This is a genomic window from Mesorhizobium sp. 1M-11, from assembly GCF_001303895.1.
Classification (GTDB): domain Bacteria; phylum Pseudomonadota; class Alphaproteobacteria; order Rhizobiales; family Rhizobiaceae; genus Mesorhizobium.
Window position 1 is genome coordinate 1 of record NZ_LJSD01000033.1, and the last position, 57,671, is coordinate 57,671.

Annotated in this window: 46 protein-coding genes and 1 pseudogene (1 of these 47 running past the window's edge); 13 read left to right on the forward strand and 34 right to left on the reverse strand. The window is 62.6% G+C overall.

The window, feature by feature from the left end; translation table 11 throughout:
• From AO692_RS13725 to AO692_RS13765, 9 genes are all read right to left on the reverse strand, one after another.
• On the reverse strand, positions 1-705 hold a 705-nt coding region (locus AO692_RS13725; RefSeq protein ID WP_161808069.1), incomplete at its 3' end, for an ABC transporter permease.
• Entirely contained in the window at positions 702-2,288 is a 1,587-nt protein-coding gene (locus tag AO692_RS13730) for a sugar ABC transporter ATP-binding protein (protein ID WP_200911733.1), read from the reverse strand. The genes AO692_RS13730 and AO692_RS13725, both read right to left, overlap by 4 nt.
• A complete protein-coding gene (locus AO692_RS13735) occupies positions 2,285-3,889 on the reverse strand; it encodes a choline dehydrogenase (protein WP_054310620.1) in 1,605 nt (534 codons plus the stop codon). The genes AO692_RS13730 and AO692_RS13735 overlap by 4 nt, the downstream gene beginning before the upstream one ends.
• Before the next feature lie 129 nt (positions 3,890-4,018).
• Positions 4,019-5,632, reverse strand: coding sequence for a choline dehydrogenase (locus tag AO692_RS13740; protein ID WP_054310621.1), 1,614 nt, complete (start codon positions 5,630-5,632; stop codon positions 4,019-4,021).
• Positions 5,633-5,869: 237 nt separating this feature from the next.
• Entirely contained in the window at positions 5,870-7,510 is a 1,641-nt protein-coding gene (locus AO692_RS13745; protein ID WP_082407374.1) for an ATP-dependent acyl-CoA ligase, read from the reverse strand.
• 8 nt (positions 7,511-7,518) lie between these two features.
• Positions 7,519-9,027 carry an aldehyde dehydrogenase family protein gene (locus AO692_RS13750; protein WP_054310622.1) on the reverse strand — a complete coding sequence of 503 codons (1,509 nt, stop codon included), beginning with the start codon at positions 9,025-9,027 and terminating at the stop codon, positions 7,519-7,521.
• A 122-nt stretch (positions 9,028-9,149) separates the two neighbouring features.
• Positions 9,150-10,382, reverse strand: coding sequence for an amidohydrolase (locus AO692_RS13755; protein WP_200911734.1), 1,233 nt, complete (start codon positions 10,380-10,382; stop codon positions 9,150-9,152).
• A gap of 8 nt (positions 10,383-10,390) precedes the next feature.
• Positions 10,391-11,902: an aldehyde dehydrogenase family protein gene (locus tag AO692_RS13760; protein WP_152979831.1), complete on the reverse strand. Its 1,512-nt coding sequence runs from the start codon at positions 11,900-11,902 to the stop codon at positions 10,391-10,393.
• 195 nt (positions 11,903-12,097) lie between these two features.
• Positions 12,098-13,141, reverse strand: coding sequence for a LysR substrate-binding domain-containing protein (locus AO692_RS13765; RefSeq protein ID WP_152979832.1), 1,044 nt, complete (start codon positions 13,139-13,141; stop codon positions 12,098-12,100).
• Between AO692_RS13765 and AO692_RS13770 the strand changes: the two genes are divergently transcribed.
• Genes AO692_RS13770 through AO692_RS13785 form a run of 4 tightly spaced genes read left to right on the forward strand, consistent with a single transcriptional unit; the run spans position 13,109 to position 17,941 of the window.
• Entirely contained in the window at positions 13,109-14,731 is a 1,623-nt protein-coding gene (locus AO692_RS13770) for an AMP-binding protein (RefSeq protein ID WP_054310624.1), read from the forward strand. The genes AO692_RS13765 and AO692_RS13770 overlap by 33 nt on opposite strands.
• Positions 14,731-15,909, forward strand: a complete 1,179-nt coding sequence (locus AO692_RS13775; RefSeq protein WP_054310625.1) for a thiolase family protein — start codon at positions 14,731-14,733, stop codon at positions 15,907-15,909. The genes AO692_RS13770 and AO692_RS13775 overlap by 1 nt, the downstream gene beginning before the upstream one ends.
• Positions 15,906-17,147 carry an SDR family NAD(P)-dependent oxidoreductase gene (locus tag AO692_RS13780; protein ID WP_054310626.1) on the forward strand — a complete coding sequence of 414 codons (1,242 nt, stop codon included), beginning with the start codon at positions 15,906-15,908 and terminating at the stop codon, positions 17,145-17,147. Before AO692_RS13775 ends, AO692_RS13780 begins: the two co-directional genes overlap by 4 nt.
• Entirely contained in the window at positions 17,144-17,941 is a 798-nt protein-coding gene (locus tag AO692_RS13785) for a cyclase family protein (protein ID WP_054310627.1), read from the forward strand. The genes AO692_RS13780 and AO692_RS13785 overlap by 4 nt, the downstream gene beginning before the upstream one ends.
• A gap of 8 nt (positions 17,942-17,949) precedes the next feature.
• Here AO692_RS13785 and AO692_RS13790 read toward each other — a convergent pair whose 3' ends face one another.
• The 4 genes from AO692_RS13790 to AO692_RS13805 all read right to left on the reverse strand — a co-directional run bounded on the left by AO692_RS13790 (position 17,950) and on the right by AO692_RS13805 (position 23,556).
• Complete coding sequence (locus AO692_RS13790; protein ID WP_054310628.1) at positions 17,950-18,651, reverse strand: sulfite exporter TauE/SafE family protein; 702 nt, start codon at positions 18,649-18,651, stop codon at positions 17,950-17,952.
• 96 nt (positions 18,652-18,747) lie between these two features.
• Entirely contained in the window at positions 18,748-20,226 is a 1,479-nt protein-coding gene (locus tag AO692_RS13795; RefSeq protein WP_200911735.1) for an APC family permease, read from the reverse strand.
• 122 nt (positions 20,227-20,348) lie between these two features.
• Entirely contained in the window at positions 20,349-22,331 is a 1,983-nt protein-coding gene (locus AO692_RS13800; protein WP_054310630.1) for a primary-amine oxidase, read from the reverse strand.
• Positions 22,332-22,461: 130 nt separating this feature from the next.
• Positions 22,462-23,556, reverse strand: coding sequence for an AraC family transcriptional regulator (locus tag AO692_RS13805; protein WP_161808070.1), 1,095 nt, complete (start codon positions 23,554-23,556; stop codon positions 22,462-22,464).
• 308 nt (positions 23,557-23,864) lie between these two features.
• Here AO692_RS13805 and AO692_RS13810 point away from each other — a divergent pair, with 308 nt between their 5' ends.
• Positions 23,865-24,854 carry a sugar ABC transporter substrate-binding protein gene (locus AO692_RS13810; protein ID WP_054310632.1) on the forward strand — a complete coding sequence of 330 codons (990 nt, stop codon included), beginning with the start codon at positions 23,865-23,867 and terminating at the stop codon, positions 24,852-24,854.
• 142 nt (positions 24,855-24,996) lie between these two features.
• Here AO692_RS13810 and AO692_RS13815 read toward each other — a convergent pair whose 3' ends face one another.
• From AO692_RS13815 to AO692_RS13885, 15 genes are all read right to left on the reverse strand, one after another.
• A complete protein-coding gene (locus AO692_RS13815; protein WP_054310633.1) occupies positions 24,997-26,436 on the reverse strand; it encodes an aldehyde dehydrogenase family protein in 1,440 nt (479 codons plus the stop codon).
• 75 nt (positions 26,437-26,511) lie between these two features.
• On the reverse strand, positions 26,512-27,279 hold the full coding sequence (locus AO692_RS13820; RefSeq protein WP_054310634.1) for an SDR family NAD(P)-dependent oxidoreductase: 768 nt from the start codon (positions 27,277-27,279) through the stop codon (positions 26,512-26,514).
• A complete protein-coding gene (locus tag AO692_RS13825; protein ID WP_054310635.1) occupies positions 27,276-28,241 on the reverse strand; it encodes a sugar kinase in 966 nt (321 codons plus the stop codon). Before AO692_RS13825 ends, AO692_RS13820 begins: the two co-directional genes overlap by 4 nt.
• 31 nt (positions 28,242-28,272) lie before the next feature.
• The gene (locus tag AO692_RS13830) at positions 28,273-29,256 is read right to left on the reverse strand and encodes an ABC transporter permease (protein ID WP_054310636.1); all 984 of its coding nucleotides are present in this window, start codon (positions 29,254-29,256) and stop codon (positions 28,273-28,275) included.
• The gene (locus tag AO692_RS13835) at positions 29,253-30,284 is read right to left on the reverse strand and encodes an ABC transporter permease (RefSeq protein ID WP_054310637.1); all 1,032 of its coding nucleotides are present in this window, start codon (positions 30,282-30,284) and stop codon (positions 29,253-29,255) included. Before AO692_RS13835 ends, AO692_RS13830 begins: the two co-directional genes overlap by 4 nt.
• Complete coding sequence (locus tag AO692_RS13840; protein ID WP_152979833.1) at positions 30,281-31,774, reverse strand: sugar ABC transporter ATP-binding protein; 1,494 nt, start codon at positions 31,772-31,774, stop codon at positions 30,281-30,283. The genes AO692_RS13835 and AO692_RS13840 overlap by 4 nt, the downstream gene beginning before the upstream one ends.
• A 97-nt stretch (positions 31,775-31,871) precedes the next feature.
• Entirely contained in the window at positions 31,872-32,873 is a 1,002-nt protein-coding gene (locus AO692_RS13845; RefSeq protein WP_054310638.1) for a sugar ABC transporter substrate-binding protein, read from the reverse strand.
• Positions 32,874-32,954: 81 nt separating this feature from the next.
• Positions 32,955-33,614, reverse strand: coding sequence for an L-fuculose-phosphate aldolase (locus AO692_RS13850; protein ID WP_054310639.1), 660 nt, complete (start codon positions 33,612-33,614; stop codon positions 32,955-32,957).
• Positions 33,615-33,639: 25 nt separating this feature from the next.
• A complete protein-coding gene (locus tag AO692_RS13855; RefSeq protein WP_054310640.1) occupies positions 33,640-34,416 on the reverse strand; it encodes an SDR family oxidoreductase in 777 nt (258 codons plus the stop codon).
• Between the two features lie 190 nt (positions 34,417-34,606).
• Positions 34,607-35,452, reverse strand: coding sequence for a GntR family transcriptional regulator (locus AO692_RS13860; RefSeq protein ID WP_082407365.1), 846 nt, complete (start codon positions 35,450-35,452; stop codon positions 34,607-34,609).
• 161 nt (positions 35,453-35,613) lie between these two features.
• Complete coding sequence (locus tag AO692_RS13865; RefSeq protein ID WP_054310642.1) at positions 35,614-36,852, reverse strand: MFS transporter; 1,239 nt, start codon at positions 36,850-36,852, stop codon at positions 35,614-35,616.
• Positions 36,849-37,301, reverse strand: a complete 453-nt coding sequence (locus AO692_RS13870; RefSeq protein WP_054310643.1) for a MaoC family dehydratase — start codon at positions 37,299-37,301, stop codon at positions 36,849-36,851. The genes AO692_RS13865 and AO692_RS13870 overlap by 4 nt, the downstream gene beginning before the upstream one ends.
• The gene (locus tag AO692_RS13875; RefSeq protein ID WP_244483362.1) at positions 37,298-37,729 is read right to left on the reverse strand and encodes an OB-fold domain-containing protein; all 432 of its coding nucleotides are present in this window, start codon (positions 37,727-37,729) and stop codon (positions 37,298-37,300) included. Before AO692_RS13875 ends, AO692_RS13870 begins: the two co-directional genes overlap by 4 nt.
• Positions 37,729-38,880 (reverse strand): thiolase family protein, encoded by a 1,152-nt coding sequence (locus AO692_RS13880; protein WP_054310644.1) that lies wholly within the window; start codon positions 38,878-38,880, stop codon positions 37,729-37,731. The genes AO692_RS13875 and AO692_RS13880 overlap by 1 nt, the downstream gene beginning before the upstream one ends.
• Positions 38,877-40,823 (reverse strand): acetoacetate--CoA ligase, encoded by a 1,947-nt coding sequence (locus AO692_RS13885; protein ID WP_054310645.1) that lies wholly within the window; start codon positions 40,821-40,823, stop codon positions 38,877-38,879. The genes AO692_RS13880 and AO692_RS13885 overlap by 4 nt, the downstream gene beginning before the upstream one ends.
• 141 nt (positions 40,824-40,964) lie before the next feature.
• Here AO692_RS13885 and AO692_RS13890 point away from each other — a divergent pair, with 141 nt between their 5' ends.
• Positions 40,965-42,143, forward strand: a complete 1,179-nt coding sequence (locus AO692_RS13890; RefSeq protein ID WP_054310646.1) for an acetyl-CoA C-acetyltransferase — start codon at positions 40,965-40,967, stop codon at positions 42,141-42,143.
• A 115-nt stretch (positions 42,144-42,258) separates the two neighbouring features.
• On the opposite strand, the gene AO692_RS13895 is transcribed toward AO692_RS13890, so the two are convergent.
• From AO692_RS13895 to AO692_RS13905, 3 genes are all read right to left on the reverse strand, one after another.
• Positions 42,259-42,624, reverse strand: coding sequence for a DUF6074 family protein (locus tag AO692_RS13895; RefSeq protein ID WP_054310647.1), 366 nt, complete (start codon positions 42,622-42,624; stop codon positions 42,259-42,261).
• A 39-nt stretch (positions 42,625-42,663) separates the two neighbouring features.
• Positions 42,664-44,727: a TRAP transporter permease gene (locus AO692_RS13900; RefSeq protein ID WP_054310648.1), complete on the reverse strand. Its 2,064-nt coding sequence runs from the start codon at positions 44,725-44,727 to the stop codon at positions 42,664-42,666.
• An 84-nt stretch (positions 44,728-44,811) separates the two neighbouring features.
• On the reverse strand, positions 44,812-45,801 hold the full coding sequence (locus AO692_RS13905) for a TAXI family TRAP transporter solute-binding subunit (RefSeq protein WP_054310649.1): 990 nt from the start codon (positions 45,799-45,801) through the stop codon (positions 44,812-44,814).
• 253 nt (positions 45,802-46,054) lie between these two features.
• Here AO692_RS13905 and AO692_RS33690 point away from each other — a divergent pair.
• A pseudogene (locus tag AO692_RS33690) lies at positions 46,055-46,251 on the forward strand (hypothetical protein); the annotation flags it as partial.
• 225 nt (positions 46,252-46,476) lie between these two features.
• Here the strand turns inward: AO692_RS33690 and AO692_RS13910 are convergent.
• Positions 46,477-47,847 carry an aromatic ring-hydroxylating dioxygenase subunit alpha gene (locus AO692_RS13910; protein ID WP_054310650.1) on the reverse strand — a complete coding sequence of 457 codons (1,371 nt, stop codon included), beginning with the start codon at positions 47,845-47,847 and terminating at the stop codon, positions 46,477-46,479.
• A gap of 122 nt (positions 47,848-47,969) precedes the next feature.
• On the opposite strand from AO692_RS13910, the gene AO692_RS13915 reads away from it, so the two are divergent.
• The gene (locus AO692_RS13915; RefSeq protein ID WP_082407367.1) at positions 47,970-48,863 is read left to right on the forward strand and encodes a LysR family transcriptional regulator; all 894 of its coding nucleotides are present in this window, start codon (positions 47,970-47,972) and stop codon (positions 48,861-48,863) included.
• 10 nt (positions 48,864-48,873) lie between these two features.
• Here AO692_RS13915 and AO692_RS13920 read toward each other — a convergent pair whose 3' ends face one another.
• Positions 48,874-50,133, reverse strand: a complete 1,260-nt coding sequence (locus tag AO692_RS13920) for an FAD-binding oxidoreductase (RefSeq protein WP_054310652.1) — start codon at positions 50,131-50,133, stop codon at positions 48,874-48,876.
• Positions 50,134-50,145: 12 nt separating this feature from the next.
• Entirely contained in the window at positions 50,146-52,173 is a 2,028-nt protein-coding gene (locus AO692_RS13925) for a prolyl oligopeptidase family serine peptidase (RefSeq protein ID WP_082407368.1), read from the reverse strand.
• Between the two features lie 202 nt (positions 52,174-52,375).
• Here AO692_RS13925 and AO692_RS13930 point away from each other — a divergent pair, with 202 nt between their 5' ends.
• The 5 genes from AO692_RS13930 to AO692_RS13950 all read left to right on the forward strand — a co-directional run.
• The gene (locus AO692_RS13930) at positions 52,376-53,368 is read left to right on the forward strand and encodes a membrane dipeptidase (RefSeq protein ID WP_054310654.1); all 993 of its coding nucleotides are present in this window, start codon (positions 52,376-52,378) and stop codon (positions 53,366-53,368) included.
• A gap of 177 nt (positions 53,369-53,545) precedes the next feature.
• On the forward strand, positions 53,546-55,105 hold the full coding sequence (locus AO692_RS13935; RefSeq protein WP_054310655.1) for an ABC transporter substrate-binding protein: 1,560 nt from the start codon (positions 53,546-53,548) through the stop codon (positions 55,103-55,105).
• 51 nt (positions 55,106-55,156) lie between these two features.
• A complete protein-coding gene (locus tag AO692_RS13940) occupies positions 55,157-56,104 on the forward strand; it encodes an ABC transporter permease (RefSeq protein WP_054310656.1) in 948 nt (315 codons plus the stop codon).
• Positions 56,082-56,969, forward strand: coding sequence for an ABC transporter permease (locus AO692_RS13945; RefSeq protein WP_054310747.1), 888 nt, complete (start codon positions 56,082-56,084; stop codon positions 56,967-56,969). The genes AO692_RS13940 and AO692_RS13945 overlap by 23 nt, the downstream gene beginning before the upstream one ends.
• On the forward strand, positions 56,966-57,671 hold the 5' portion of the coding sequence (locus tag AO692_RS13950; protein WP_054310657.1) for an ABC transporter ATP-binding protein. Its footprint extends 275 nt past the window's final position; 706 of the gene's 981 nt are visible here — the first part of the coding sequence; it begins with the start codon at positions 56,966-56,968; its stop codon lies beyond the right edge, outside the window. Before AO692_RS13945 ends, AO692_RS13950 begins: the two co-directional genes overlap by 4 nt.

Consider the following 57,671-nt stretch of genomic DNA (forward strand, 5'->3'; position numbering starts at 1 on the left):
GAAGACGGCGAGCATGACCTTCCTGATGTCAATGCCGTTCAGCCGCGCTGCCTCTGGGTTGGCCCCGATGGCATAGAGCGCTCTGCCGAAGGAGGTATATCGCAAGATGCCCCCGGCGAGCAGCAGCAGAACCAGATCGAAAACGAGCATCTTCGGAAATGGCCCGATGCTGCCGTTGACGAAAGTGTTGATCGGCTTGAAACCCGCCGTCGAAAAGACGCTGACGCTGGCCCCGTCATTGATGATGAGAGCGAAGCTCTGGAACACGGACAGCGTGCCCAGGGTAACGACGAAAAAGGAGATCTTGAAGTAGGAGACAAGCGTACCGTTGACCGCGCCGAGAAGGGCGCCGAACAGGACCGCGGCGACGACGGCAAGCGGTGCCGACACGCCAGCCAACAGCAGCAACCCCAGCACCATTGCCGAGGCTGCGGTCGCGCTCGCAACCGACAGATCGACGGCGCCGGAGATGACCACATAGGTCGCGCCCAGCGCCAGGATGAACACGACGCTGTTCGACTTGACGATGTTCATCAGATTGGGCCACGTCAGGAACACTGGCTGTGTCATGGCCAGGAAAGCGCCAACAAGGACAAGGCTGATCAGTGCGCCGGCATATCTGTTCTGGAAGATCCGGCTGATAATCGACGACCGAGGCGAATACCGCCCGGCCGTATCCTGCTTTTCCAGATGTGTTACCGTCATTGGCGTGCTCCGGACAAATTGGCTTGTGGCTGGCTGCGGCTTCCAGCGACAGCGACGTGGGCGATCGCCTCTTCGGTCGCCTCATCGCGACTGAACTCCGCCAGAAGAGCGCCCTCGAAGAACACCAGGATGCGGTCGCATATGCCGAGGAGTTCTGGCAGTTCCGACGAAATGACGATCACCGCTGCACCGTCCTCGGCTGCATCCTGAAGCATCCGGTAGATCTCGCTCTTGGCGCCGACGTCAATCCCACGCGTCGGCTCGCTCAGCACCAGCACGTCCGGCTTGCGGCGGAATGTTCGGCCGAGAATCACCTTCTGCTGATTGCCACCTGACAGGGTGGCAATCGACGCACCGGCGGACGCGGTTGCCACACGGTACCGCTTTATGGCGTCGCCGACCTCGGAGCGTTCGAGCCGGGTGTTAAGGATACCGGCTCTCGAAAGCCGGTCCACCCAGGCCAGCGAGAAATTCTCCGCCACGCTGCGAACCAGGAGCAAGGCCGAGGCCTTGCGGTCGTCCGGGACATATCCAATGCCTGCGGCGATCGCCCGCCGCGGATCGCCGAGCCTGACAGTGCGGCCGTCGACCTTCACCGATCCCGCCCCCTGGATCGCGCCACCGAGAACCATGCCGAACTCGGATTTGCCGGACCCGACAAGACCTGCCACGCCGACGATCTCGCCGCGGCGGATATCGAGTGATGTCGGCTGGAGAATACCAAGCGGCGTGCAAAGGTCGCGCGCCTCCAAAACCTTCTCGCCCGCCGGAATTTCACGTTTTCCGTAGAAATCGCTGATCTCGCGGCCGACCATCAGGCGTACGAGATCCGCTTCCCCGGTTTCAGGCAAAGGCACGGTGGCGATCAGCCTGCCGTCGCGCAACACGGTGGCAACGGAAGCGACCGCGTAGATTTCCGGCATGCGATGGGTGATCATCAGGATTGCCAGCCCGGCATCGCGTTCCTGACGAACAAGCTTGAGCAATCGCGCCGTGGCAGCTTCCGAAAGCGAGCTCGTGGCCTCGTCCAGGATCAGCAGCCTCGCATCGGAGGAAAGTGCCCTCGCGATCTCGACTTCCTGGCGCAGCTCGACACTCAGCTCGGAAACGATGGCGTATGGCGACACGTGTACGCCCAGCCGGGCGAGCGCTTTCATCGCATCGACCTCCAGGCGGGCCCAGTCGACCAGCCCAAGGCGCGTCGTCGGCAGGCGGCCGAGGAAGATGTTCTCCGCAACCGTCAGGGTCGGCGCCAGGGTCAGTTCCTGGCTGATCATGACAAAGCCGAGATCGAGGGCATGGGCAGGGCTTTCCACCACGCACTCCCTGCCATCGATCTTGATCTTTCCGGTGTCGGGCTGGATGAGACCTGCGATGACGCGTGACAGCGTCGACTTCCCCGAACCGTTTTCTCCTGTCAGCGCGTGCACCTCCCCGGCCCTGATCATCAGATCGACATTGCCGAGGGCGCGTACGCCCGGAAAACTCTTCGATATCCCCTCGAGCTGGACGATGACATCTGCCGGGTCGCCGCGCATAGCTCTGGCCTGAAGGCCGCGATCGAGCATCGCCACACTGGTCACGCCGCCTGCCTCCTTATGAGATCCGCCGCCTTTTCCCCGATCATGATGGTCGGGGCATTGGTATTGCCGGAAATCAGCGTCGGCATGATCGACGCGTCGACCACGCGCAGTCCATCCACCCCGTGGACGCGCAACTGCGGATCCACAACAGCCATGGCATCGGTGCCCATCTTGCAGGTCCCGACCTGATGCGAAACGCAGCCGCCATTCTCGACCAGATAGGCTTCGATCTCGGCGTCTGTGGCCGTGCTGGAACCCGGCAGGTGCTCCTCGATCACGAAATCGGCCAAAGGTCTGCTGGCCGCCATGCGACGGGCAAGCTTCAACCCCTCCACGGCGATCCGCCGGTCCCGCTCATGCGAGAAATAGTTCGGAAGCAGCAACGGCGCCTCATGCGGATCGGCGGACCGTAGCACGATCTCGCCCCTGCTCTCCGGTCTGACGGGACATAGGAAATTGGCGAAGCCGGAAAACTTGAACAGGCCATCCTCATAATAGCCGCCGGAGAATGTCTGGAACAGGAATTGCAGGTCGGCGGAGCCGGATTCTGGCAACACCTTGGTGAACAGTCCTGCTTGGCCTGCCGGCACGGAGAGCGGCCCCTTCCGGGTGAGCAGCCATTTGATGCCGACCTGCAATTGACGCAGGCGGCTTGCCATCACATCGTTCAGGGTGATGGGACGGTTGCATTTCCAGGTGATCTGGCCGCCATAGTGGTCCTGCAGGTTTCTGCCGACACCGGGCAGATGATGCAGCGGGCTGATGCCATGCCCTGCAAGCGATGCGGCATCACCAATGCCGGAAACCATCAGCAGTTGCGGCGACTTGACCGATCCGGCGGCGAGGATCACCTCATGACGTGCCTTGGCCTCCATCGGCTTGCCGGCTTGGCGGTAACGCACTCCGCTTGCCCGCCGACCGTGGAAGAGAACCTTCTCGGCGTGGGCACCAGTGACCACCGCAAGGTTCGGCCTGCGCATTGCCGGCCGAAGGTAGGAGGTGGCGGCGGAAGCGCGGCGTCCGTTCCTGACCGTGGCCTGGAAGTAGCCGGCTCCCTCCTGCGTTGCGCCGTTGAAGTCATCGTTGCGAACGATGCCCTGCGCGCCCGCAGAACTGATGAAGGCATCGCAAAGCGGATTGCGCTCCCGCAGATTGGTCACCGACAGCGGTCCGCCCACACCGTGGTATCTGTCGGCGCCGTTCTCCTGGTTCTCGGCCTTGCGGAAATACGGCAGCACGTCCTCATGCGACCAGCCGACATTGCCCAGTTGCCGCCAGTGATCGTAGTCCTCGGCCTGGCCGCGAATGTAAATCAGCCCGTTGATCGAGGACGAGCCGCCGAGCACCTTTCCACGCGGCCAATAGATCCGCCTGCCGTTCAGCGCCGGATTGGGCTCGGTCTCGAACCTCCAGTTGACTCGGGGATCCACGATGGTCTTGCCGTAGCCGACAGGAATATGGATCCAGAAGCTGGAATCGCGCCCACCCGCCTCCAGCAGCAGCACGGAATGCCTGCCGTCCTCGCTCAGCCGCGCGGCAAGCACGCAGCCCGCCGAGCCACCACCGACGATGATGTAGTCGAATTCGTTCGTGCCCAGCACAAGTCTCCTCCTGGTGGGGCCGGGCGCTTCCGCTCCCACAGCCCCCTGCCCGATCCCTCGCCACGTTCCCGCTTGTTATTCGTGCTTCATGGCGATCAGGGACAAAATCCGTATGCAGCGAGCGAAGCGCTACGCCGCGCGCCTCCCGATCATCTCCGCCGCCTTCTCGGCGATCATGATCGTCGGAGCGTTTGTGTTGCCCGAAATCAGCGTCGGCATGATCGAGGCATCGACCACGCGCAGCGCTTCCAGGCCATGCACGTTGAGGGACGGATCCACCACCGCCATCGGATCCCTGCCCATCTTGCAGGTGCCGACCTGATGAGCGATCGACAGCCCTGTCTCGCGAGCGTAGTCGAGGATCTCGTCATCGCTGGCGACCTGCGGGCCGGGCGCGTATTCGGCAAGGATGTGGGCGGCGATCGCGGCCTTTTCGGCAACCTTGCGCGTAAGCTTGATCGCCTCGACGAGCACGCGGCGGTCGTTCTCCGCCGCGAGGTAGTTGGGCTGCATCACCGGTACATCCTGCGGGTTGGCCGAGCGCAGCCTGAGCGTGCCTCGGCTCTCCGGCCGCACCGGACAGACCGCATTGGCAAAACCCGAGAATTTGTGGAGGCCGGCGTCATACTCGTCGTGGCTGAAGGTCTGAAACAGGAACTGGATATCCGGGGTCTCCAGCCGTGGATCCGACTTGATGAACGCACCGACCTGGGCCGCCGAAATCGTCAGCGGCCCGGCACGGAACAGCAGATACTGGAGCCCCGCCTGGACCTGACGCAGCGGACTGCGCATGATGTCGTTGACGGTGAGCGGTAGTCTGCTCTTGTAGGTGACCAGCGCGCCATAGTGGTCTTGGAGATTTTCGCCCACGCCGGGCAGATCGTGGACCACCGGAATACCCAGCCCGGCGAGTTGCCCTGCCGGGCCGACTCCGGAAAGCAGCAGCAGCTTGGGTGAATTGATCGAGCCGGAGCTGACGATGACCTCGCGCCGTGCTCTGACCGTCACCTTTCGGCCGCCGCGATCGAACACGACGCCGATGGCACGCTTGCCGCTGAACAGGATGCGCTCGCTGTGTGCCCTGGTGATCACGCGCAGGTTCGGGCGCTTCATCGCCGGCTTGAGATAGGCAACCGCTGCTGAACAACGACGGGCGTTGTGGGTCGTGATCTGGTAGAAGCCGACGCCTTCCTGGCTGACGCCGTTGAAATCGTCGTTACGCGGAATACCCGCATCCACCGCGCTCTCGATGAAAGCCTGGCAGAGCGGGTTCCGCTCGCGCAGGTTGGACACCCGCAGTGGCCCCTTGTCGCCGTGGAACTCGTCGGCGCCGTTCTCCTGGCTCTCCGCCTTGCGGAAATAGGGAAGGACGTCGTCGTACGACCAACCCTCGTTTCCAAGCTGCCGCCAATGATCGTAGTCCCGCGCCTGCCCGCGGATGTAGAGAAGGCCATTGATGGAGGATGACCCGCCAAGCACCTTGCCGCGCGGCCAGTACATCGGCCTGTTGCCGATCTCGGCGCCCTTCTCTGTTTCATAACGCCAGTTGAGGTTCGGATCGACAATCGTCTTTCCATAGCCGATCGGAACGTGGATCCAGGGATTCCAGTCCTTTCCACCCGCCTCGAGCAGCGTAACCGAGGTACGGCCGTCCTCGGAAAGCCGCCCCGCCAGCGTGCAGCCAGCCGAACCGGCCCCAACAATGACGATATCCGTCTCGATCGTTTCTGAAGTCTCGGTCATCAATGTCGATATTCACATCCGGACGACGGCGCCCGGGTCGCCGAATCGTGCAATCGCAAGCCATTCAGATCCCACCCGGCCAGGCTGTTCCGTGGAACGGGATCTGAAACTATCTTTCCAACCAAATGAACAGCAGGTTCCGATACAATTCCAATATAAACACACCGATCGACCAATACCGAAACGCTATCGATCACAGTCCCGAACTCGTCTTTTCGGAACGGATGAATCTGCCGGCTATCGTTTCAACAGATACCCCGCCGCCTCGCGGTCCCAGGCCGTTCCGGTAATGCCAGCCTGTCGCAGCACCACCTTGCGGATCTTGCCGTTTTCCGTCAGCGGTAGCTCCGTCACCAAATCGACGAAGCGGGGAACCGCGAAATAGGCCAGACGGGCGCTGCAGAAATCCAGAAGCTCGACCGGATCCACCGCCTTCTCAGCCTCGGGCAGGATCGCCGCCATGACCTCATCTTCCCCCAGCTCGGAAGGAACGGCATACACCGCGCAGGAGGCCACCGCAGGGTGCGACAGGAGCACTTGCTCGACCTCCCATGAGGAGATGTTCTCCCCGCGCCGCCGGATGGCATCTTTCATGCGGTCAATGAAGCGATAGTTGCCGTCGCTGTCGCGGCTTACCCTGTCGCCGGTGTGGAACCACAGATTGCGCCACGCCTCGACCGTCTTTTCCGCCATGCCGTGATAGCCGGTGGCGAAGGCGAATGGCTGGCTGGCCCGCAGGATCAACTCGCCCGACTCTCCGGAAGCAACATCGGCATCGTCCTCGTCGACGATCCGCGCCTCGGCACCTGGACAGAGATACCCCATGGTCCCCGGGTGCCTGGACGGGATCTCGCCCGCGAAGACGAAGTTTGTCTCGGTTGACCCGTAGGCGTCGAGCAAAGGCACACCGAAACGGTCGAGGAATGGCTGGTGGAACCGCTCGGGAACCCCACCGCCCAATGCTACACGCATCGCATGGCCGCGGTCCGACACCTCTTCCGGCCGCGACAGCAGGATGGCCGCCATAGCGCCCAGGAAGTAGCCCACCGTCGCCTTGTGCCTTGTCACGGCAGCCCAGTAGGCCGAGGCCGAGAACCTGGCCTCCAGGACATAGGTCGAGCCCGTCAGCAGTGCCTGCCAGAAACAGTTGAGGGCGTTGGTGTGGAAGAGCGGCAACGTCGTCAGGAGAACATCGTTCTCACGAATCCTGAGACCGCGCGCGGTGTTGACCCCCCACCAGAAGAACTGTGCCTGCGGGCAGCATACGCCCTTTGCCGGCCCCGTGGTTCCCGACGTATAGAGAATGGCGAGCGTGTCGCCCGGCCTTACCGCGGCGGGGGCGACCGGCTCACTGGCCTGCGGCATCGGATGAGATTCCCTGTCACCGACCGTGCTCCGGCTCTTGCAGCCGATCGTCCAGAGGATTTCCACATCGCTCAACGCGTCGCCGAAATCATCGAATGCAGCCGCGATCGACGCTTCCACGATGAGGATGCGGGCCCCGCTGTTCGCCAGCACATGGCGCAGCTGTGCGCCGCGCGAAGCCGTGTTGATCGGCACCATGACCGCGCCGATCCAGGCACAGCCCAGGAATACCGCAAGGAACTCGCTTCGGTTCGAACAGAAGATCGCGACCCGATCGCCGTGACCGGCACCTGCCGCGGCAAGTACCGCGCCGGCTCGCGCGGCGATCGCGGGCGCTTCGCTATACGTCCAGCTGTCGTCGTCGAACACCGCAAGACGGCGATCCCCGTAGCGACCGGCCTGCTCGATCAGAATCTCCGGCAGGGTTCGCCGGCCTGGAGGAAATCGCCCCGGCAACGCCTCGATAAAGGAAAGGTGGTCGGCATCCGGCGCCGTTTGGCTCGATACGTTCATGACCATGCCTAAAGCGAGATAACCGCCGCCTTGATGCGCGTATGGTCGAGCACGGACTGCTCACCAAGATCATGGCCGACACCCGAACCCTTGGTGCCGCCGAAGGGCAGCGCACTGTCCAGGACATTGTGGACGTTGACCCACACGTTCCCGGCCTTGAAACCCCGGATAAAGCGATGCACACGACCGATGTCGCGCGTCCAGATGCTGGCGCCTAGTCCATATTCGGACTCATTGGCCATCCGCAGTGCCTCCGCCTCGTCGGAGAAACGCGACGCCACCAGGACCGGGCCGAATATCTCCTCCTGCACCACACGCATGTGCTGCGTCGTGTTCACCAGCACGGTGGGTTCGACATAGCTTCCGGCATGATCGAGCGCGCTGCCGCCCGTCAACACTGTCGCGCCTTCACGCCTGCCGGCCTCGATATAGCCGAGCACGCGCTGCTGCTGCGCGCGGCTGACCAGCGGCCCCATCTGGCTCGCGGGATCGAGGCCCGGTCCGAGGCGAAGGGAGCGGGCGATATCCGCCACCCCTTCCAGCACCTTGTCGAACACCGTCTCGTGGACGTAGAGGCGCGAGCCGGCGCAGCAGTTCTGCCCGTGGTTGCCAAAAATCGCCCATGCCGCCCCCGGAATGGCCTTCTCCAGGTCGGCGTCCGGCATGATGACGACAGGCGACTTGCCGCCCAGTTCGAGATTGTATTTCTTGAAGCTCGCGGCCGCATGGGTGGCGATCAGCCTGCCGGTCGCGGTCGAACCGGTGAACGAGATCTTGTCCACGCCCGGATGCGACACCAGCGCGGCGCCGGTCACTGCGCCCGAACCCGTCACCACATTGACCACACCGGCCGGAATTCCGGCTTCGAGCGCAAGATCGGCGAGCCGAAGCGCCGTGAGTGGGGTCGGCTCGGCGGGCTTAAGGACGACCGTGCAGCCCGCGGCGAGCGCGGGGGCGAGCTTCCACACGGCCTGGCAGAGCGGAACGTTCCAGGGGACGATGCCCACGACGACGCCGACGGGCTCACGCCGTGTGAAGGAGAAGAACTCACCGGCCGGCATGTAGGGCGCGGAGATATCGACCGTGCGTCCCTCTATCTTCGTCGCCCAGCCGGACATGTAGCGCAGCACGTGTGCGGAAAACTCGACATCGAACGCGCGTGTGTTGCCGATGAGGCGGCCGCTGTTGATCGTCTCCAGCTCCGCGAGTTCGCGACCGCATTCTTCGATGAGGTCGGCCAGCCTGGACATGGCGAGCGCCCTTTCATGCGGGCGCATTCGAGCCCAGGGCCCTTCTTCCAACGCCTGCCTTGCCGCGCCGACGGCGGCATCCACATCCTCCGCCGTCGCTTCGGGTACATGGCCGACGACATTGCCGGAACTCGGGTCGACAAGCGCAACCTTGCGATCGCCTGCCGAGGGAACCGCCCTGCCGCCGATCCGCAGGCCATGTTCCTGCTCCAGGAACGCGCGGCTTTCCACGCCCAATAGGTTGAAGTCGTTGCTGAGCGCGTTCATAGACACCTCGATTGTTGCGGCGGCCGCGTCGCAGCCGGGCGATCCCGGACGCATTCCGGCCCGCTGGACCTCAGTCTTGCCGAAGCGCACTGGCTGAACGCCGCCGCGTCGGCGCGGAAACCTCAGGCAGCCTTCGCCGCCGATACCTGCCTCAACAGCGCGACGGCGGAATGCACGAACAGCCGAACCCCGATCGCCAGGGCATCTTCGTCGATATCGAAATGTGCGTCGTGGTGAGGCGCCGTGATGCCCTTGGCGGCATTGCCTGCCCCAACCAGCACGAAGCATGAAGGCGCCTCGTGGCCAAAGGCCGAGAAATCCTCGCCAGGCATGATCGGTGCCAGTTCCGCCACCTTGTCTGCGCCGAACAGTTCGCCGGCCACGCCGGCGACGATGGCTGCCGTCTCCGGGTCGTTGACGACCGCGTCGTAGATGCGCGTATACTTGTATGTACAGGTTGCGCCATGGGTGGCGCAGATGCTGGTTGCGATCTCGCCTATGCGGCGCTCGACATGATCGCGCACGACGGCATCGAAGGTGTTGGCTCCACCGATAAGTGTCGCTTCCGCGGGGATGACCCCGACCGACCGACCGGCACGAAATTCGGTGACACCGACAACCGCGGCCTGCACGGGATTGACCTCCCGCGCCACCAGATGCTGCAGATTGGTCACGATCTGCGCGCCGATCGCGATCGGATCGACTGCCGTGTGCGGTGTCCCGATATGACCGCCACGGCCGTGTACCTCGATCCGGAATATATCGCAGGCCGCCATGACATGTCTGGCGTTGACCTGCAGAATGCCGGTCTCGTAGGGCGCCCACAGATGCAGCCCGATCACCCGATCGACGCCCTTCATGACGCCGGCCGCAACCATACCCGCAGCGCCGCCGGGAGGAGCCTCCTCGCCATTTTCGAAGAGGAACCGTATCTCGCCGGCGATCTGGTCACGAAGCTGCGACATCACCGTGGCCGCGCCGAGCAGGATCGCCGTATGCCCGTCATGTCCGCAGGCATGCATGACGCCCGGATTTTGCGAGGCGAAGGGCAGCCCCGTCTCCTCGGCGATCGGCAGTGCATCGAAATCCGCGCGTATGGCGATGGTGGGTCCTGGCCGGGCGCCACGCAGGCAGCCGACCACACTGGTGCCCGACGGCCGCGAAATCTCGATCCCGTCGAGCGCCTGGAGCCGCTCGACGATGAACTGCCCCGTATTGTGTTCCTGGAACGAAAGCTCCGGGTTGGCATGCAGATGGCGCCGCCAGGCAACCACCTTCTCACCCACGTCCCGCGCGAGCTGGTCGAGCCGTTCCTTCATGCGGAATCCTCCCTCAAGCGTCTGCTGGCCGCTCATGCGGCGGCTCAACTGAACTCCGTCGTCTCCAGCCGCATGCAGACCGCTTTCGGCTCCGTGTAGGCATGGATGACCTCGGAGCTGAACTCGCGCCCCAATCCCGACAGCTTGGTGCCGCCGAAGGGCATGGCCGTATCGAGGATGTTATGCGTGTTGATCCACACCGTGCCGGCGTCGATCTGGCTGGCCAGGAGGTGCGCCTTGTTGATGTCGCGCGTCCAGATGCTCGCTCCCAGCCCATACACCGTGTCGTTGGCGAGCGACTTGATCTGCCGCAGGTCGTCGAACGGCATGGCAAGCACCACCGGTCCGAAGATCTCCTCGCGCGCGACCTTCATGCCGGCACTGGCCCGCGTCAGGACCGTCGGTTGGTAGAAATAGCCCTTCCTGTCGTCGCGGGAAGCACCGCAAAGCGGCTCGGCACCCTCGTCGACGCCGCTGGTGACAAGCGCGGAGACGCGCTCGACCTGGCGAGCCGAGATCAAGGGACCGAGATCGGTGTCGGCATCGAAACCGCTGCCGAGTCGTAGCCCACGCGCAATCTCGGCAACCCCCTTGCTGACTTCGTCGAAGATCGAGGCCTCGACGAACAGCCTCGATCCCGCGGTGCAGACCTGCCCGGAATTGGGGAAAATGGCATTGGCCGCGCCCGGAATTGCCTTGTCCAGGTCGGCATCCGCCAGGATGACGGCCGGCGACTTGCCGCCGAGTTCGAGCGTGACGCGCTTCATCTGGAGCGCGGAAGACTGGAGGATCTTCTGGCCGGTGGCGGTCGATCCCGTAAACGCGATCTTGCGCACAAGCGCATGATCGACCAGCGCCTGTCCGGCCTCATGACCATAGCCGGTGACGATGTTGATCGCGCCGTCGGGGATCCCCGCTTCGAGGATCAGTTCGCCGAGCCGCAACGTCGTCAGCGATGCTTCTTCGGACGGCTTCAACACGATGGTGCAACCGAAGGCGATGGCTGGGGCAATCTTCTGGATGGCCTGCCCGAGCGGAAAATTCCAGGGCGTGATACCCCCCACGACACCAACCGGCCGGCGCTCGGTATAGGCGCGATAGGTTCCGCCATCGTCGAAAAATGGCGAAAGGGCGATGTACTCGCCCGCCATCTTGGAACTCCAGCCGGCGTAGTAGCGCAGCGCATCCACAGTGAACTTCAGGTCGACATGACGGGAAACGAAATAGGGCTTGCCGTTATCCAGCGTTTCGAGGCGGGCGAATTCCTCGGCGTCGCGCTCGACGAGGAGCGCGAGCTTCTCCAACAGCCGCCCGCGATCCAGCGGTCGCATCTTCTGCCAGGTCGAGCTTTCGAACCTGCGATAGGCTGCCTGGACAGCGCGGTCGACATCCGCCGACGAGGCAGCGGCGATATCGGCGATCTTCTCCTCGGTCGCGGGATCGTGGACGGCGATCGTGCGCCCGTCCTGGGCATCATGCCACGCGCCGTCGATCATCATCCGGCCGGCCGGAATGCGGACGGCGGCGCCCCCGTTCCTTTCAATCAATGCAAGCATTCAACGTCACTCCCGTGTCGGACGGCTCTCGGATCCGCTCCGATACCGCCGGCCCCCTCCTCAAGAAATCCGGCCTTGGAAAATGACCACCGCGAAACCCTGATGGTCCAATAGTTTTAGCGGCTTCGACCGATAGCAAGACGATATGGATCGCCAGCCAAAATCGACATGTTTGCTCTTGGATGGTAGAACGCCTCACTGCCTGAGCAGGGAAAGAAACCGGCTCAGCGCAGGGACGGAATGATTCGACCGGTAGACCAGCGTCAGATTCAAGCCGACATCAAGACCACGCACTGGAATGAGAGCTATGCCGTCCGGCATCCGCCATCGCTGGCATTCGTTGACGAGGGCAATCCCAAGTCCCGTCGTCACGAGGGCCAGCATTTCGGCTTCGTTTTCGGCCTCATGGACGATGTTGACCGCCACGCCGGCCTGGAACAGCCCCCTGTGCAATTCATCGTAGTAGGTCGGGCTCTCCCGCCGGTAGAAGGATATCAGCGGCCTGCCGGCAAGCTCCGACACGGCAACCGATTTCTTCCCGGCGAATTCCGAACCGGCCTGCACGGCCAGCAATACCGCATGGCGGGTAACCGGTAGCACGGTCAGTGCAGCATCGATGGGCGGGTTGTAGAGAAAGCCGGCATCGATGCGACCGTCATAGATGGCGTCAATCTGGTTGAGGCTCGTCATTGCGCTCAGCACCAGCCGCACGCCCGAGTTGGCACGGCGGAATTCCATGATCGTTTCTGGAATGATCCCGTTCCATGCCGCCACCTCGATGAAACCGAGCTTCAGCATGCCTGCCTCGCCACGGGCGACGGCCTGGGTTTCGCTGACCGCATGACTGAGATTCAGCAGAATCTGCCTGCAATGCTCACGAAAGGTCCGACCCGCAGCCGACAGCTTCACCCCTCGCGGCAGCCGATCGAAAAGCGTCACGCCGAGTTCGGCCTCGAGCAACTGTATCTGACGGCTCAGCGCCGGTTGGGCAATGTGGATCCGCTCCGACGCGCGGCCGAAATGCTCGTCCTCGGCAACCGCTATAAAATATCGAATTTGTCTTAGATCCATGTGGATTGATAACAAGTCGTTATGTTTTCCGACAAGCGATAATATTGGACCGGAAAAGCCTCCCCCCACTATCCGTTTGAAAAAACGTCGTCCTCCGGCGCGGTCGCGCAGCCTGGGGCGGCAAAGGGATAGTCGATGCATTCGCCCTTCACCGCATTCGAGGTCCAAGCGACCGCCCAGCCGAACGCACCGATGTTGATCGCTCCGGCAAGCGCGGAGCTCAGCTATGCCCCGAATGGTTTCCGTATCAGCTACGGCGAGGTGTGGGGCGAAGTCGACCGCATCCGGTCCCGTTTCGAAGAGGTGGGCTATGGTGCCGGGCACCGCATCGCGCTGCTTCTGGAAAACCGTCCCGAATTCTTCAGCCACTGGCTGGCGTTGAACGCGCTCGGCGTTTCCATCGTGCCGCTCAATCCGGATTTGCGCCCGGCCGAGCTCAACTATCAGCTCGACATCGCGGATGCTGATCTTGTCGTGACCTATTCGCGCCTTGTGCCGACGCTACACCACTTCGCAAGGCCCGGACTGCGCGTGATGGAGATAGCTGACCCAGTTCCGCCGCCGTCCGCGGTTGCTTCGAGGCAGTTCGGCAACGCTGACGACGAATGCGCCCTTCTGTTCACATCGGGCAGCACCGGCAAGCCGAAGGGCTGCATCCTGTCCAACACCTATTTCATGACACTCGCAGACTGGTATGTCACGCAAGGCGGCATCGCCGAGACCGGCCGCGGCTGCGAAGTGGCCCTTACGCCGCTGCCGATGTTCCATATGAACGCGCTTGGCTGTACAGCACTCGGCATGATCGTCGTTGGCGGAGCCATCGTTCCCCTCGACCGCTTCCATGCGGGCCGCTGGTGGCAGTGTGTCAGCGAGTCAGGAGCCACCATCGTGCACTGCCTCGGCGTCATCCCGGCAATCCTCCTGCGCCTGCCCGAAACTGCTTATGACCGCAATCACACAGTCAAATATTCGCTCGGGCCCGGGGTGGACGCCCAACACAAGGTCGAATTCGAGAGGCGGTTCGGGATTCCCATCGTCGAGGCCTGGGCCATGACGGAAACCGGCGGTCGCGCGGCAACGACAACGGCGCGCGACGACTATACGCCTGGCCGGCGCTGCATCGGCCGCCCACGGGCCGGCATGGAATACCGGATCGTCGGCGACAGCGACCTGCCGGTCGAACGCGGCCAGCCCGGCGAACTCATCGTGCGGGCCAGTGGCGACGATCCGCGGCACGGTTTCTTCGGCGGTTATCTCAAGGACGAGCAGGCAACCGAGGAGGCCTGGGCCGGCGATTGGTTCCACACCGGCGATGTCGTGTACGAGGACGACCAAGGCCTGCTCTATTTCTTCGACCGCAAGAAAAGCATCGTGCGCAGGAGTGGCGAGAACATCGCCGTCCTCGAAGTGGAAGCGGCGCTGGCCGGAAACGCCGCGATCAAGGCCGTGGCCGTGACGCCGGTGCCCGACGAATTGCGCGGAGAGGAGGTCTTCGCCTTCCTGATTCGGACGGACGACACCGCACAAGGCGACGCGAGGGTTCTCGCCGAGGACATCGTCCGCGCCAGCGCCGAGCGCCTCGCCTACCACAAGCTCCCCGGCTACGTAGCTTTCATCGACGAGTTGCCGTTGAGTTCGACGCAGAAGCCGCAGCGCGGCGAGATCAAGGCGATGGCCGCCGGGATGGTACGGCTCGGCACGGCGATCGACCTGCGCGAGATGAAGGCGGGCATCCGGCGCAAGGCGGGACACGGCTGATGACACCGGCAAAACGGACATCCTACGAAGGAGTCGTACTTGCGGTACCGGTGACCGTTCCCTACCAGCGTTTCTCCATCGAAAGCGCACAATGGTGGCTCGGCCGAGCCCTGCGCGCGCTGGCGCAGAGTGCAGGCATAAGCCATCGCCAATTCGATGGCTTCGCACTGGCGAGTTTCACGACGGCGCCGGATACCGCGATCGGCCTCACACAGCATTTCGGCCTGTCGCCACGCTGGCTCGATCACGTTCCCATGGGGGGAGTGTCAGGTATCATATCGCTGCGCCGTGCCGCGCGAGCCGTGCAGGCAGGCGACGCCAGCATCGTCGCCTGCGTGGCCGGCGACACCAACCATGTCGACACTTTTCGCCGAACGCTGGCGAACTTCTCCCGCTTCGCGCAGGATGCCGTCTATCCGCATGGTGCAGGCGGTGCCAATGCAAGCTTCGCGCTGATCGCCCGCAACTACATGAACCGGTTCGGCGCCCGGCGCGAGGATTTCGGCAAGCTCTGTGTCACCCAGCGCGCCAACGCCCTGCGCAACCCGAATGCATTGATGAAGAAGCCGCTGACGCTCGACCAATATATGGCGGCGCGTCCCGTCGCGGATCCAATTCATCTCTTCGATTGCGTCATGCCCTGTGCCGGCGCGGAGGCATTCCTGGTCATGCGCGAGGAAACGGCGAAATCACTCGGTCTTTCGTTCGCGCGGGTGCTGTCTACAATCGAACGGCATCACGCCTTCGCCGAGGACGACGTGCAGTATCGTGGCGGCTGGGCCTATGACATTGGCGAGCTGTACGCGATGGCCGGCATTCAAGCAGGCGATGTCGACCTCGTGCAGACCTATGACGACTACCCCGTGATCTCGATGATGCAGTTCGAGGATCTGGGTTTCTGCGGCAAGGGCGAAGGTCCTGACTTCGTGCGCGGCCATAGTTTCGAGATCGACGGATCTTTTCCGCATAACACCAGCGGCGGCCAGCTCTCCGTCGGCCAGGCGGGGGCGGCCGGCGGCCATCTCGGCATCGTCGAATGCATGCGGCAGGTCATGGGCATTGCGGGGCCGACACAGGTCGGCAGGGCCCGCATCGGCCTCGCGTCCGGCTTTGGCATGATCAATTACGATCGTGGCCTGTCCTCCGGCGCGGTCATCCTGGCGGGAGAATCCCGGTGACCCGGCCCATAGCTCCTTCCAAGCGCAAGGATCCACTCGCCAGGACGCCGCGCCCGCTTCTGCCGCCTTCGGCGCGCAGCAGGACAGCGCACGGTTTGACCCTTGCCGCTGCCGAAGGTCGTTTCGCACTGCAGCGCTGCGAGGAATGCCACACATTCCTCTACCCCCCACGCGACGCATGTCCGCACTGCCTGTCGCATGACCTGCCCTTCACCGATGCACCTGTCGGTGGCACCCTGGTCGCCGGCACCACCATCCGCGTTACGAACGACACCTACTTTCGCGAGCGCATGCCGTGGCGGCAGGGCATCGTCGCGGCGGATTGCGGTCCAAGCATTATCGCAAGCCTGCACGGTGGATGCGTGGAAGGGAGCAGCGTGAAACTGTCGTTGCAACTCGACAAGGCTGGCCAGCCCGTCGCCTTCGCCACCCCCTTAGAGGAGACGTCCAACATGCGTGACGATCCACAATTGCGGGAACTGACTGCCGACCCCAAGCACCGCCGCATCCTCATCACCGACGGCCGCAATCCCGTCGCCCCGGCACTGGCCAAGGCACTCTTGCGGGCGGAAGCCACACATGTCTTCGTCGGCGTCGCCGAGGCCTGGAAGCCTTTTGCCGGCGAAGCGGACCTCCGCGCCATCGAGGGTGTGGAAATCGTGCCGCTCGACCTGACGGACGAACAGTCCGTCGCCGACCTCGCGGCCGATATTGGCGCAAAAGTCGACATCCTCGTCAACACGGCCGACCACACGCGACCGGTCCATATTTTCGACAAGGGCGCGGCGCGCAGGCTGACCGAAACGCTGGATGCGACGCTGGCCGGTGCGATGCGCCTTGCACAGGCCTTCGGCCCCGTGATGCTCGCGCGCGGCGCCGACGGCACGAATTCGGCCGTCGCCTGGGTCAACCTCTTGTCGGTCTACGCACTCGCGGCGCAGCCCGCCTTCGGCACGATGTCGGTGTCTCATGCCGCATGCCTCTCCCTCTCCCATTGGCTGCGGACAGAACTCAGGCCCGGGGGGGTGCGGCTGATGAATGTCTTCACGGGACCGCTCGACACGGAGTGGTACCAGACCGTCCCGCCACCGAAAGTCGCGCCTGGCCAGCTCGCCGAAGCCGTCGTCGACGGACTGCGCCGCGGTCTGGAGGAAATCTATGTGGGCGACGCCGCCAGGGACATCTGCGCGCGGCTGGCCGCCAATCCAAAAGCGCTCGAGCGGGAGGGTGGCCTATGAGCGCGCGTGATGATGCGGCGGACGTTGTTCTTGTCCAGTTGGCCGGGCTTGTTGCCGATGGCGGCCTCAAGCTGGTCGACCTCACCCATACGCTGAGCCCCGACTTCCCGACCATCGTCATGCCGCCGGAGTTCGGCCAGTCCGCGCCGTTCCGTATGGAACGCATCTCCTGCTACGACGGGGATGGGCCTGCCTGGTATTGGAACAACATTTCGTTCGGCGAGCACACCGGTACGCATTTCGATGCGCCGATCCACTGGTACACCGGCAAGGACCTGCCGCTGAACACCGTCGACACACTGCCGACCCGAGACATGATAGCGCCGGCGAATGTCATCGATTGCTCCCGGCAATCGGCCGCGGATGCGGATTTCCTGCTGGGCGTCGAAGACATTCTGGCATGGGAACGCGAACACGGTCTGATCGCGCCGCGAAGCTGGGTCCTGCTGCGGACGGACTGGTCGAAAAAGACGGGGCGCGACTATGCCAATCTTCTCGACGATGGAGCGCATACGCCCGGACCGGACGCCGATGTCATCCGCTGGCTTGTTACGGAGCGCGACATCATCGGTTTCGGCACAGAGACCATTGGAACGGACGCGGGCCAGGCCGGCCATTTCAGCCCGCCTTATCCGGCGCATCATTTCCTGCATGGCGCAGGCCGCTACGGATTGCAGTGCCTTGCCAATCTCGACCAGTTGCCGCCCAAGGGCGCGGTCGTCATTGCGGCACCGCTGAAGATCAGGCACGGATCCGGCAGTCCGTTGCGTGTCTTGGCATTGATCGCCGCTTGAGGCGCAACTCAGCCGAAACAGAGCTGGGTGATCGATCCACCGGGTAGCAGCGCAAACAGCACGCCTGTCGTGGCGAGCAGAATGCCCAGAGGCAGCCTGCCGCCACGGCTGATCCCACGGCCAACCCCAGCGAGAGTTGCTATGCCAAGGGCAGAAAAGACGACGCCCGGCAGAGCCGCTACCGCAAAGCCTGCCATATAGACCGCTCCCGCGAGCGGGCCACCGGTCAGCATCGCCGTGAGCAGCGCGTTGAACACCATGGCGCAAGGCGCCAAAGCCAGAGCGGCACCCAGCCCGACTGTCGATCCCGGCTGCAGCCGTGCCAAGGCGCGCCAAAGCCACGCCGCATGCCGGAGGCCATGATCAAGGCGACCGAGCGGCGGCAGGATGTTGGCAACCGACAGCCCTGTCACGACGATCAGGGCGCTAGCCGCATAGCGCAGCATGTCCTGCAGGCCGGCGAGGAACAGCAGGCTCTGGACATAATATCCGATGCTTCCCGCTATCCCTCCGGCCAGGACATAGACAGCCGCTCGTCCGACCTGCAGGCGGCTCAGGAACGACAGGCGGGCGCCCGTGGTGACGGCGGCACCTCCCGCCTGCCTCGCCGTTAGCAGCATCGACGCCACGCCCCCACATAGACCGGCGCAATGCAGGCTGCCGGCGAGCCCCGTCAGAAGTCCCGAAGCCAGCACGGTATCGAGGGCCATCGCATCGCTCGCTGTGGTCGGAGGCTGGGATCAGGCCTGGCGGCACAACAGGCCACCAGGCCAAGGATGCTGGAGAAGTGGCCGATCGTGCCTTTGTTATTCCAGCGGATCCTCGATGCGCGAAGCGCCGATGCGCTCATAGGCTTGGGGATGGCTCGACCGCAGCCAAAGCGCCTGTACGCCACCAGCCAGAGCCACGACAACCAGCACCCAGGGCAGACTGCTGACCAGCGGTGAATCGACGCCGGTGAGCGCGCTGTAATTGGTGATCGCCAGCCACGTCGCGACCGCGATCGCGATACCACCGAGCGCTGGTGCTACCGTCGTGGCCAGGCCATAGGTACCGCGCCGGGCAAAGAACAACGGGACGCCGAGCGCCGTCAGAGCAAGCAGGGTCATCAGGCCGACCGAACCGAGACCGACGAACATCGGCGCGATGTTGAGCAACGGATCCAGGCCTGCGATTGCAGCGACGGCGGTGACGACCGAGAGCACGATGGCCAGGAAAACGGCCGCCACATGCGGCGACTTGTAGACCGGATGGGTCTTGGCAAGACGTTGCGGCAGCACGCCGTCGCGGGCAAGCGCATAGATGTAGCGGGCGCTGTTGTTGAAGAGACCGAGAACTGCGGCAAACGAGCTCGTGACCACCAGCACGCTGAACAGATGGGCGCTCCAGGCGCCGAGGAAATCATTGGCGCGCGCTGTGACGAAATGGCCGGGATCCGCGCCCGCGACTTTCGCCACTTCGAGGCTGCCGATCGAGGTGGAGAGGCACCAGGCGGTCAGCGCATAAAGCAGCCCGGCAACCAGGACGGCGATATAGGTCGCACGGGGAATCGTCACTTTGCGATTTTTAGCCTCCTCCTGGTAGATGGCCGTGCTTTCAAAGCCGATCATGCTGTTGAAGGCATAGATGAGAGCGATACCGAGCCCCGGCCCGAAGACCGACGACGGCGCAAAATCTTGAAGATTGAAGGCAGGCAAGCCCTTCTGGACGATGATCGCGAGGTTGAGCAGCATGATCATCGCAATCTCCGCGACCAGCGCGACCGACAGAACCGTCGCCACCAGCGTGATGCGATGGTAGGCAAGTATTGCAACGATGACGATGCTGATCGCCGCCCACAATTGCCACGGCGTGCTGACGCCGCTGACCAGCGCGAACAAATCACTGCAGAAGAAGGCCAGCGCGGCGAGTGTCGAAAGACAGAGCGCGAGGTAGGAGACAGCCGCCACATAGGCGGCGGGCAAGCCGATGGAGCGGCTGAAGCTTGCCGAGATGTAGGCGTAGAACGCGCCGGCATTCTTCACGAAAGGAATCTGCCGCACATAGCCGACGGCGAAAAGAAGCATGGCGATGCCGCCGAGGATCCACGCGCCGGGCACGCCCGCGCCGTTGCCGAATGCGAGCGCTATCGGCATCAGGGCGACAACGACAGCGAGCGGCGCAGCGACCGCAAGCACCATGAAGACGATGGCGGAGGTTCCCAGGACGCCGCGTTCGAGCTGTTCGTCGGCCGCGTCCGTGACGCCGGGTGGCTGGATGGTCATGGATGTTGATGTTGAAGACATTGTCGTTCCCCTTTTTATCGGCTTGTTAGGTCGCCGTTGTGTCGAAAAGTGTTGTGACGGGCATTGCGCCGCCGGAGCGACGCCATGCGGCAGGTGATGCTCTGCCCGCCGTCTCTGCCCCTTCAGTGCCCTCCGCAGCAGGAGCCCTTGTTACCCGCGCCATGTCCACCGACGGGCGCGGCCGGTATCTTCATCGCCGGGCTGGTCGTGAAGAAGTTGTTCGGCTTCAGCGTGAAGCCCGCATATTCGACCGGCATGATGGGGAAGTCTTCGGGCTTGCAGACATGGGTGTGGCCGAAGCTGTGCCAGAGCACGATGTCCTGGTTGGCGATCTCCCGCCCCTGCCTGACATAGACCGGCAGACCGCATTCGCCGCCGTGCTGGTTCGGATAATCGCCACTGGCGAACCGTTCCTCGGGCGCGTAGCGGGTGACCCAGACATGCTTCGAGGCAAAGCCAGCCCGTCGATAGACGGAGCTGCCGAGGTCGGCGAGCAGCGTCGGCGATGGCATGACCACCAGCTTGTAGCCCGGCGGCTGGTCGACATCGTTTCTGACATTGGGATTGATGACCTTCCAGAAGCGCCCCGTTGCCCCATCGGCCTCGCGGGCGGCATCCGCCTCATTCTCCAGCAACTGTGAACTGACCTTGAAGACATTTCCATGCGGATTGTCATGTCCCATGGGCACGCGCACATAGTCATGCTCAGTCACGCTGTTGCCGGTACCGTCGATCGCCATATGCAGGCGCGCATTGAAGAAATGCTGGTGCGAAGGCCCGCCGAGCGAGGGCACGATCATGCCGCCCCAGGCATATCGTTCGCCGTCCATGAGAGCGGAGGTCTGGACGATGCCCGTCAGCTTGGCCTCGAACTGGATCGTGCCGTCCTGATAGAGGTACCAATAGAAGCCGTAGTCGTAGTTCCCGACGGTGGCGAAGAAGCTGACGACCAGGCGCCGTGACCGGCGCGTCTCACTGACACGGGAGCGGAATTCGTTGTGTTTCCAGAGGATACCGTAATCTTCCTCATGCATGCAGATGGCGTTGCGCATGACGAACGCCTTGCCGAAATCGTCCGATGCCGGCACGTCGAAATAGTGGATGTGTCCCAGGCAGTCGCAGCCGAGTTCGAGCTGGTTCGCGAGCTTGCCAAGGCCGAACTCGCCGGCATCGAAAGCGCATTTGGCAAAATGCTGCGGTGTCGGATCGGCATAGGGAACCGCCATTTCAGTTATGCTGGCGCGATGGATGATCGGACGCAGCCGGCCACCGTCACGGAAGCCGAGTTGGTTGAGGACAAGCCCCTCCCTCGGGGTGAAGCCGACACGGAACTCCCAATCCTGCCAGGTGACATGCCAGCCATCGACGACGAAGCTCGGCCCATCGGCCTGGACGATCTCAAGCGGCTTCAAATCCGTGCGCGCGGGCGCGAGCGATGCACTGTCATAATTGTACTGCTTCCTGGGAATGGGCACGAGGCGGCCGTCATCCTCCATTGCGATGACCTTGCCCTCGATCAGGTCGACCACCGCGACCACGCCCTCGATCGGATGGGCGTAGGCGTTGTCCTGCTCGAAGGCGCGGTAGTAGGAGACGGCACGAAGGATCCTGCGCCCCTTGTAAGGCTCGAAATCGAAATAGCCCGGCGAGATCGGATCGATCTGGATCAGGTCGATCTCGCTGTCCGAAAGCCCGCGCAGCACCATGGCCGCGCGCCAGCGTTCGTCCGCCTTGACGATTTCGGCGGCGCGGTAAAAGTCTTCGACAATGATCGGCGGCTGGCCGTGCTCATGATCGGTTTCGAGATCGGTCCAGGAGATGAGACGCTCCTCGCGCAGGTCCACCAGTGCCTCGCTGGCGCGGCCGCTCGCAATGTCGAGCACCAGCAGGAACGCGACGCGCGGAAACGTCGCTCCCTGCACGAATGCCTCCACCTCCTCCCGGGACGGTTCCTTGAGTTCGACAAAGGGAAAGCGGGGAAACTCACCCAGATCGCGCGCGGCGCGCAGGATGTCGCAGGCCGCATCGATCTCGCCGATCGTCAGCGGGTCGAGCGGATGGGACGGCTTCAGGGCCGAGGCGGGTTTGTCGTGCTGCTGTAACATGAGACACTCTGCTGATCTTCGATGATCAGACAATGTCCCAATTGTGCCTGCTCCTGGATGGCCGAAGCGGCCATTTGTTTTGCAATTTCGGCCAGTGCAGCAGTCTGACTATGCCGACCGGCTTGTGTCATCAGAGCCGAACAGCGCCAAAAGGACGGTGCAATGCATAATCGCTCGGCGACACACCGGTCCATGCCTTGAACGCCCGCGAGAAGACGGCAACATCGGAATAGCCGACAAAGGCCGCCAGTTCGGATATCTGGTGCCTGCCGTCGTCAAGGAGCTTGCGCGCCCTGAGCAGCCTTTGTTCCTGCAGGATTTCGCGAAAGGACGTCCCCTCCTCATCAAGCTTGCGGCGTAGGCTGCGGGTGGAGAGGTTGAGTTCCCTGGCGACAAGATCGACGTCGACGATGGCATGGCCGAGACGTTTTGCGACACAGCTCGTGACGGCTTCCGCAAGCGTCGAATCGTTCTCCGTCTCATCAAACAGGAGGTCTCTCAGGTGCTGCTCCATCACCCGGGCCGCGTCCGGCACGGCGCCGCCGAGACAGAACGGCCGGTCGAGGTCCTCGTTGGAGATGGTCATGCGATTGAAGCGCGCCTGTCCCCGCACCGGAGCCCTGAAGAAGTCGTGCAGGCGCTGCTCGCGCCCAGCGATGGAATGCTCGAACTCCACCTGTTGCGGTCGCCACCTCGGCGCGCCGAGCTGCCGCACCAGGGTCGTCATCGCCGCCAGGGTGAACTCGGCGTCCTGGCGACGTGGCCAGATGGCGGCATCGTCGATCCCGTAGGTATAGCTGGTGCTTTCCCTCTCGCGTAGAACATTCATGCTGGTCCGAGTCTGCCAGGCGCCCTGGAAGCGGGCAAACATACTGAGTGCCGCGCGCAGGTTCTCGGCATTGCTCATCAGGGCGTAGAATGGCCCAAGCTGCTGCAGCGTGAACCGCGTCCCAAGATCGAGCCCGAAAAATCCGTCGCCTGCGTAGACCGCCGCATCCTCCATCAACTCGACATAGAGGCAAAGCGACACCCGGCTATAGGGCGACTGGATATCCGCCCGGGAGAAACCGTGCCGGGCCAGAAGCCCGTCGACGGGCACGTGCCGCCGTGCAAGCTCGCTGACGATCGGCTCCAGAAACATGGCCCGGATCGTCGCTCGCTTGCCCTCGCCTTGTGACGGCCTGCGGCGCGGCCCGGTCAGCTCTGCAGCCTTTGCGACAGACATCAAATCCTCCCGGCCCTCGGCTCCATGCGCAACCGTGCTCAAGGCGGAACGGCGGTCCCTGGCAGCGTCGCTCCCTTCGGGTCCATAGTGGCTGACGATATTGAAGGCGCTACATCCAATTTCGTCAACGACATTTTTGGCACAGAACCGATAGCGAATCGGCATTGAAAACACCTGCCTATTTTATTGGATACGGTGATCCGTTTCCGTTTTGCTCGGCATCGGCAGATAAAAGCAAAAAGCCGCGGTCGGGCCACCGCATTCCGAGCTCTAGGCCGCTATAAGAACCAAGAAAAAGGGGAGTTTGAATGCGTTCCAATATCGTGAAAGGTGTCCTGGGGACGGTGCTGCTAATGTCGTCCGCCTCGCTTGCCGCGAAGGCCGAGGACCTGATCGGCTACATATCTCCCATCGCCAGCCAGCCCGGCCAGCAGATGATCAACGCCGGCATCGAGCAAGCCGCCAAGGAAAAGGGCTGGGCGTACCGGGTACTCGACGCCAACCTCTCGGCCGACAGGCAGGTTTCGCACTTGGACACGCTTCTTACCATGGGTGCGAAGGCGATCGGATCGTGGTCCCTGGACGCCAACGCGGTCGCGGGCGCGTACGACCGGGCGAAAGCGCAGAACGTGCCTGTCATCGGATTGAACTCCGTCGGCGAAGGCGTGACCAACACCGTGTGGTGGGAAACGAACACCTGCAAGCCCGGCGGCCCTTACGACCAGCAGGCAGCCTGGATCGCAAAGCGCATGCCGGCAGCGAAAATCATCGTCTTCGGTGGCCCCCCGGTCGAGTCCATCATCAACAACGTCAAGTGCTTCACGGCCGCAGCCAAGGCGGCGGGGCTCGACGTGATCGACCATGTCGACAACACTAAGGATTCGACTGCGAATGCGGCGACGCTGGCAGCCGACGAGTTGATCCGCTTTCCAGATGTGCAGGCCTTCTGGGCCTACAATGACTCGAGCGCGCTCGGCATTTCGGCGTCAGTCATCGCGGCCGGCAAGACGATCTATGACGGCAAGAACCAGGATGGCACGATCGTGTTCGGGATCAACGGCGATCAGGACGCCATACTCGCGGTGAAGGAAGGCCGGATCACCGGAACCTGGGATCCGGATCCCTATGCAACCGGGCTCGCAGTGGCCGCAGCGATGGATAGCGCAATGGCCGCGCCATCGGCCGCCCCCCAAGAATTGGTCGTCAAGGCCAAGCTGTTCACCTTCGAAAACATCGACAGCTGGGTAGATGGAGCAAAGCGAGGCTATACACTTGGCAATATTCCGCTCGTCAATTGACGAGCGGACGGCTTTCGTACTTCGTCCTGAATCCGAAGGACTACAACCTACAGGGCTTGGCCGCTGCTGGTGGACCCTCGTGGCGAACCGCCGGGCGGAAAATCAGTGAAATCCCTAATGGCTGGCCAGTCCATACTCCAATTCAGGCCGCTGCCTCGATACCGTATCCAGCCATGGCCTTCAGCTCCAGGAAATCGCCAAGGCCGAACTCGCCATGCTCGCGACCGTTACCCGACTGCTTGAAGCCGCCGAAGGGAGCCTCGGGGTCCCAAGATGCTTGGTTGATGTAAACGTTGCCCACACGAAGCTGTGCAGCGACACGCCTCGCCTGAACCAGGTCGCTCGATTGGACATAGGCGGCCAGGCCGTAGACGGAATCGTTGGCGATGCACACCGCCTCGTCCTCGTCTCCATAACCGATGATCGATAGCACCGGCCCGAATATCTCCTCCCGGGCGACCGTCATCCCCGGCGAAACGTGGGAAAAGACGGTCGGCCGCACGAAATAGCCCCTCTCCAGCCCTTCTGGCCGGCCCGGCCCACCGGCCGCCAGTGCCGCACCCTCGGCAACGCCTATCTCTATCAGCCTTTGTATGTGTTGGTACTGCGCGGCATTCACGACCGGACCGAGTTCGGTCTGCTCGGCATCGGGAGAGCCCACCGAGACAGCATTCGCGGTCTCGGCCGCAATCCTTGCCGCGCGCTCCATCAGTTCGTGCGGCACCAGCATGCGCGTTGGCGCACTGCACGATTGGCCGCAGTTCAGATAGCTGGCCTTCACGCCAAGGGCCACGTTGCGATCGAAATTCTCGTCATCGAAGATGATGTTGGCCGACTTGCCGCCGAGCTCCTGGTGGACGCGTTTGATCGTATCGGCCGCCGACTTCGCAACGGCAACACCGGCGCGGGTCGAGCCGGTGATGGACACCATGTCGACATCGGGATGGCGCGAGATCGCGTCCCCCACCTCGACGCCGTCGCCGTTGACGAGATTGAAGACTCCCGCTGGAACGCCCGCTGCATGCACCATCTCGGCAAAGCGCAGCGAGGAGAGTGGCGAATATTCGCTCGGCTTGACCACCATGGTGCAACCGGCAGCCAGTGCCGGCGCGACCTTCACCACAAGCTGGTTCATCGGCCAGTTCCACGGCGTGATCAGACCGCAAACGCCGATGGGCTCGCGCGTCAGCAGTGTTTCACCGCGTTGCTCGGTGAAGACGAAGCGTTTCAGGACATCGATCGCAGTGGCGAGATGGGCTCTGCCCAACGCGATCTGCGCGCCGCGCGAAAAGCTGCTCGCGACTCCCATCTCCAACGACATGAGCGCCGCGATCTCGTCGCTGCCTTCGTCATACAGCTCAAGCAGACGGGAAAGATAGCCGAGGCGCTCTTCCCTTGAGGTGCGTGAATAAGATGGAAAGGCGCGTTTTGCCGCCTCGACAGCCCGATCCACGTCCTGCGCCGCGCCCATGGCGATCGTAGCCACCATGGACTCGGTCGCCGGATTGATGACGTCGAAAGTCTTTGGCCGGCTCGGCGCCACCCAGTTTCCGTCGATGTAGAATTCCATTTCGCGAGCCATGCGTTCTCCTTCCGGAACCTGCATGGCTCCGGCTTGTCAGACTGGGAGTGTGGAGGATCGGCCTGCGGCCGTCGCTCAGTGGTAGTAGATACCGCCGTCGACGTTGAGCGCCTGGCCGGTGACGAAGGCAGAGAGGTCGGAGGCAAAGAACAGCACGGGGCCGATTATGTCTTCCGGCGCACCGAGCCGCTTCAGCGCTGCAACCTCTTCCCAGTGCCGGATCGCGGCTTCGCTGCCCAGATTGTTCTTGCCCATCTCCGTCAGGATGATGCCGGGGCAGATGGCGTTGACGGTGACCCCGTCCATGCCGACCTCCTGCGCCAGAACGCGTGTGAGCGTTATCACGGTCGCCTTGGTCGCGGCATAATGGCCTTGCGTCGGCACGCCCTGGCGCCCGGCAATGGAGGCGATGTTGATGACCCGCCCGGAGCGTTTGGCACGCATATGCGGCAGCACGGCCTGGCACATCATCAGCACACCCTTGGCGTTGATGTCGAAATGCGCGTCCCAGCTGGCTTCGTCGAGATCCTGGAGCAGGCTGGGTTTGAGGATACCGGCATTGTTGATCAGCACGTCGATGCCACCCGCATCCTTCAGCAGTGATGCGACCGTATCCTCGATCTCCGCCTTCTTGCTCACGTCCATCGTATAGAGATAGGCCTTGCGTCCCGCCGCCTCGATCTCTGCCTTGGTGACGTCGAGCTCGGTCGCCTGCGACGGCAGGTCCGTGATGGCGACGTCGAATCCTGCATCGGCAAGCCCTTTGGCCAACGCCCTGCCGATGCCGCGGCTTGCTCCCGTAACGAGCGCCGTCTTTCCCTTTGCTTGCGCAAGAATGGTCATGCTGCTTCCACCTTTGAAGTCTTGACCGGCAGCGAATTCATCGCCGCGATCGTGTCGTCGAACGAAACGAGTTTGCCGTCGGAGCCGAGCCCCATGGCGACCTTGGCCGCGACGGCTGTGGCAAAGCGAGCCGATTGCCTGATGTCCCAGCCCTTGATGATGCCGACAATGATGCCGGCGGTGAAGGAATCGCCGCAGCCGGTCGTGTCGAAGACCTCGACGTCGAATGCAGGCAGATGGAAAGCCTCCCCATGCTCAGGAGAAACATAAACCCCATCCGCGCCGAGCGTCAGGATGCAGTTCTTGACGCCCTTTGCTTTGAAGAAGGCCGCGACACGGGCTGGATCGGTGTCATGGGCCATCTCGCCGGCCTCATCGATACTCGGCACGAAATAGTCGATATAGGGCAGGCATGGCTCGACCAGCTTCACGGTCTCGGGCGTGGCCTGGATGAGATCGAAGGTCGTGATGCGCCCGAGTTCCTTGGCACGCTTGAGCAGGCGCACGGTCGGCTCGCCGTCGAAGCTTTTCAGCAGTCCTGTGCCTCCAACGTGGACAACCGTCGCGTCAAGTGCTGCCTCAATATCCTCTTCGGCCACGCTGAACACGGCGGCCGTTCCAGGCACGTGCAGCGCCGGCCGCTCGCCATTCGGCCGTACGGGCAGGATGGTCGAAGAGGTCTGAACGCTACCGTCGCGACGCACCAGGTCGCAGTCCAGTCCGTATTTATTCAGCTTGGCGACAAACCAGTCGCCCATGTCGTCGGTGCCAACCGTGGTGACGGCCTGCGTCCTGAGGCCGAGGATGGCGCAGTCCATGCCGGTGGCGCCGGCGGTGCCGGCAACCGTCATGCGGATCTCCTCGATGTAGTCGGCACGGCCGCCCTCGGGAATGCGCGACACCGGCCGGCCCAGAATGTCGAGCACGTAGAACCCGATGGAGCTGACGTCGAATTTTGGCATGGTCGAGAACCCTCTCGAATTCAGTGAATCATCAGTGTGAGGCGCGGCGCAGTCCGAAGCTCGCGGCAAGGACCAGGAAGACCAGCAGCCCGATGCCGACCTGCTGCCAATAGAAATTCCAGCCGATCAGCAGCAGCCCGTTTTTCACGACCGCCAGCAGGAGGACGCCAAGCAGGGTGCCAGCCACGGTAGGCTTGCGCTCGCGGCTCAGCGTCGTGCCGATGAAGGTGGCGCCGATCGCGTCCAGCAGGAACGCATTGCCGGACAGCGGCACGTAGGACTTGACGGTGGCCGAGAGCAGGATGCCGGTGATGCCGGCAAGAAGGGCGCAGCCGACATAGACCAGCGAAAGTTCGCGTGGCACCCGGATGCCCGAATGCCAGGCTACGCCCGGCTGTGCTCCCATGGCCTGGACATAGCGGCCGAACACGGAACGATGCAGCAGCAGATAGACGGCAATGGCGCACAGGATCAGCACGATGACCGGTGTGGGAATACCGAGCAATGCCGTGCGAGCGATCGCGTTGAACTGGTCGCCGGCGTAGCCGCTGGTAAGATAGATCGGCTGGCCGCCGCTGGTGGCGAGTTGCTGTGTGCTTTGTCCGATGAAAAGCACGCCGAGCGTGGCCAAGAATGGGCTGATCTTGAGGCGTGTGATCAAGATGGCGTTGAGTGCTCCGACGACAAGGGCTGCGGCCAATCCGCCGCCGACACCGACAAAACCGGAATAGCCGGCGGCCAGCAGCATGACGAAGATCATGCTGGCCATGTCGATCGAGACGCCGACCGACAGGTCGATGCCGCCCGAGGAGATGACGATGGTCAGCCCCAGCGCCACGATGGCCAGCATGACGACGTTGTTGACCAGAACGTTGAAGAGGTTCGTCGGTGTCAGGAAAGTCGGGCTGGCGGTCGCGAAAAAGACCACGATCGCACCGAAGGCCAGCAATATGCTGTACTTGGCCAGAAAGGCGCGAAGGGTCTGCCTGGCATTGTCGCTTGTGGAAACGCTCATCGGGAAGCCTCCGATCCGCGGGCAAAGGATGTGACGGCGACGACCAGCAGGATCAGCGCGCCCTGCACGCCGTTGACCCAGTAGCTCGACACATTGAGCAACTGGAAGCCGTTGGCCAGGAGGCCGATGAACAGGACGCTGAGCAGCGTGCCGCCGATCGTCGGCACGAAACGACGGGAAAAGACGGTACCAAGCAGGGCTGCCGCCAGCACCGACAGCAAAAGTTCGCCCGAGCCGGGCGTGCTGGCCGAGAGCCGGGACACCGTGAGTATGCTCGCCACCGCCGCGCAGAACCCGCTCAGCACGTAGGTGAAGGAGATATAGAACGGAACATTGATGCCGGCAGCGCGCGCGGCTTCAGGATGTCCGCCCACGGCAAAGAGACGCAAGCCGAACGACGTGTAGTGGACGATCGCGATCATGATCGCGGAAACCAGAACCAGGGCCCACGCCAGGGCGGAGATGCCGAGGAAGCTGCCCGAGACCAGGAACGCCAGCAGCGGCGATGTGGCGCCCACGACCGTGTTCTGCGTGAGCGTGAGTTCCATCCCGGCTGCCACGTTCAGAACCGCGAGCGTGGCAAGCAGCGGCAAGATGCCGAGGCCGACCACGGCAAGCGCATTCAGGGCTCCGATCGCCATGCCGACTGCGAGTGCAGCAAGAACCGCCAGGAAATCTCCGTAGCCCATAGAAAGAAGCGTCGCGTAGACGGCCGCGCACAATCCCATATTGGCTGCGATCGAGAGATCGATGCCACCTTCGGTCACATCCGAGCCGCCACCGATGATGACCATGGTCATGCCGTAAGCCAGCACGCCGAGGATCGCCGATTGCTCGACGACATTGATGAGGTTGAACGTCGAAGTAAAACCTGGAGCGAAGACAACGAAATACAGCATGATCGCTGCGAAGGCGGCTATCGCCCCGAGGCGCACAACGATGGTGCCCAGTCGACGGCTCGCATTCTTTGCGGCGGCCTGCTTTTCGTCGGACGCGCCGATTTCGGTATGAAGGGTTGTCGCACTCATGCTGCAACTCCTGCGGCAATGGAACGAGCGCCGGACGACGCAGCCAGAAGCATGTCGCTGTTCATGTCCGGGCCGGAGAAGGTGCCGGCAAGCTCGCCGCGATAGACCACCAGAACGCGATCGCAGATACCGACCAGTTCGAGAAGGTCGGACGACAGCATCAGGACCGCGGCCCCCTCGCCGGCCAACCGGTTGAGCAGGTTGTAGATTTCCACCTTCGCGCCGACATCGACGGCCACCGTCGGCTCGTCCAGAACATAGACGCGCGACTGGCAGCTCAACCACTTGGCGATCGCTACCTTCTGCTGATTGCCGCCGGAAAGCTCCCGCACCAGCGCATCGCGGGTTGGCGTCTTGATCGAGAGCTCCTTGATGAGGCCGTCGACAGCCTGGTTTTCGGTATCGCGGCTGACGAACCCGCCTCGGGAATAGCGGTCGAGACTGGCCAAGGAGATATTCTCGCGCACCGTCAGGCCAAGCGCGACACCGTGCGCACGCCGATCTTCCGGCAGCATGGCGATACCGTCGCGCACCGCATGCACCGGCGAGGACAAGGAAAGCTGGCGGCCTTCGACCATGATGGAACCGCCATCCGCTTTCTCCAGACCGAACAGGCACTGGACGATCTCCTTGGCGCCGGAGCCCAACAGACCGGTCAGACCGACGATCTCGCCCGAGCGCACGTCGAAGCTGATGTCTTTGAAACTGCCGCCGAGCCGCAGCTTCGAGACTTCGAGAACGGGGGTGCCGATCGAGACCGAGCGCTTTGGAAACATCTCGCCGACATCGCGGGCGATCATCATCGAGATGATCTTATCGATCGAGGTATCGCGCGGATCGACCGTCCCGACATCGGTACCGTTGCGCATGACGGTCACGCGGTCGCAGAGCTGTTCGATCTCCTGCATGTAATGCGAGATGAACACGACCGCGATGCCATCGTCGCGGAGGCGACGCAACACGGCAAAGAGGCTGTCGACCTCGCGCTTGACCAAAGCGGCGGTCGGCTCGTCCAACACCAGCACGGATGCCTTCTGGGCGAGCGCACGCGTGATCTGCACGACCTTCTGCTGCGCAGTGGTCAGATCCTTGACGAGCGTTCCTGCCGGCAGTTCCATGTCGAAGAAGCGTTTCAACAGATCCGCTGCCCTGCGCTCCATCGCCCTGCGATTGACGAAGGGCCCGGCTCCCAACTCGTGCCCGAGAAACACGGCTTCGCCAACCGTTGCTGTCGGCACGAGCAGACGATCCTGGTGGATGAAATGCACGCCGAGCTTTTCCACCGAAGCCGGAGTCAGCGTGCCCACCGTCTGGCCGTTGATGACGATGGTTCCGCTATCCGGTTTCACGATGCCGGCGAGCACCTTGATAATGGTCGACTTTCCCGCGCCGTTCTGTCCAACCAGGCCAAGTATCGAGCCACGCGTGATCTCAAGGTTCGCGTCTTCCAACGCGCGTACCACGCCGAATTGCTTCGATATGCCCGTCATGGACACAGCAATCTCTTGCTTTGCTGGTTGCATGGCCGTCATCCCGGTTCTGAAGATTGCCATGCCGCCGAGGAGCGGCATGGCCCTTGTCGATAGCTTACTTTACGCCTGCCTTTTCAGCAGCCGCGAGGAAAGGCTTGCCCGTCTCGGCGGCATTTTCCTTGTTGATCAGCACCGCCGGCACGAATGTGAAGGGCGGAACCTTCTGACCCGCCAGGTGCTTGGCGACATTGTCGACAGAAGTCTGGCCGATTTCATAGGGCTGCTGGGCGGCCACCGCGCCGGCTGCCGACTTCTGATCCATCACCATCTTGATGACCTCGGGGCTGCCGTCGATGCCGTAGGTCTTGACCTCCATACGTCCGGCAGCCTCGACAGCCTGTGTCGCGCCGATCTGCGGCACATCCCAGCACGCCCACACCGCTCCGATCGAGCCCTTTTCAGGGGACTTGGTCAGCATGTCGGTGATGTTGGAATAGGCGCTCTGGACCGTGTTCGGAATGACGTCGCGAAGTTCGGGCTCGACGATCTTCACTTCGGGGAAGGACGCCAGCACGTATTTGAGCTGGTCGTAGCGGATCTTGCACACCGGCACGCTGTAGAAGCCGTTGAACACCAGGACGTTGCCCTTGCCACCCATGTCGGCGACCATCTGCAATGCGATCTCGGCGCCGATATTGTAGTTGTTGGAGGTGGTGTTGTTGATGGCGTGCGGCGTGGCCGTATCGACCGTGAAAAGCGGAATGCCCGCGTCACGGATCTTCTGTAGCCAGGGGTTCAGCACCTCGAGGTTGCCGAGCTGCTCGATGATAGCATCGGGCTTCTGGGCGATCAGGGTCTGGAGCTGTGCGATCTGCTGCTGGTCCTTGCGGCCGGCGTCGAGTGCGATGACTTCGCCGCCCAGTTCCTTGACACGATCCTGAATGCCGCGAAACGCCATCAGGTCCCAGTAGTGGTCGGTGCCGATCGCGGAAACGCCGATCCGCTTGCCCTTGAGCGACAATTCCTCCGCAACCGCGCCCGACACGCTGACCAGACTGCACGCGAGCGCCAATCCCAGCGCGAGCCCCTTGACGATTCCCTTTGCCGACTTGCTCATTCTGATTACCTCCCTTGTTGTTCGCTTCAGAATTTTCTCTGAAGGGTTTGCCGGCGAATTCGCCGGCATTCTGTCAGCCGCTTACGCGGCGTCAGCCTTGTCGCGATGGCCATAGGTGGCCATGCGTTTGATGACGTTCTCGATCTCCTCCTCGGAAAGCAGCGGCGGCTCGCCGATCTGAAGGCAGCCATGGTATTGCCGCGCCAACGCTTCAACCTCGACCGCCAGCCACATGGCCTTGTCCAGGCTGGTGCCGGTGGCGATCATGCCATGATGCTCAAGCAGGCAGGCCTTGCGGTCCTGCAGCGCCCGCACGGCATTGGCCGAAAGCTCGGCGGTACCGAAGGTCGCGTAAGGGGCACAGCGTATGTCGCTGCCGCCCGCCACCGCGATCATGTAGTGGATCGCGGGTATCTTCTTTCCCATGATCGCGATCGTCGTGCAGTAGTTGGGATGCGCATGGACGACCGCGTTCACTTCAGGACGTGCCTTGAAGATATCGAGGTGGAAACGCCATTCGCTCGACGGCTGCAGGCGGCCGTCGACCACCCCGTCCCAGGCCATGAAAACGATATCCTCCGGCGCAAGCTGTTCGTAGGGCGTGCTGGTCGGCGAAATCAGCATGCCGTCTTCGTGGCGCAGGCTGACGTTGCCCGACGTGCCCTGGTTTATGCCGAGCGCATTCATCTTGAGGCAGGCGTCGATGATGGCCTGGCGCTGCTCGGTTTCCGTAGCGGTCATGTGATCTTCCAATTTTTGTTGCCCGTCACCAGGCCGTGTAGCCGCCGTCGATCGAAAGGATCGCGCCCGTCACATAGCTGGATGCCGGTGATGCGAGGAATAGAACGGCCGAGGCGATCTCCTGCGGTTCGCCGAGGCGGCCCATCGGCGTCATGTCCAGCCAGACATTGAACAGCTCTGGCCGCTCGCGCATCTTCAGCGTCATGTCCGTGCCCACATAGCCGGGGGCCAGCGCATTCACCCGCACGCCGGACTTCGCCCATTCCACCGCCAGGGCCTTGGTCATCATGTGCACGGCACCCTTGCTGACCATGTAGGAAGGAGCGGTCTGCGGACGGTTGACGATCAGGCCCGACATGGAGCCGAGATTGACGATCGATCCCTTGCCCTGAGCGACCATGACGCGACCGAAAGCGCGCGAGGCCCAGTAAACGCCGTTGACGTTGACATCCATCACCAGTCGCCACTCCTCGTCGGGCGTGTCGAGTGCCGTGTTGAGGCGGGCTATGCCGGCGCTGTTGACCAGGATGTCGATGTGCCCGAAGCGTTCGGCAAGCTCGGCGGCCATCGCTTCGACGGCCTTGGCGTCAGTAACGTCGAGCTCGCTGCGTTCGACATGACCGACGCCAGCGGATTTCAGTTTTTCAACCGCGACATCGAGGGCGTCAGAATTCAGGTCGAGCAGAACGACCTGGGCGCCACAGGTGCCAAGCGCCATGGCAGCCTCGAACCCGATGCCGCTGGCACCGCCAGTGACGACAGCCACCTCGCCCGTCAGGTCGAACTGCGATCGATAGTCCATGAAAACTCCTCCACCGGATCGCAGCAGCGCGCAGGCAAACACCTGCCCTCGCCGCCGGAAGGCGACGCCGCACATGCATCGATCCTGAAAATCCTCCGGGCCGGCTCCTCCCGACCCACAATGGCGACGTTATATGAGCTTCAACGCTCCGTCAATCTGGTTATAACCAGAAAAGAAAAATATTCAGGGATCAGGTCCGATCCAATCCGTTCACCGTCGAGGAGGGCTGCTCGACCGCCATGTGTATCCTGGCGACGGAGGAGTTGTAGAAGGCTTCGTAATATTCGAGCGCAGCGCCCTCGGCGTCATAGGCTACCGATTCAATGGCAATCAGCGGAGTGTTCACCGCCACGCCCATCTGCTCGGCTTCCTCCTTGGTCGGCAGTGCCGCCCGCAACCAGCGATCGGCACGTTTCACGGTCAGCCCGAACAATTCGCGGATTGTTCCGAAAACCGACTGGTTCTCGCCAAGGACATCCTCCAGGCCCGGCACCTTGTGGCCCGGCAGGCTGATGCGCGTCATGGTGATCGGCGCACCGTCCGTCATGTAGATACGGCTTATCCGCACGACGCTGCCACTCGACGGAATGCCAAAGACGCTCGATTCCTTTTCGTTCGGCGGACAGCGGTAGATCTCCATCGTTCGGGTGGAGACCTTGTGACCTTTCGCCGTCAGATCGTCGAACACGCCGAGATTGGCGGTCATGAAGTCGACATGGTCCCGGGCTGCTGCAACGAACATGCCCTTGCGCGGCATCTTGATGATGCGCCCTTCGCTGGACAGTGATCCGATTGCCGCACGCACGACGGGACGCGATACGCCGAAGAAGTCGCAAAGGGCCTGCTCCGAGGGAATGCGCGAATTGGCGGCGAGCACGCCGGTGTTGATCGCTTCTTCGACCTGATTACGCAACTGGACCCAGAGCGGCGCAGCCTCGTCTCGATCGAGATGAACCTTCGAGCCTATGGAACGGAAGGCTTCCGCGGCTGCGGCGTCCTCCTGATCGTAACGGGGCCGTCCGCGCGTTCTGGTCATTTGTTCCATCGATCATCAATCTTTTCGGGCAGTCACGCCGCGACTCGCGGCGGACCATTTTAGAGCAATTCCAGGAAAAGTGCGCAGCGGTTTTCCGTCCGGAATTGCGTAAAAACAAAGAGTTAGAGCGTTTCCGCATTTCCGTGAAAAACGGAAACGCTCTAGCGTAGGCCGCCTGCCATTTTCACGCTCTCCGGCAACTTCCGCAACCCGAGCATGGCAACGGCACCCAGGACAGGTCCCGGCACAAGCAGCAGGAAGGCCCAGCGCCAGCCACCGATCCATTCCGCAAAATGCGGAACGATCCAGATCGCCACGACCGTGAGCGCAAAACCCAGACCGAGCTGAACGGAAAGAGCCGTACCAACGAAGCGGCTGTCGCTGAGTTCGGTGACCGCGGCGGAGAACTGCGCTGAATCGCCGATCACCGAGATCCCCCAGACGACCGCCAGCAGTATGAAGAGCCATAGAGGCCCGGCAAACAGGAAGCCGATCAGCAAGGCGCAGCCGCCCGAAACGACCATCATGCCGGCGGTCGTGGCCGTGCGGCCGATACGATCCGACAGATAGCCCCCCAACAGACATCCAAAAATGCCGCAAGCGATCGCGATGAACGTTAGCAAGGACGCAAGCGTTGTCACATCGGCGGCTTGCGCATCGAGGGCGGCGCGTGTGTAGGCAAGCAGCCATGCCCACATGGCATAGAGTTCCCACATGTGCCCAAGATAGCCGAGATTGGCGAGCAGCAGAGAGCGGTCGCGAAAAACCTCTCCGATCCGCGAAGGCTCGAACACCGCCCTGCCGAACGGATATGGGCCCTCTTTCGCAAACAGCAGGAAAAGCAGCGCGCCGACAGCTGTCGTCACGCTCGCCATCATGACCACCGGACGCCAGTCGAGGGCAGTCAGCACCGCGCGAAAAAGGTGCGGAAATGCAGAACCGATGGTTAGCGCACCTATGACGGCGCCGAGAGCCAATCCCCTGTCGCGCACGAACCAGGTGGCAACCAACTTCAGCGCGGGCGGATAGACCCCGGCAAGTGCAAATCCGGTGACGACGCGCGCGATGACGACACCGGTCGGGCCGGGATCGAGTAGCAACATAGCATTGGCTGCAGCCGCTGACGCAGCGGCGGCAGCCATCAGCCGGTTTAGTCGCACCAGATCGGGCAGATTGACCAGGCTTGCCGTCAGCGCTCCGATCACGAAGCCGATCTGAACCCCGTTGGTCAGCCAGGCTTCGGCGCCCGCGCTCAAGGCAAGTTCCTGCCTCAGCTCGGGCAATATCGCCGTCGCCGAAAACCATGTCGTGAGCGAGAGCACGACCGCCAGGCACAGCAGCGTCAGAACACGCCAGCGGTTCCCGGTATTCGTGACCTCGCTTTGTGCCCCCGATGTCAAGGGCGTTGCAGCGGAACGGTGAAGACCGTGGCGGTGCCGGTCAGGCACAGCTCGCCCTGTTCGTTGCGCACACTGGTCTCGATCTTGCAGATCGGCTTGTCGGGGCGCACCTCCTTGATCTCGACGCGGCCGGTGATCTCTTCATCAACGCCGACCGCTTTCACGAATTTCCAGGCCACTTCCAGGAACACCGTTCCAGGCCCCGGTAAGTCTTCGGCAACGAGGGCATTCAGGATGCCGGAAGTGACGCCGCCCTGAACGATGAGCTTGCCGAACACCGACTTCTCGGCCAGCTCGCGATCGTAATGCAGGGGATTGCGGTCGCCGGTCATCTCGGTGAAGGCCTCGATGTCGCCCATGCGCGTGCGGCGTTTGCGCTCTGCGAATGCGCCGACTACCGGGCGGCCTTTCACGACACCCGCCCAGCCATCCTTGGTTTCGGTGCTCATCCCACATTTCTCCTCTGGTTCGGATCGATCTTGAAGGCCGGCAGCATGCGCCCGCCGATTTGCGTTGGCGCAAGCAACAACGGGTCACCCACTTCAGGTGCGCGAGCACCGGTCAGGATGAAGCTCAGCATCGTCGGCCCTTCGTCGAGTTCGACCAGGCCGACAAGGTAAGGGGCCGCAGGAACCCATCCGGCATGGCCGGGCTTGTGGACGAGCGAGAATGATTTCAATCGACCCTTGCCGGACGCATCGCGCCAAACAAGACGTCGGCTCCAGCAATGCGGGCATATCGGGCGCGGATAAAAGACGGCCTTGTCGCACGCCTCGCAGCGCTGGATACACAGCCGTCCCCTGGAAGCCGCATCCCAGAACGGCGCCGTCAGCGTGGTGATCGTCGGGCCTGCGATGTTCAGCGTGTCCAGATCCATCAGGATGCTCCCAGCACCAGGGCCGTCGCCTCGCTCATTGTCGCGCCGTTGCCCGTCACCAGGGCGAGCCTCGCATTTTCGATCTGACGGGCGCCGGCCTCGCCACGCAGTTGCCGGACGGCCTCGACGACATGCGTCATGCCGCCGGCAAGGTCGGGCTGGCCGAAGCCCAGCTGGCCGCCATGGGTGTTCAGCGGCTTGTCGCCTTGATGAGAAAGATCGTGATCGCGCAGCCAGGAGCCGAACTGACCCGGCGCGCAAATGCCGGCGTCCTCGATCGTCGTAGCGACCATGATCGTATAGCAGTCATAGAGCGACAGCAGGCTCATCTCGCCGGCTGTCGTTCCCGATTGCGCGAAGGCCCGCGCCATGGCGCTCTTCAACGGGCCGGAGGTGAGACACGGAGCCTGGCTCACCGCGCGGTGCGTCACCTTCTCGCCGGCACCCAGCAGATGCACCGGAGACCTGGGAAGCGAGCGAGCACGCTCGGCCGATACCACGACGACCGCCTCGCCGCCGGCGACCGGCATGACGATTTCAAGCAGGTGCAGGGGAGAGGCAATCATCGGCGAGGCCAGCACCGCTTCGACACCAGCGGGTTTGCCGTGGAATATGGCGTCGGGATTGAGCTGCGCGTTTGCTCTGGCAGCGGCGGCAATTGCCGCGAAGTCCTCCGCCTTCGACCCATAGCGGGCCATATGCGCCTGCATCAGCAGCGCATAGGAGATGTTGGCGCCCGAGGCTCCGAACGGCACATCGAATTCGCGGATCGGATTGCGGTTGGGGGATCGCGGCGGAACCTCCTCGCGATTGTTGGCAAGCACGCACAGCACGGCTTCGCACATGCCCGCCTGAATGGCCGCCGCCGCGCGCCAGACCATGCCGGCGCCGGAAGCTCCGCCGAGATCGACCACATTGGCCATGGTCGGCATCAAGCCGAGATATTCAGCGATCGTCGCCGGAACATGCTGGGGCGTCTCGCCCACCTGCGGTCCCACCAGCAGCCCGTCGATCTCGCCGGGTTCCAATCCCGCGTCGAGCACCGCGAGGCGCGAAACCTCGGCGATCATCTCGAGTGTCGTCACACCTGCAGTAAGGCGCTGCGGCTTCAGTTCGCCGATGCCGGCGATTGCACCGTTGCTGCGCCTCATGCGGCCTTACTCCGATCAAGCGAGCGGTACTCATCCAGGCAGGCGGGATCGGCGAGCGAAGCCATGTTCCTGACCGGCTTGCCCTCCACCGTCAGGCGTGCCGCCCCCTCCACCCTTTTGCCGTTCAACGTATAGGGAATGGCTTGCACGGCGTGGATGCGATGTGGCACGTGGCGTGGCGAAGCGTCCGCGCGGATACGGCGGCGAAGCTGCACCGCAAGTTCGGGCGTCAGGGTGAGGCCGTCGCCCAGCTTCACGCAGAGCACGATCTCCTCGTCGCCCTCGACCGACACACCGAAAACCAGGCAGTCCTCTATCTCGGCGAAGGTCTCGCAGGCGGCGTAAATCTCCGCGATGCCGATACGCACCCCGCCGGGTTTCAAGGTGGTGTCCGAACGACCGTGAATGACGGCCGACCCATGCACCGTCATCTCGGCCACGTCGCCATGCGTCCAGATTTCAGGACGGGCTGCGAAATAGGTGGCGTGATAGCGTTCCCTGCCCCCTTCTCCCCAGAACGTCAGCGGCATCGAGGGGAACGGCTCCGTGCAGACCAGATCGCCCTGCCTGCCGATCAGGGGAGCATTGCGTTCGTCCATCACGCCAACGGCGAGACCGAGGCCCTTAGCGGTGAGTTCGCCCCGGCGTACGGCATGGATCGGCGAACCAAGCATGAAACAGCCGATGATCTCGGTACCGCCCGAGATCGAGGCAAAGATCATGTCCCTTTTTACATGGTCGTAGACCCAGTCGAACTGGTTGGGCGACACCGGCGCACCTGCCGAAAGCAGCCATCGCAGCGAGGAGAGATCATGGAGTTGCGCTGGCGAATAGTTTTCGCCCGCAAGCGTCGACAGGTATTTCGGGCTGGTGCCGAAATGGGTGACACCGGCTTTCTCGGCCATCTTCCACAGCGGACTCGGATCAAGTCCACCGGCAGTCTTGAGGACGGGGGCGCCGTCGTAGAGCAGCACCGCTGCGCCACAGGCGAGCCCAGAGATCAGCCAGTGGTACATCATCCATGCCGTGTTGGTGTACCAGCTCATGACGTCACCAGGCCGCACGTCACCATGCAGCACGTGTTCCTTCAGGTGCTGCAGCAGCACGCCGCCGCCGCTATGGACGATTGCCTTTGGCGCTCCTGTGGTGCCCGAGGTGTAGAGCACGTAGGCGGGATGGCTGAACGGCACACGCTCGAAGGACAGGGCAGCCTCGCTGCCGAAGTCCTCGAAATTGACGGTTTCCACTCCGTTTTTCGGGGTAAGGCGCCCTGCCCCGGTCAGCACGAGAGTGCGGACGGTCGGCATTGCGGCGGTGATCTCGACCAGCCTTTCGGCGATGTCATGCTCCTTGCCGGCATATCGGTAGCGGGGTGCCACGAAAAGCACCTTCGCGCTGATCTGCCCCAGCCGATCGACGATCGCGGAGACGCCGAAATCCGGTGAGCAGGACGACCAGATCGCTCCGATCGAGAGCGTGGCGAGCAACGCCACCAGCGCTTCGACCCGATTGGGAAGGATGCCGCCGACACAGTCTCCCTTGCCGATGCCGGCCGCGCGCAGGCCCGCGGCGGTCCTGGCGACAAGCCTGCGCAGCTCGGAACGCGTGATGGTGCGGAAATGACCGCTCTCGTCGGTTTCCACGACAGCGATCGAATCCATAGCGCCACGCAACAGGTTTTCAGCCAGGTTCACGGATGCATCGGGAAAGAAGGAACTGCCCGTCATCGGCGCTGCGTCGCTGCGTTCAAAGGATCGCTGGCCGGGATCGCCGACGACTTCCGTGAAATCCCATACGCCGCGCCAGAACGGACCGGGGTCTGCGACCGACCAGCGGTGCAGCGTGTCGTAGTCATGGGGATCGACACCGTTCCGGAGCGCGAAGCGCGCAAGATTCGACGTTTCGAACGCGGCCGAAGCCGGCGCCCAAAGCACAGACGACATGATTTTTCCTCCCGGAGCGCAGGCGGGCCGAAGCCGCCATCTTGCCTGCTGATCACATCTAGATTATTGGTTATAACCAGAATGTCAAGCGCCGGCGGATCAGGATGCGATGCGCCATCGTCGCCTGTTTCGGGAGAAGTTATGAAAGAAGGAATCCATATCGTCGCGGCCAAGCGCACCCCGATCGGCAAGCTCAACGGCGCCTTCTCAGGGTTATCGGCAGCCGAGCTCGGCGGGCAATTGCTGCAAGGGATGCTCAGCGGGCTTCAGCTCGAATCCGCTGTCGTCAGCGAGGTGATCATGGGGCAGGTTCTGACCGGCGGCGCCGGGCAGAATCCGGCCCGGCAGGCTGCGCTCAAGGCTGGCCTGCCGGTCAGCGTACCAGCCATGACCGTGAACAAGGTCTGCGGCGCCGGCCAGAAGTCGATCCATCTCGCCGCCCAGGCCATTTGCTGCGGCGATGCCGACTGCATCGTCGCCGGCGGGCAGGACTCGATGACGTCGGCGCCGCATTTCATTTCAGGCATGCGCGGCGGCGTCCGCATGGGGGACCAAACGGTCAAGGATTCGATGATCACGGACGGGCTATGGGACGCCTTCCATCAGGTCCACATGGGCGTGACGGTCGAGTCGCTGGCGCGGCGCTATCAGATCACGCGCGAGGAACAGGATCGTTTCGCCTTGCGCTCGCAGGAGAAAACAGGCGCTGCCGTCCGGTATCGAAGATTCGACGACGAGATCATCCCTGTCTCGATCAAGACAAGGCAAGGCGATGTCGTCGTGGACCGCGACGAGCATCCCAACCCCGCCACCACAATCGAGGGACTGAGCCGGCTGAAGCCTGTTTTCGATCCGGAGGGGACGATCACGGCCGGCAATTCATCAGGCCTCAATGACGGCGCTGCCGCGGTACTGGTGATGTCGGAAGCTCGGATGAATGAACTCGGGCTGAAGCCTCTCGCCCGCATCGCCTCCTACGCTTCGGCAGGTGTCGAGCCGATGGATATGGGGTTGGGCCCGGTCACAGCCTCGCGATTAGCGCTCGAGAAGGCTGGCTGGCGTTCGTCCGACCTCGACGTGATGGAGATCAATGAAGCCTTCGCCGCGCAAGCCATCGCAGTCAATCGCGAGATGGGCTGGGACGAGAGCGTCATCAATATGAGCGGCGGGGCGATCGCACTCGGCCATCCGCTGGCCGGCTCCGGCTGCCGCATTGTAGTGACGCTGCTTCACGAGATGATCCATCGCGGCGCCCGCAGAGGCTTGGCCTCCCTGTGCATTGGTGGCGGCCAGGGCGTGGCCATCTGCCTGGAGCGGTAAGAGAAACTGGCTGAGCCTCACCCCGGATCAATTGGCATCGACCAAGATAGTCTTGCCGGGTCGAGACATGCAGAGAAATGACGGTTGAGCCCAGCCCCCAATTGCGGCTTGGCGGCTACATCGCAGCCGTGGAATAAGCGCGTCTCTGCAACTCGGCTTGAACAGCGAGCTGAAGCGCGAAGATTTCCCTTCGGATCGCATCTTCGGCGACACCATCCGAGCGTAGCGTGGCGACGATGCCGGCCATGCGTTGCTGCCAGAACACGTTGGCGGCTGGACCGTGGACGTCTTCCAGATCATCAGTGATCGACCGGACCAGTGCCGCGCGCGAATGGAGTGGGAAGGGAATCAGTTCAGCCATGTCGAGCAAGATCGGTTCCGATGGTTTACCGATCGTGAATGGACTGGCTTGCGCTGAAACAAAAAAGATCTCCATTCCGCGCAACGGCTTTCCGTGATGCCGCTGGCAGGTGCCGACCATCAGCCCAGGGCTTCGCGAGTGTCTTTTTCGATAAAGCGGTCAGGCGGGCTGCGCCTCCCCGGTTCGGTATGCGCTCCAGTGCCGTAGCGCGACGGGAGCGACCAGAGCGAGGCCGAGTAGCGACGAATAAAGTTCAGGCGCCACCAGAAGAAGCGCGGCAAGCACCAGCAGCACATTCTCCCACGGCTTCGTGCGCACCAAAAGGTAGCGCGAGAGGGCGGCTCCCAGGCAGGTGATACCGAGTATGCAGCCGAAAAAGGCCAGGAAGAAGTTCGGCCAGGTAAAATCCTTTGTCACCAGGAGCAAGGACGGCGAAAAGACGAACACGAAGGGCACCAATGCTTTGCCAAGCCCCAGCCGGAAAGCGGTGTTGCCGGTCTTGAAAGGGTCCGACCCCGCCATGCCTGCGGCCGCGTAGGCAGCAAGCGCCACTGGCGGGGTGATGTCGGCCAGGAGCCCGTAATAGAATACGAAGAAATGGGCGACGATCGGCTCGACCCCGAGCATCACCAGTGCCGGAGCGGCAATAGTGACCATGATGATGTAGTTCGCCGTTGTCGGGATGCCGCAGCCCATAAGGATGCAAACGACACCGGTCATGATCAAGGTGAACAGCAAGGTCAGGCCTTGTGCCGAGAAGATCATTTCGGGAATGAAGCTGCCGAACAGAAGTGACAGATGCCCTGCAGTCGCCGTGACGATGTAGGACAATTTGAAACCCACGCCGGTCAGAGTGACGATGCCGACGACGATGCCGACAGTGGCGGCCGCCGCGCCGACGGCCAACGCATATTTGGCGCCATCGCGCAGACACATCACGATATCGGCGATCGACATGCGCCGGCGCGGATTGAGCAAGCCGACGGCAATGCACATGGTTATGCCCCAGAAAGCGGCGAGATAGGGCGTATAGCCCGAAAGCAGGACCCCGATCAGGACGACAAGTGGGATGATCGTCGGCCAGTCGCGCTTCAGCGCTTCCACGACGTCTGGCATCTCGTCCGGCCGCAGTCCTCGCAGTCCGGTGCGCTTGGCCTCGAAATGCACCTGCATGAACACGCCGAAGAAGTGCATGAACGCCGGCACGATCGCCGCAAGGATGATGGTTGTATAAGGCAGTTCGAGGAATTCGATCATCAGGAAGGCAGCAGCTCCCATGATCGGTGGCGTCACCTGCCCACCGGTGGAGGAAGCCGCTTCCACGGCTGCTGCGAAGTGCTTCTTGTAGCCAAGGCGGATCATGGCCGGAATGGTCAGCGAGCCGACAGTGACGGTGTTGGCGACCGACGAACCGGAAATCATGCCGAACAGAGCGGAGCCGAAGATCGACACTTTGGCGGGACCGCCGGCGTAGCGGCCAGCAACCCATGCGGCACAGTCGAGGAAGAGCTGACCAAGGCCTATGCGGGTGGCGAAGACGCCGAACAGCACGAAATGGAAAACGTATGTGGCAACAACGCCAAGCGCGATGCCGTAGATGCCCTGCGTCGTAAGATAAAGGTGATCGACGAGTTGTGAGACGGAGGCACCTGGATGCACCAGGATGCTCGGCATGTACGGCCCGAACAACGCATAGGCCATGAAAATGATTGCAATGACAGGCAGCGGAATGCCGACGGATCGCCGCGTCGCCTCCAGCAACAGCAGGATAAGGATTAGGCCGAGCACCACGTCAAGCGTCGTGGGATTGCCGACGCGGAAGGCGAGATCGTCGAGCGGGATCAACGGTACATGCATGACCGCCACTATTGCGGCGATGGCCAGCAGCCAGTCGAAAACCGGTATACCGAACGGCCGCAGCAGGCTGGACTGAGCCGGCTTGTCATATCCCTTCTTCACCAGGGGGAAGACGAGGAAGACCAGCGCCAGGACCATCGAAAGGTGGATGCCCCGATGCAGCATCTCCTGCAACAGACCGAAGCCGGCGGTATAGTAGTGGAACAGCGATAGCGCTACCAGAAGGAAGCCGACAAGCCAGCCGGCGGCAGAGGTCAACGGCCGGAAGCGGATCTCGGAGTCGAATTTCTCCTCCAGCTCGCGCGCCTTCTCCTCATCGAACTCCATGCCGGAAAGTTTGATCCTGTCGCCGTCTTGGTCGTTCATATCCGGTTCCGTATCTTGAATTCCCAGACAAAAGAGGCGGAAGGCTCGCCTCCCGCCATTGTCGTCAGCCGGTCCAGGGACCTGTTATTTCAGGGCTCCGACCTCCTTGTAGAATTTCTCCGCTCCCGGATGGAATGGGATGCCGGCGCTGGTGACCGCGTTCTGGAGCGTGATGAGCTTGCCCTTGGCATGGCCTGCCTGCAGCGCCTTCTGGGTTTCATCGCTGTAGAGAGACTTGACGATCTTGTAGACAAGATCGTCAGGCTGCTTGGCACTGGTCACCCATTGGGCGGCGACCGATATGGTCTTGGTTTCGCCGACATTCTTGTAGGTGTTGGCCGGCACGGTGTCAGTGGAGAAGAACTTCTGTTCGGCCAGAAGCTTGTCGGCTTCCGCCCCGGAGATCGGCACCAGCGTTATGTTGTTGGTGCTGGCGAGTTCGACAATGGCGCCGGTCGGATAGCCTCCGACGAAGAAATAGGCGTCGAGCGCGCCATCCTGCAGCCGCTCGCCGGCCGGGCCGGGCTTAAGGTATTCAGGCTTTACGTCCTTTTCCGTCAGCCCGTAGGCTGTGAGCACCAGACGAGCATCGACGATGGTGCCGGAACCCGGTTCGTCGAGAGAAACGCGCTTGCCCTTGAGATCCGCGACCGTCTTGATGCCAGCATCCGCGCGCGCCACCAGATGGATAGTCTCGGGATACAGTGTCGCGATCAGCCGCAGATCCTCTACCTTTGGCTTGCCCTCGTAGAGCCCTGTGCCCGAATGGGCCCAGTAAGCGACGTCGGATTGCGTGAAACCGGATTCGGATGCTCCCGATTGGATGGCGCTGATGTTGGCCACCGAACCATTGGAGGATGTAGCGGTAGCGACCAGGCCTTCGACCCCCGCCGGTCCTGTCGCCGAGATCGAATTGGCGATCAGTCCGCCCACAGGGTAATAGGTGCCCGAAGTGCCACCGGTGCCGATACGGAAAAAGGCTTGCTGCGCGCGTGCCGGCAAGAGGCCCGCCACCGCGAATCCTGCTGCAGCCGCACCGACGGCAAAAGCACGACGGCTGATCGAAACGGTCATGATATGCTCCCTCTCAAAAAGCGGTCAGCATGTTGCAACAATTCCAATGTTGTCAACCTGCGCGCAATTCCGACCGGACCGTAGGGGCCACAGGTTCAAAATCCCAAGTAATTGCAAAGTTCTCGGCGCGAACAACACGCGAATTGCTGCCAAGAGCAACGCAGAAAATCTGATTGGACTTGGTCGAATCGGCCCTGAAGACCATGCGCGCAGAAGCTCCCCCGAGCCGATCACGGAAACTAGCGACGCCTGTTTGAGAAGAATGACCGCCGATCCCGATTTCTTTCTTGATCGGATGGCGCGCTCTTCCTGGGGCCACGCACCAACCTCGCCTATGGCGACAAAGTCACCGGCACCACCCATACCCTGTCGACACAACGCGCGGCACGCATCCGCGTTCGGCGATATGGCGGACGCAACTTCGGAGCGGCAGCACCGAAACACGAATGATCATCCGGCTGTTCCCGGCAATGCCCCGAAACAAAGGAAGGAGATCTCTCCTGAAAGTCGGCCTGGCTCATCCTTTCGACCGGGGTTGCTCCAAGGATGTTGGCCTTGGTCGTGCAGTGCTCAATGCCGTTCGTGGTACCGGCGTATTCGTTCGGTTTTTCCGAAAACCCTGGTTGGCTGTCTTATCGACTCCGACGTTGGAGTGCGCGCGATGTCCGTCATAGGTCAATCTGACAGTGGCTGTGCGATAGGCGCGGCCTGCAGCCTTCGCGTGTCGCACGCTACTTTCGCGGATGCAAAGAGCTGCGCGGGCGGCGCCCATCCCTCCTGCCGGTCGTCGCGTTGGCCGGTGATCAATGCACGCAGTTGCGACAGATAAGTCTCGACAAAGAAGGCAGTCTGAGACTCCAGCGGCGTGTAGGGTCCGGGACGATAGGCCCGCGAGGCGATGCCCTCGGCATTGTCTTCGGTAATCTTCTTGTCCTGGACGGTGGTTACGTCCCACATCCAGGAAATCCTGTCGGCGTCGACGGCCGTGTCGGCGTCCTTGTCGACCAGCCATGTCAGGATCACGTCGGTCTCATTGGCATTGCGCGGGACCATCTGGAACATCGTCAGATAATCATTGGGCGCGCTCAGGAATGAGAGCCTGCCGATCCGGAAGCCGTTCTCGCCACCGTCATACTTGTCGCGCCCGCCCATCAGGCACGAGACGGGCAGACCGTCGTCGGACAAGGTGAGACGTCCCGAACCGATCGGCTTGCGATGCATGGCGAAGGGCATCGTATCCAGGTCCCCCGGTTCCCAGACGCCTTTGTGGAACTCGGCGTCGCCGATGACGCTGTGCCAGGCATCGATCTCCTGCTTCCATTCGGCGGCGTTATATTCATCGCGCATCGCGGTCACTTTCACATGACCGTTGACGCGGAAGTACTCGGGGTGCGCCGGCCGGCAATGGTAGCACTCCAGGAAATTCTCCAGGACCAGCTTCCAATTCGCCTTGGTGAGATAGCTCTTGCGCGCCACGATGCGGGCGTTCGCCACCCCGTTTTCGCGCAGTAGGTCGGTCAATCCGGCCGCTGCCGGCTCGATATCCGGCAGGCTGTCGGCCTCGAGGCCGCACATCACGAGGCCGCCGATCACCTTCGTCGGGACCTTGTGCAGTCCGAGGTCGTCGCCGTTGACGCCTTCGGGCAGGTCGCGCCTCGTCTGCAATTCCCCAGTCAGGCGGAAGCCCCAGGCATGATAGGGGCATACCAGCAGCCTGCTGCGGCCATCCTTGAGACAGAGGCGCGAGCCGCGATGTGTGCAGACATTGTGGTAGGCTGCAATGTCGTTTTCACCGTCGCCGTAGCGGGCGACGATGATTTCCTCGTCAAACAGCTGACGGATGATGTGGCTGCCTTTCTCCGGCACCTCGCTGGCATGGGCAACGATGGTCCATTGGCGGGGAAACCACAGCTCGCGTTCAAGCGCAAAGATGTCCGGATCAAGATAGAAAGCCTGCTGCAGCGACCAGTCCTTGCGATGTTCGTCGATCAGTTTGACGACGCGGGCGCGATCGATTTCGGACAGGGTCCTGTCGTTTGCATGCATGGATGGCCTCCGCTACTGGTTAATGCCTTTTTATTAGAGTTGCAGCGAAATCTCCCCGTCATCAACCATGAATTTGATACACTTCCATCTCAAAAAGTCATAGAATACCTGCCGACTGAATCATGAAAACCCTCAAAGCCTCCCTCCCCTTGCTCAACGCGATGGTCGCGTTCGAGGCAACCGCGCGGCGCGGCAACCTGACCGCCGCGGCAGAGGAGCTCGCTATCGCGCAGTCGGCCGTGTCGCGTCACATCGCCAATCTGGAAGAACGCCTGTCACTGGACCTGCTGACGCGCAAGGGCAACCGCGTCTCATTGACCGAGAACGGCGCCACGCTTGCCGAGGCGATCCGCGACGGATTGGGCACGATCCGGGATACCATCAGCCGCCTGCAGGAGGCCGGTCACGACTCCTTCGTCATCGCAAGCGGCTACGATCTCGTCCAATCCTGGCTGATGCCGCGGTTCGATCTGGTGACCTCCCATGTCACCCATGGCCGCGTCACGCTGCTCACGTCGAGCAATGCCGATGACTACAGTCGGCCGGAAGTGGCCATTTCGATACGTTTCGGACGCCCCGAGCTTTGGCCGGGCCTCGTCGCCCGCAAACTCTTCGACGGGGAGTGGTTCCCCGTCTGCTCTCCAATTTTCCTCGAACGCTATCCGGCACTGGCGTCGGAAGATCCTGCAGCCTTCCTCGACGTGCCACTGCTGCATCTAGCGGCCCCGCAGGATGCGATCGACAACTGGCGATCCTGGATCGGCACGACGCAGAGCCTGCCGGGGCCTACGTTTTCAAGCTACCTTCCGATGATGCACGAGGCGATAGCCGGCCGCGGCGCGGCGCTCGCCTGGGCGGGCTTCATCGAGGATCAGCTGAGGCTGGGGCAGCTGGTCCGACTGACCAGGACGTCACGCCGCCATGCCGACGCCTTCTACCTCGTCACCCGCAAAAAGACGACATCAACGGAGCAGAAGGTGGCGCAGGCGCTGCTCGACAGCGTTACGCCACACTGAACTCCGCTCTTTATTCGGCCGCGGCCGAGAAGCGCACACTGCCTTCGCGAGTGCTCCACGCAGGCATTGCCGCTTCGACATCCTGTTCGGTTGGAAAGACCTCCCTCGCGTAGCGTTCGATCCTGAACCGTCTGGGATCGACGAAGCGCGGGGCGTCCAACAGGATTTCCGTGGCGAGCCTGCCGAGTCCCGGTCCATGGCTAACTCCGGTTTCATTGTCGCCGCCGACAACGACGATATTCGCATGGCCTGGCACATGCCCCACCATCAATCCCAGGTCCGGCGTGTAGCAAGGAACGCCCTGCGACCAACTGGCGATCTTCGAATCGCGCAACGGCGGAAAGACCTCCTGCAGCCTTGCCATCTGATGATCGACCATGGACTGCATCAGCTCGCCATTGTGCGGCTGGCCGGGCTCGAGTTCAGTCTCCTCCAGGCGGTGCAGCGGGATGTAGTGGCTGCCAGTGCCCCACATGATCGCACCGAAGGTCTCGCGCAGCCAAAGGCGCAGCTCGCGGCATTGCACGGTCGGCAGCGTCGAAGGCAAGCCGCGGTTGTCGGTGACCACGCGCGTGGCCAACACCCGCAACAGGGGCAGGCGCCAGTCCAGGCCGGCGAGGATCTCGTTGTTCCAGGCGCCCGCCGCCACGACCACGCCGTCGGCCTCGATAGTCTCGCCGCCGGTTTCCAACGTAACCTTGCCGCCGGCGTCATCGATCTTGCGAACCCTTGTCCTATTGCGCACGACACCGCCGAGCCGCTCGATTTCCTTCACCAGCGCGCCGAGTGCGAGCTTGGTGTCGAGCTGGATGCCATGCGGATTGTAGGCGCCGGAATGAACTTTGGCGGGATCGATCAACCCGCCCATTTTCTCGCCGATCTGGCCAGCGTTCAGGTCCTGCATCTCCTTCGGCGCATAGGGCGAGTTAAGGACCGGGTTGACGAAATCCTCGCGCCCCTGCGGCGTGAGCGCCATGATCAATGTTCCGTTCGGCCGATAGCCGATCTCGGTGCCCAGTTCATGCAGCATGCGGTAGAAGTCGAGACCGTATTGCTGGAGTCTGAGCCCTTCCTCGCCGACCGGAAACATGCCGGCAGACCAATGCGAGACGAAGCCGGCACCGGCACTGGTGGTGGCCGAACCGGTCTCATTCGCTTCCAGAAGCGTTACTTTCTTCACGCCGGATTGAAGCAGGTGATAAGCGGTGGAGCATCCGATGATGCCACCACCCACGACCACGATATGCTTGTTGTCTGCTGCTGCCGGCATTTCTTTTCCTCCTTAAATCTTTGCGGTCGAAGGACCGCTGACATAGGTATCGAGCCACCGGACGATGCGGGCAGCCGTGTCGATATATTCGGGGTAGCTGCGCAGGCTATGTCCGGCGTTCGGATAGATCGCAAGCACACTGGGGGAGCCCGAGCGCAGGGCCGCGAAATGGCACTCCTGCGCCTGTCCGGGTGGCGTGCTCTTGTCGATGCCGCCAGCCATGACCAGCGTCGGCACCTTGTTGAGCTGCCGGTAGAAGGCGGGGCTGCGCTTGAAATAGGCACCGCCCTCTTCCCAAGGCGAGGATTCGAGCATGAGCACGTCGAATTCCGGGATTTGTGTCGTGCGATGCTGACTGTACCAATCGCCCACCGGAGAGATCGGGATGGCTGCAGCGAAACGATCGCTGCGCGTCGGAAGCCAGGCGGACATGAAACCGCCATAGCTGGTGCCGGTTAAGGCAACGCGGTCGGAATCGACCAGGCCTTTTTCCACCAGGGCGTCGATTCCGCTCAGTATGTCGTCGGCATCTGCGCCGCCCATATCGCCCTGCACGGCACGGGAAAAGGCATCGCCACGTCCGGTGCTGCCCCTCGGATTGGGGAAGAAGATCGTCCAGCCGCGAGAGACCAGCAGCGGAGCGGCGCGCGTGCGGGCCATCCAGCGGTTGCGATGGGACGAGATCGGCCCGCCATGGATATCGACCAGGAGTGGCGTCGTCCCGTCCGCCTCCGATGGGCGTACGATCCATCCCTGAATTTCGAGGTCATCCGGCGCCCTCCAGGAAAACGGCTCGGCCTTCCCGCACCCGGACATCCTGGATTGCGCGTCGGGCGCGGAGAATGAGCTGATCTCCAGCAACTCCCCCTCAACGATCTCGGCCAGAAACGGAGCGCGATCATAGGCCTCGGCGATCAAGATCGCGTCGGAGGCTCCGACCGGCATGCTAGACGGTGCCCACTCGCCGCAGCTCAGTTCGGTGGACGACCAATGCTCTGTCAGCGACAAGGCAGAAGTGTCGTAATCCGCGACGACGGTTTCGTGGGCGCGTATCCCCGCCAGATGCAAGTTGACGCCGTCGCGCCATTCGATCGACGTGACGTCGATCGCATTGGTGAGAACGGTCGTGAGTTCGCGGCTGCCGAGATCGAACATCGACAGCTGTCCAGCAACGAGGCCCCGGTCACTGCAGAACGCCTGGATGAAGGCGACGCGGGAACCATCGGGAGAACCGCGGGGAACGCCGATCTGGTCGGAGGGGGTGAAAAGCGGCGTCGTTGATCCCGACTTCACGTCGATCAGCGAAAGCAGTGCTGCATACCAGCTGCCTTCGCCGTGGTCGTCGCTGGTCACAGCAACGATCCTGTCCGCGCCGCACCAACTCGCCTCCCAAACATTGACCGGCGCCGATGTCAGCGCCACCGGTGCGGTTTTCAGGTCCCACAGCCAGATCCGGCGCCAAAGATCCTCGCCTGCTCCGCAGGTGACCTCGGGCAGCCAGGTGGGCGCTTCCATCTTCTGCTTCTGCGCGTAGCCGCCGTGGATTCCGGCAAGATCCGCGCCCGTGCCAGCAACGACAAGCAACAGTCTTCGGCCGTCGGGCGACCAGTCGATCTGTTCGATGCGGCCTGGGACATCCGACATGGCGACGGTCGCCCCACCCGACCAGAGCTCGATCCGGTCTAAGCCCGCTTCGTCGCCGACGCGAGCCAGTGCCAGAACCCTACCATCCGGCGCAAGCCGGATCTGCCTGGTTTCGGCATCGTTCAGCCGCTCGGGCGCTCCGCTGCGCGCAAGCTGATAGAGGCGACTGACCGGTGCGACCTTGAGATCCTCCTCGAAGCTCTGCCCGATGAAAAACAGCGTGTCCGCCGAGACGTGACGGCATGCGGAGCGGCCCGAAAACACGTGGCCATGCAGGCCGAAAAGGGCGGAATAGAAGCTCTCCGACTCCACGAATTCCGCGGCAGATCGAAAATCGCCCGACATCGGGCCAGTGCCTTGCGCGTTCATCGATCCCGAATTCCGTACCCTGTCCATAGCGACTTCCCAGCAGCACGCCCGGCCGATGTTGCCATCCGGGCAAGCATCACGGACGCACCATACCCACAGCTTACGTTTTGTCTAGACACCAGTGTACATTAGGTTGGGCCACGGGCATCCACGACGTGATCGACGGTTGACCCGCCATGCCTGGAGTGCGCAGATCGCGAAGGGAACGCAACAAATCCAGGCATAACAGATGAAGCTTGACGACAAAATTCGATCGATCCTGGACAGCGAAGTCATCTGGGACGCCCACTCCGGTTTCATGCCGGACCCGGCTGCCGATCTGAACAATCTGCGGATATGGCGCGAGGCAGGCGTGGATTACCTTTCCATCGACGTCGGGTTCGATCTGCTTGCCTGGGAACAGACGGTGGCCACGCTCGCCTGTTTCCGGCATTGGATAATGGCGCGTCCCGACGACTACGCGCTCGTCGGGTCAGCCGATGACATCCTCGCCGCGAAGGCACAGCGCAAGCTGGCGGTCACCTTCGACATCGAAGGCATGAACGCCCTGAACGGCCGGATTGAAATGGTCGAATTCTACCACCGCCTCGGCGTGCGTCAGATACTCTTCGCCTATAACCGCAACAATCTCGCCGGTGGCGGATGCCATGACACCGATGCGGGATTGACGGCATTTGGCCGGCAGGTGATCGACGAGATGAACCGCCTCGGCATGTTTGTCGACGTCACCCATACGGGCTATCGAACGACCATGGAGGTGATGGAATATAGCGACCGGCCGGTCATCTTCTCGCACTCCAATCCAAAGGCGCTGTGCTCTCACGGGCGTAACATCACGGACGATCAGATCAGAGCCTGCGCCGGCACCGGCGGCATCATCGGCGTCGTTGGCCTCAATCGCTTCCTCGGCGAGGGGCGCACCGATTCCGAACGCCTGGCCGACCACATTGAATATCTGATCGATCTCGCCGGGCCGCCGCATGTCGGCATCGGTCTCGATTATGCATTTCCGGTCGAGGTCGAGGGCATCGAGGACATCATCGCCAGCAATCCGCATTTCTGGCCAAAGAGCGAATATCCCGAAGGCGAGACGACCTATTCCTCGCCCGGCCAAATGGCGGAGCTGGTCGAAGTCCTGCTGCGCCGCGGCCAGCCGGAACAAGCGGTCCGCGGCGTCATGGGTGGCAACTTCATGCGCCTTGCGCGAGAGGTCTGGAAATAATCCCTGGCACAGGCGCTCGCGCTCGGGCGGCGCTTAGGCGGAACAGGCTTCCTGTTTCGCGACGCATGACGCATTTTCCCGCTGGACATAAGTGTACAGTCAGGGCAGGCTATCGGATGGAGACCTCGATGTTTCCACAAGCGACGTAGAGCGCTCAATAAAACGAAGGGGAAGAACATGACCAAAGTCGCGAATATCGACATGACACGCCGCGGCCTGCTGGCAGGCGCCGGGGCGCTCGGCCTTGCGTCGCTGATCTATTCCGGCAAGCGCGCGCAAGCGGCCGGCTCTATTCTCAAAGTGCGGTCCTACGGCGACATCCAGACACTCGATCCGGCCTTCCGCCTCGCGGCGCCCGAAGGCGACATCACCAATGTCATCTTCGCCAGCCTCGTCGTCGCCACGCCAGGCGACAACTGGGGTTGGAAGCCGATGGCGGTAGAGAAGATCGAGCAGCTCGATCCGCTCACCGTTGCCTTCAAGCTCCGCGACAATATCGGCTTCACCGACGGATTTGGTCAGCTGACCGCGGAGGACGTGAAATTCTCGATCGAACGCATCGCGGATCCCAGCAACAAGTCACCCTATGCCGGCGACTGGGCAACACTCAAGGAGGTCGAGGTCAAGGACAAGCTTTCGGGCATCATCCACCTGAAGGAAGGCTTCGCGCCGCTATGGACGTCGACATTGCCGACGCCATCAAGCACCATCCTGTCCAAGCGCGCCGTGACGGAGGCAGGCGGCAAGCTGGGCGTAAAGCCCGTCGCGCAGTCCGGGCCTTATCTGTTGAAGGAATGGTCGCCCAAGCAGCGCACCGTGCTCGTGCGCAACCCGGACTGGAAATACGAGCAAGGCAGCTACGACGAAATCCATATCCTTCCAATCGAGGATGAGAAGACCGCCGAGCTCGGCTACGAGGCAGGCGATCTCGACTATACCTGGACTTCGGTGTCGTCGATCAAGCGGCTGAAGGAAACGCCGCCGGCAAACACCGCTGTGGTCCAAAAACCTTCGCTTGCCTTCGTCTGGCTCGGCATGAACCAGACCGCGGCGCCTTTCGACAATCCCGACCTGCGCCGCGCCATTCAATACGGCGTCGACCGCAAGGCCGTGGTGGATGCGGCCTATTTCGGCGCTGCCGACACCTCCACCGGCATCATCGCGCCGGGCCTAATCGGCCATCGGGAGAAGAACCTCTTCGACTATGATCCTGACAAGGCACGCGAACTGGTCGACAAGGCCGGCGCGAGCGGCGTCACCGTCACGCTCGATATCCTCAACAAGGCAGAACGCCTGTCCGCCGCGCAGGTCGTACAGGCCAACCTGCAGGACATCGGCATCAATGTCGAAATCAAACAGAACGACAGCGGCACGTTCTGGACACTCGGCTCCAAGGAAAATCCCTATTCCAAGAAGCTCCAGATGGTGCTGTCGCGCTTCTCGATGCAACCCGACCCGAGCTGGGCCACCGAGTGGTACACGCGTAGCCAGATCGGCGTATGGAATTGGGAGCAGTTCAGTAGCGAGGAGTTCGACAAGCTGGTCGTCGCAGGCAAGGTGGAACTCGATCCGGCCAAGCGCGACGTCATGTACAAGAAAATGCAGGACCTGATGGAAGAGAGCGGCTGCTATGTCTTCCTCACCCACGAAGTCACCGGCGTGATGCATCGCAAGAGCGTGGCGGCGGCCCTCAAACCCAATGGCGAGCCCTGCTTCGAGGACTTCAAACTCGCTTGAACGTGACGGGGAGCCACGGCATGAGGCCGAGCGGATCGACCGGGTCCTGAGATGCTTCAGTATGCGCTGAAACGGCTGGGACTAAGCGTGGTCATCGTGAGTGTCGCGATGGCGATGCTGTTCGCCATGATTTACGTGATCCCGGGCGATCCGGCCTCCGTGGCGCTCGGTCCGCGCGCAACGCCCGAGATGGTCCAGGCACTGCGCAGTCGCATGGGGCTGGATCAGCCGATCTGGGTTCAGTTCGCCAGATTCTATTTCTCCGCGCTTCGCGGCGATCTGGGCATCGAGATCCTTTCGGGGCGACCGGTGCTCGGCGTGGTGTTCGAACAATTGCCATTCACGCTGGCCCTGATTGCCGGGGCGATCTCTTGGTCCGTCCTGCTCGGGATTCCGCTGGGCTGCGTCGCCGCGATCCGGCGCGGCGGCTTCGTCGACCGCGTCATCGGCGTTCTGTCCGTCGCGGTGATCGCCGTGCCGTCCTTCGTCATCGCGATCTATTCGCTGCTGATCTTCGCCGTCGCCCTGCAGTGGCTGCCAGCCATCGGCGCCGGGGAACCCGGCAATCTGGGCAGCCAGTTGAAGCATCTCATCTTGCCCTCGCTCGCAATCGGCGTCGGCTGGGTGGGATACATCGCGCGCATGGTGCGGGCCTCCATGCTGGAGACGCTCGAAGCCTCTCACATCCGCACCGCGCGGGCGTTCGGCCTGCCCGAGTCGCGCATCACCTATTCCTACGCGCTGCGTATCGCCATCCTGCCAACCATCACGCTGCTCGGCGTCGGCGTTGGCACCATGGTGTCCTCGGCGGTCTTCGCCGAGATCGTCTTTGCTCGGCCGGGCATTGGCAAATTGGTCTACGAGGCGATTTCCGTACGCAATTATCCAGTCGTCACCGGCGCCGTGCTGGTCACAACCGTTTTCTTCGTCGTGGTGAACGCTTTCGCCGACATCATCATTGCTGCGTTGGATCCTCGTGTCAGATCAAGCTTTAGTTAACCAGCCGCCGCGGCGGCGCTTCGCCGCCATCGGCCCTATTTTCAGGCGCATTGTTCGCGAGCCACTGGGCGCGTTCGGCCTCATCCTGGTTGTGATCGTCGTGTTCTCCGCGCTTTTCGCCGACGTGATCGCCAGCTACCCGCCGACAAAGCTCTCGCCCGCCGAGCGCTTCGCACCGGCGAGCTTCCAACATCTGCTGGGCACCGATCATCTCGGCCGCGATCTGTTCTCGCGCGTACTCCACGGCGGCCGCATCGCGCTGGCCATTGCACTTGGCGCGACCGGACTATCCCTGGCCGGCGGCATCCTGCTCGGCCTCATCGCCGGCTATGGACCGCGCTGGCTCGACAATCTGCTTCTGCTGCTTTTCGATGCCATCAAGAGCTTCCCCACGGTGATGCTGGCGCTGGCGCTCGTCACGCTGACGGGGCCTTCGCTGCTTGCGGTGCTGGCCGTGGTAGTCCTGGTCAATGTGCCAGGATATGCCCGCATCATCCGCACCCAGACGCTTGTCCTGAAGTCGGCGGAGCATGTGATGGCGGCGCGCTCGATGGGAGCCGGCACGGCGCGTATTCTCGCCGTCCACATTTTGCCCAACGTCATCGGCCCCATTCTCATCCTGGCGTCGATGGATATTCCGGTCGTCGTGGCGATCGAAGCCGGATTGAGCTTCCTCGGCCTCGGCGTCAGGCCCCCTCTGCCGAGCTGGGGCGCGATCCTGAACGACGGCTTCGTCAACATCCGCGATTCATATTGGATCGTGGTTGCCGGAGGCGTGCCGATCATCCTCACCACGCTCGGCTTCACCTTCCTCGGCGAAACGCTGCGTGACGTGTTCGATCCCAGGCTAAAGAGGCGCCAATGACGATCCTTGACGTCAAGGACCTGAGCGTCGACTTCGTCACCGAGACCGGGACACTGCAGGCGCTGCGCAAGGTGAACCTCGCGGTGCCGGCCAACCGTATCGTAGGCGTCGTCGGTGAATCCGGCTGCGGAAAGTCGACCTTGATCAACACCGTTCTCGGCCTGCTCGCCGAGAACGGCGCGGTGACGTCGGGCGAGATCCTGTTCGAAGGCCAGAGCGACCTCGTCCACCTGGACGCAAACGGCATGCGGGCGCTGCGCGGACAAAAAATAGCGACGGTCTTCCAGGATCCGATGGGCGCGCTCAACCCCGTGCTGTCGGTCGGTCGGCAGATGCGCGACATCCAATATCGGTCGGCCCTGTCTCGCAAAGAAAAGGATGCGCGTTCGATCGAGATGTTGCGCAAGGTCCGCATCCCCGACCCCGAGCGCCGGCTGGCGCAGTTTCCGCACGAATTCTCCGGCGGCATGAAGCAGCGTATCGCAATCGCGATGGCGCTTCTGATGCAGCCGTCCCTGCTGATCGCCGACGAGCCGACGACAGCGCTGGACGCGACACTGGAAGTCGCCATCATTGAACTGTTGAAGGACCTACAGCAGCAGATCGGCTGCTCGGTGCTGTTCATCTCGCATCACCTCGGCGTCATCGCCGAGTTGTGCGATGACATGATCGTCATGTACGCCGGCGAGGTCGTCGAGCACG

Excerpts from the sequence above, each read along its gene's own strand:
- AO692_RS13740 (WP_054310621.1), bottom strand. The coding sequence starts at position 5,632 with ATGACCGAGACTTCAGAAACGATCGAGACGGATATCGTCATTGTTGGG.
- AO692_RS13745 (WP_082407374.1), bottom strand. The coding sequence starts at position 7,510 with ATGAACGTATCGAGCCAAACGGCGCCGGATGCCGACCACCTTTCCTTT.
- AO692_RS13750 (WP_054310622.1), bottom strand. The coding sequence starts at position 9,027 with ATGAACGCGCTCAGCAACGACTTCAACCTATTGGGCGTGGAAAGCCGC.
- AO692_RS13755 (WP_200911734.1), bottom strand. The coding sequence starts at position 10,382 with ATGAGCGGCCAGCAGACGCTTGAGGGAGGATTCCGCATGAAGGAACGG.
- AO692_RS13760 (WP_152979831.1), bottom strand. The coding sequence starts at position 11,902 with ATGCTTGCATTGATTGAAAGGAACGGGGGCGCCGCCGTCCGCATTCCG.
- AO692_RS13770 (WP_054310624.1), top strand. The coding sequence starts at position 13,109 with ATGCATTCGCCCTTCACCGCATTCGAGGTCCAAGCGACCGCCCAGCCG.
- AO692_RS13775 (WP_054310625.1), top strand. The coding sequence starts at position 14,731 with ATGACACCGGCAAAACGGACATCCTACGAAGGAGTCGTACTTGCGGTA.
- AO692_RS13785 (WP_054310627.1), top strand. The coding sequence starts at position 17,144 with ATGAGCGCGCGTGATGATGCGGCGGACGTTGTTCTTGTCCAGTTGGCC.
- AO692_RS13790 (WP_054310628.1), bottom strand. The coding sequence starts at position 18,651 with ATGGCCCTCGATACCGTGCTGGCTTCGGGACTTCTGACGGGGCTCGCC.
- AO692_RS13795 (WP_200911735.1), bottom strand. The coding sequence starts at position 20,226 with ATGTCTTCAACATCAACATCCATGACCATCCAGCCACCCGGCGTCACG.
- AO692_RS13800 (WP_054310630.1), bottom strand. The coding sequence starts at position 22,331 with ATGTTACAGCAGCACGACAAACCCGCCTCGGCCCTGAAGCCGTCCCAT.
- AO692_RS13805 (WP_161808070.1), bottom strand. The coding sequence starts at position 23,556 with ATGTCTGTCGCAAAGGCTGCAGAGCTGACCGGGCCGCGCCGCAGGCCG.
- AO692_RS13810 (WP_054310632.1), top strand. The coding sequence starts at position 23,865 with ATGCGTTCCAATATCGTGAAAGGTGTCCTGGGGACGGTGCTGCTAATG.
- AO692_RS13815 (WP_054310633.1), bottom strand. The coding sequence starts at position 26,436 with ATGGCTCGCGAAATGGAATTCTACATCGACGGAAACTGGGTGGCGCCG.
- AO692_RS13820 (WP_054310634.1), bottom strand. The coding sequence starts at position 27,279 with ATGACCATTCTTGCGCAAGCAAAGGGAAAGACGGCGCTCGTTACGGGA.
- AO692_RS13825 (WP_054310635.1), bottom strand. The coding sequence starts at position 28,241 with ATGCCAAAATTCGACGTCAGCTCCATCGGGTTCTACGTGCTCGACATT.
- AO692_RS13830 (WP_054310636.1), bottom strand. The coding sequence starts at position 29,256 with ATGAGCGTTTCCACAAGCGACAATGCCAGGCAGACCCTTCGCGCCTTT.
- AO692_RS13835 (WP_054310637.1), bottom strand. The coding sequence starts at position 30,284 with ATGAGTGCGACAACCCTTCATACCGAAATCGGCGCGTCCGACGAAAAG.
- AO692_RS13840 (WP_152979833.1), bottom strand. The coding sequence starts at position 31,774 with ATGACGGGCATATCGAAGCAATTCGGCGTGGTACGCGCGTTGGAAGAC.
- AO692_RS13845 (WP_054310638.1), bottom strand. The coding sequence starts at position 32,873 with ATGAGCAAGTCGGCAAAGGGAATCGTCAAGGGGCTCGCGCTGGGATTG.
- AO692_RS13850 (WP_054310639.1), bottom strand. The coding sequence starts at position 33,614 with ATGACCGCTACGGAAACCGAGCAGCGCCAGGCCATCATCGACGCCTGC.
- AO692_RS13855 (WP_054310640.1), bottom strand. The coding sequence starts at position 34,416 with ATGGACTATCGATCGCAGTTCGACCTGACGGGCGAGGTGGCTGTCGTC.
- AO692_RS13860 (WP_082407365.1), bottom strand. The coding sequence starts at position 35,452 with ATGACCAGAACGCGCGGACGGCCCCGTTACGATCAGGAGGACGCCGCA.
- AO692_RS13870 (WP_054310643.1), bottom strand. The coding sequence starts at position 37,301 with ATGAGCACCGAAACCAAGGATGGCTGGGCGGGTGTCGTGAAAGGCCGC.
- AO692_RS13875 (WP_244483362.1), bottom strand. The coding sequence starts at position 37,729 with ATGGATCTGGACACGCTGAACATCGCAGGCCCGACGATCACCACGCTG.
- AO692_RS13880 (WP_054310644.1), bottom strand. The coding sequence starts at position 38,880 with ATGAGGCGCAGCAACGGTGCAATCGCCGGCATCGGCGAACTGAAGCCG.
- AO692_RS13885 (WP_054310645.1), bottom strand. The coding sequence starts at position 40,823 with ATGTCGTCTGTGCTTTGGGCGCCGGCTTCGGCCGCGTTCGAAACGTCG.
- AO692_RS13890 (WP_054310646.1), top strand. The coding sequence starts at position 40,965 with ATGAAAGAAGGAATCCATATCGTCGCGGCCAAGCGCACCCCGATCGGC.
- AO692_RS13895 (WP_054310647.1), bottom strand. The coding sequence starts at position 42,624 with ATGGTCGGCACCTGCCAGCGGCATCACGGAAAGCCGTTGCGCGGAATG.
- AO692_RS13900 (WP_054310648.1), bottom strand. The coding sequence starts at position 44,727 with ATGAACGACCAAGACGGCGACAGGATCAAACTTTCCGGCATGGAGTTC.
- AO692_RS13905 (WP_054310649.1), bottom strand. The coding sequence starts at position 45,801 with ATGACCGTTTCGATCAGCCGTCGTGCTTTTGCCGTCGGTGCGGCTGCA.
- AO692_RS13910 (WP_054310650.1), bottom strand. The coding sequence starts at position 47,847 with ATGCATGCAAACGACAGGACCCTGTCCGAAATCGATCGCGCCCGCGTC.
- AO692_RS13915 (WP_082407367.1), top strand. The coding sequence starts at position 47,970 with ATGAAAACCCTCAAAGCCTCCCTCCCCTTGCTCAACGCGATGGTCGCG.
- AO692_RS13920 (WP_054310652.1), bottom strand. The coding sequence starts at position 50,133 with ATGCCGGCAGCAGCAGACAACAAGCATATCGTGGTCGTGGGTGGTGGC.
- AO692_RS13925 (WP_082407368.1), bottom strand. The coding sequence starts at position 52,173 with ATGGACAGGGTACGGAATTCGGGATCGATGAACGCGCAAGGCACTGGC.
- AO692_RS13930 (WP_054310654.1), top strand. The coding sequence starts at position 52,376 with ATGAAGCTTGACGACAAAATTCGATCGATCCTGGACAGCGAAGTCATC.
- AO692_RS13935 (WP_054310655.1), top strand. The coding sequence starts at position 53,546 with ATGACCAAAGTCGCGAATATCGACATGACACGCCGCGGCCTGCTGGCA.
- AO692_RS13940 (WP_054310656.1), top strand. The coding sequence starts at position 55,157 with ATGCTTCAGTATGCGCTGAAACGGCTGGGACTAAGCGTGGTCATCGTG.